Source organism: Pseudarthrobacter sp. NPDC059871, from assembly GCF_042731175.1.
Taxonomy (GTDB): domain Bacteria; phylum Actinomycetota; class Actinomycetes; order Actinomycetales; family Micrococcaceae; genus Arthrobacter.
Genome location: NZ_JBHWJV010000018.1, coordinates 1 through 55188, shown reverse-complemented (window position 1 = coordinate 55188; position 55188 = coordinate 1). Strand labels below are relative to the sequence as shown.

Sequence of the window (55188 nt, the reverse complement as noted above, 5' to 3'; positions counted from 1 at the left end):
TGCGCCCAAACATCCAATGTGATCACCTTCCATAATGGTCAGTGGCCTCATTTTCAGTTGGCGTTTTTGGCCCTATTTTCGGTTGGCGTCAACAGTGTGACCACGCCACCATCGGGTGCCGGAACTACGGCTGATTCCGACGATTCGGCATGCTTCGGAATTAGCTATTCCCTGTTTCATCAGCTGATCATAGTGAGCCCGTGCAGCGTTCTTTGGAGGGGCTCCCCGTGACTTTCGTGGTCGTTTCATCTCTGCCAATACGACTCCTCACCCGTCGGCTGTCGACAGACATGGGCGCCGCAGATTGTGAAGAAGTCGAGTCGCGGAGAGGCCTAGTGGTTTGTGGGAATGTACGGTATCTGTCGTTTCGGGCGTGCGCCGGGGCGAGCGGGTATCGGCGGTTGAGCGTGTCGAGACCTGTAGCGGCAATCTGACCCTCGGCGCGCAGCCGGAGGCGCCAACGCTTCACCCACCGGCGAGGCGTTCGAGCAGATGCACGCCATCGCCCCCTTGGCGCGGTGATCCGGCCCGGCGTGAACATCTGCTCCACCGTTGGTGCCTTTGCCCACGACTTTCACGGGTTCGAGAAGCTGTCCGCGACCACGCCGGGCATCAACACCATGCAGGAACTTGCCGAGTCCGAGGGCATGGAGGTTGACTGCCTGGACCGGCCGGCGGTCTGCACAGCTTTTCGCAGAGTTTTGCCGGGCCGCTGGCGAGGCGGCGCTGGAACGGATGAGCATTCACCGGGTGTTCCCCGGCGCGCAAAGGACGGCGTCGGCGAAGCCAGCCACGAGTGGACACGCCATAAAAACTCATGGCTCGACACGAGATCTCGTATACGTACTGGCAGACTCATCGAGGCTCGGATTGCGCACTTGCGTTTGGCAGCCGGGCCGGCACGACGAACGCCCGCACCAATCTTTCAACGTGTGCGTGCCTAGGCACACATGGTCGCGTACACGGCTCCAACGTAGGCCGAACTCACTCCGCAGTCGGCGAGTGTCCCACCATCTCGCCAAATCCGTCACCGGCGGCCTCGCGTATATATGTCACACCGAAGGCGCGAACCTGGCGGAATTCCTGGCGGCTCGTACCGAAGTCGAACCAGCCGCCGTCGGACTTCTGGAAGATATCGAGGCCGCGTCCGAGGTTGATGCGCCAGCCGGTGTCTGTACGGATCCAGCGGTCATGGGCACCAGGGTCCTTGGCGACGTCAATCTTGATGCCCTGCTGGGCTGCGCCCTGAACGATGGCACTCAGCATTTGCAGCTGCTTCGTCTGGTGTTCCGGGTCGCCGTCAAGCACTGTGAATAGCTTGAAGTTGATCTCCTCTGCTGGGTCCTTCGCAGCCGCGATCATGGCAAGCAGTTCGACGAGGTTGCGCCCCTGGTGGCCCAGCCGAATATACGGGTCGTGCAGCTCAATCTCGCTCGCACCGGCCATATAGGGCAGGAGCAGCGACTCGTACGAGATTCCCTGCTGGTTCTCCGCGAAGTCACGGTGCCCTTGAAAGAGCTCTACCAGGACCGGCGCCTCATGCCCTGACGCGGCATCGGGCCCCGCGCCGTAGAAGTTCTCCGGAACCGCCTCTGAATCGTCGGCCGACGGGGCGGAGCGCCCGCGGTGATAATAAGCCGGGTACTGGTCTTCTTCCAGCGTCCTAACGCCCACCCACCCACCCCCGACCGACTGATAGCCGAACTTCACCTCGGGCATGGTGGCATCAATGCGCAGGATCTGGTCTTTGACGCGCTTGCGGCCCTCGACCGCGAAGCGCAGGATCTCCTCGATCTCCCCGGTGGTCGCCTGCTCGTGGGGATAAAGCAGCTTCATGAGCCCGGAGAAGGTCTTGTGGATACCGTCCCGGTCACGGGTGGATATTTCCGAACCGAGAGTGAAATGCTGCTGGTACCGATCCGAGTAGTCGAGGTTCCGCATGGACTTGAGCACTTCGGCGATGTAATCGACGACGAATCCGTACCCGGCGGAGAACATCTCGCTACGGATTGTGTCGATTTCCCACCCGGGGATGTAATAGTGCAGCCGGTCCAAGTAGGCGGGATCGTGGTAGCTCTCCGGCAGTTCGTCGAACAGGTCAGAGTGCTTGAGCATGTACGGCACGGTGTGGGAGGTGTTGCCAACGAACACCATCGAGGCTTCCGCCCCAAGAGTCTCAACACCACGGGAAAACGACTTGTTTGCCATGTAGTTCTTCATAATGTCGACGAGCGCCTTGTCGGTGCGCTTTTTCTTTCCCGCGAATTCGTCGAAGGCAACGACGTCCCAATAACCGACAAGCCCGATCCGACTATTGGAGTTGTTGACGAACAGTTTCGGCACCGTAACTTCTCCGCCGGAGATCAGCATGCCGTGCGGTGAGAATTCCGAGTAGATATGCGACTTTCCAGTGCCCTTGGGGCCGAGTTCGACCAGGTTGTAGTTGCGCTCGACAAATGGGATGAGGCGGACGAGGTGGAGCAGCTTGGCCCGGCGCCCAAGCATCTCGGGGTTAAATCCGATGGACTGGATGAGCAGATCGATCCACTCATCCGTCGTGAACTTCGCACGGGCCTCAAGGTATCCGTCGTAGTCGAAGTTCGACATCTGGATCGGTTTGAGGCTTCCGAGAACCCACGGGACAATGCGGGAGTCGTCGCTGTGGGAGTATTCGATGTCGCACAGGCACCAAACACCGCCGACGAGCAGTTTTTGGTTCCCGGTCACAGTGCCCGAGTCGACGAGTACCCCGCCGATGCCGAGGTTCGCAAACGACGCCTGGTACACGTCGTCCCTCTCGTTAAGGGTGACGCTGACCTTGTCGATGACCCGGAAGCGGCCCTTCTCACGGATGCGGGACTTGACCAGCTCGGACTCGTTACGGTGCACATAGTGCTGGGCCAGGATGGAGCGCACCCTGTCGATGCCCGCTTGGATGGTGGCCTCGTCATCCGACGCCGCGTACTGCCCGAGCAGGTACTCCAGGACATAAGAGGGCACGATTGCGTTGCCTTTGACGGCCTTGACCAGGTCCTTGCGGACGACGGCGCCGGCGAAGTGTTCATTGATCTTGCGGTCCAGCGCGCTCGGCTTTCCCGCTTCCGGCGTTTCGGCGTCAAGAATCTCGTTGGCGGGTACCGGCTGAGACAGGTCGATGCTCTCGCTCATCATTGCTCCTTAGAAGTCGAAATCCGTCGTGAAGGAACGCTTGATCGTGTACGGAACGCTCTTGTACTTCTTCCACTGGTCCGTGCCCTCGATGGGTTCGAGGAGACGGAACTCGACGCCCTGGTTGTTCGCCGCGTCCGCGTCCTTGCTCAGCAGGAGCCGGACACTCTGGAACCGGTCCCTTCCCTCGGGGCTCTCGGAGTCGAACACCATCTCCTGTTCGTCGGAGATCAGCTGCTCACCGAAGTAGAGACCGGCACGCAGCCGCCGCGCAGTGCGCTGTGGCTCGACCTGCACCGACTGGTACAGCTTGACGACGATCTGGCCGGTGGTGACCTTGTCCGACTCCGGATGGATGTCGACATTGACCGGCTCGACCGTCGTGAAGCGTCCCTTCTTGATCACGACAACAGGCACTACGATCTCCTGGAGGGAGGCGCCCCCATGGACGAACTGGAAACCCGCGCCCGGTTTGACGATCCGATGGATCGAGTTCGGGATCTGCACTTCAAGGTCCCCAGATAGCCCGAGCTGCCCGGGGTGGAAAGTCCGGAAAGCAGCATGCTCTTTGAGGCCACGGCCCAGGGCGTACCGTCGCTTCTCGGCTACGATCTGATCGCCCTCGGGCTTGACCGTCAGGTTGAACTGCGGTGCGAGCTTGGAGCGCTGATACAGGAAGCCATGGTCAGCGGTGACAAAAATGTTCGTTGCGTTCGCACTGGCGAGCTTCCTGACGATGTCCACCAATTGATCCAGCGCCTCGGAAACAGCGGCGAAGGTACGGTGCTCGGACTTCGCATTGTCGCCCGTGGCGTCGATCGTGTCGTGGTAAACGTAGAGAACTTGATGCGACGAGTACAGCTCGCGCCGTTCGACGGGCTTCATCTCGACAAAATCTTTGGCCTGGATCGCGGCCCCTCCGACGGAGCGCAGAATTGAGTTACGGTTTGCCGAACCATCGGATTTCATGCCGTCAACCAGGACCGGGTCGCCGTCCGGCGAGTGGGCCAGCGTCTTGTGCGGCAAGAGCGCTGCCATGCCCAGCTGGGTATAGCTGGGCAGCACACCGAGCATGGCATCGGTCTTCCCATCGAACTTGTCCAGGCCGAGGATCTTCGATTCCAGTTCCTTGGCAACCTCGTACCGCATCGCATCGGAGATCACCACAACGGCCTTCTTAGTCCCACTCTTGGTGAGCTTCGCTATGTAATTCCTATAGAAGGACGACTGTGCTGTCACTTCACGAGCGTGGGTACCCCACCGATCCACCGAGTCGACCTGCTGCTGCCAACTCATGCCGAGCGGCGCAAGGAAGTTGGTAACGTAGGCGGCTTCGACCCGCTCGGCCACGTCGTCCAGCGGCTGTTTGAATTCCGCCGTCTGATAAGCATGCGTGAACTGACGGTAAAGCTGGTCGGCCCGGAACAACTCGTCCCGATACCGAGTCAGGCCTTCATCAAAGCTGTTGAATTCCAAGCGTGCTGCGCGGATCATTGGGAGAAGTTCGGCGGCAGCGGCTAGCGCTTCGTAGACGATGGCGTAGTCCTCGAACCAGAAGCTGTCTCGACGGCGGGCGGTAATCGTCTCGAGCGTCTCACGGTGTGGCATCGTCTGATTGACGACGCCTTCGACCAGACGATGGATAACCTCCCGTTCGTCCGCCTCGAAGATGTCCGCGTCCTTGAGCGAGGTCCACTCGATCTCGGCGACGTGCTCTTGGTACCCCAGATCTTCCTCTGCTTTGCGGGCCAAAGCCTTGATCGCGCTCGCGCTGCGCTTGGAGTCGCGGAAGCTGCGGAAGTCGATAGCCAGATTGCGCGCTGTGTTTGAGGAGACCACGTCGAAACCGTCACGGGCCTGCTGGAAAATCCACAGGATGAAGCCCGCTACCGTCGGCGCTTGAGAGCTGTAGCCGTAGATGTGGTTCACGCCAGCCCAATGAAACCCGGTGAGCCCGTGTTTGGACAAGGTGTCATATCCCGGCGAGTTTCCCTTCGCCTGCTGGACCAGGAGCGTACGGGTCAGCTCAGAAAGGCTATGTTCCTTCTGTCCGATTCCGACAGCGGACATTTTTGCCCGGACCATCACGGGATCATCGCCAGGAGCGATGAGTTCTTTCAGTCTTTCGACGAGCTTGGGGTCCAAGAAGAACGAAGCGTGCTCAGCGATGAGGGCATCCACGTCGGGGTCGTCCAACCCAAGTTCTGCGCGCAGGAGCGCACTACGGTCAGCGGTGAACGGCACCCCGTAGGCCAATTCGACGTCGAGCAGCCAGTTCCCGGTCCCTTCGGCCGCTGGCCCCGAACGGTACAGCAGGAATTGCGTCGTCGCATCCTCGCGAAGGACGCGATGTTTGATTGCGAACTCGTTGTTCGCAATCTGCAGCACCGTGACACCGACCGGCACGTAAGTCTGGAGGTCAGCTTCGTAGGTTCCATCGGGGTCGTGCCATACCACGATGCGGTGATCGGCGAACCGCGTGCGGAGGTGATCTTGGATCGAGGTTGACATACTCACTTGCTAGGCTCCATGCGGTTCTTGGGCCAGGTCCAACTCTCAACCTTCGCGCGGTCTTTCTCCAGACCAAAATCCCTGAGAGCGGGGCCGAACCGCAGGTAATTGACCAGCACACCATCGTCGAGATCGATGTCCATCTTCTGGATATCCAGAGGGTAAAGAACATCGTGTTCATAGTCTCGCAGTTCGGCGAGAACCTTCCGCAAGCGGTCGGATTCCTTCTGTTCTTTCGTCGATACGCCGCCGGCCGCGGCTTCCTCGGCTCGCTGGAGTGCGATTTCCAGCTTAGCGCGGTACTCCCGGAGGTACTCATTCAACACTGTCGATACCGTCGACGGCGTGTAGCGGTGCATGTAGATGAGCGCGTTGAACGAGCCTTTTGGGCTGGAAAACATCCAGTAAATGGGGCGCTTCTTGTAGCGCTGCACGTGGTCCTCATAGAACCGGGACTTCGCAACGGTTTTCCCGGAAAGATTCGACTTAGCAATGAAGTAATCCCTGATCGTCTTGACGCCCAGCGACTCCTCCACAAAGCGGAGATTCTCCTCGAAATGCTCCGCGCCGAACGCGGCCCGCAGGAACTGCCGGAATCGCTCGACGATGTCGTCTTCGAACCATCCATCGTCAACGAATGGGATGACGTTGTCGGCGTCCGGCATGAAGTTCGGCGAGGGCACCTTCGCGAGATAGTCCTGTAGCGTCACACCATGATCAGCGATGATCAGTCCCGGCTCATCAAGGCTGTAGCGACCGAACATGCAGCCGACCGCGTACGAGACAAGGTCTGCAATCGCAGCGCTTATGAACGGTTGTCCGTCGAGTTCACGGAAGGGGTTGTTAGTTAGAGTAACTTGCTCAGGAGTTACCTTCGACGAAACCAGGTCCTGTAGTCCATAGAGATCAATTGCAACCTCGTTGTTAGCTGTCTCCATGGCCGCTAGTAGCGTTGCATCAGCCGTGGAGGTCTCGAAAACATCATTAAGCGCGACTTCAATCGCGGACCTCCCTTTGGTGATCAACGGGTTTGCAGAAAATTCAATCGACTGTTCATAAGCATCCCAATCGGCCTTGACTACATCAACGCAGGCCGCTGCAGATATTGACGATTCAAGAATCTCAGGAAGGACGAGCAAACGCTCGACAGCGCCGGGCTGGTAATGGTTTCCGTTGCAGAGGAAATCAAAGAAGAGTGCAGCCACGCGCGTGTTCAGAAAGGCACCAATCTGGTCCAAATATTCTGCAGCGAAGACGGTCGCCCCCACACTGTCGAAAACACTATCGTCGGGTGTAAATCTTGCAGCAAATTCACCAAAGCCAGCTTCGTTGTATGTAAAGCCGGCTTTAAAATAGAATGATTCGTTTCGAATCGAGGAACGGCCTTGAGGAGCGGTCTTTTGCGACTTTATTTCAGCCCCGGCATTCCCCCAGTTCACAACGAATTCGCGATTTCCATACCAGCGCCGGGCAGCCCCGCCTTTGTTGTACGGAACCCACGTCCGAGTTGGATGACCCTGTTTGTCTGCAACATTTGTATGGTCAGAAATCCGGGAACGAGAAACCTCGGACCACCTCCTCAAGAAGCGGTCATGGTTCCCCGTATCCATACCCTTTTTAGCAGATCCGTATTTCGCAAGTACGTGACCACTCTCATAAAGGGCTCGCTGCCGAGGGTCAACCCAGAAGCTAACGGGTGTTCCCGGAATTTTATAAAAGTCCTCCACGGCAGATTCATAAATAATACTCTCATCTTGGCCGGCGATAGCTTGGAGGGCAGAAACGCGTTTCAACTCGCTGGAGGGGCGATCCGACAAAGCCAAATAGACCCCGCGATCGGATTTCGTCATTGTACCGATCACAAAGGCACTGGTCGAAACCACCTGCCCGGATTGATTCTCAAAAGCATGAGAGCCTAGGAGCGCCAGTGTGGCAATGCCTCTCTGCAAGATAAGTTCACGCAAACCAAGATAAGTCGTCTTGAACATCCAAGCTTGCATTGTAATCATCGCGCAGAACCCATTAGGAACAACGAACTCGAGACCCCGTAGGATAAATGCCGCATCAAGCGACGACTTCCCAACGGTATACGAATTAGCAAGATACTCTGCGAGAATCGGATTTGCGGCTCCCACCCCCATGTACGGCGGGTTCGCGGTAACCACGGCGTACTTTCGGCTCAGAACCTCTGCCTGACAGATAACCCTGCGCGCCCGGTCCAACGCGCCGGCGTACAGCATTTCTTCATGGTTCTTCAGCATCTCCAGTGCGTCGCCTGCGCGTTTAGTAGCTTCCGCCTGCGGCTTGATCAGAGCTCCGAGTATGTCGGCGCGACGGAACTGGTTCCAGAACACTTTGTCGGTATGGTGGTCCCCAGCTTTGGTATTGAGGAAGTCCAGCTCATCCGGGCTGAACGAGATTGGCTCGATCACGCAAATCCTGGGCTCAACGTCCTTCTTGAAGAGACGGCGATCCTTCGCTCGCGCCTTCATCGTGAGCGCGAAGGCTGCGAGTGCCCCCGCACGAGGATCAATCTCCGTGCCCTGGAGGTTATGGGTGAGGATCAGGCTCGGGATCTCCGCCGGCGCGTAGCCCTCCTCCTCATAAATCGCATAGAGCAGGTCGAATGCGTAGGTTAGCATGTGGCCCGAGCCGCAGGCCGGGTCCATTACGGTCAGTTCTTCAGCCCCGCTGACCTTCAGGAAATCGGTCTCCTCGTCGACCGGGGCTATATAATAGTCCATCTTTTCGAAGAGCCGCGAAGCGGGCCGGTTGAGCATCCACAGGCGGCCCAGTGAATTTTCGACCAGATAGCGCACGATCCAGTGCGGCGTAAAAAGCTGAGTGGCTGCAGGGATCTCGTCCGCTCCGGCCTTCTTGTTCTGCTTGAACCCGGCGAAAACCTCGTCTTTACGCTCGGAGATGTAGAACTGGTAAAGCCAGCCGATGACCTCAACGTCTTCACAGACATCCTTGGTGAGCACCGCACGAGCACGGCACAGCATTCCACCATCTGCGAGGAGCCCGGCTGGCACGAGGAGCTCGGTGTAGTCACCCTCCCGGTCGAACATGAACGACATGGCCTTGTTCCAGCGGCGGCAGTACTCGGTCAGGAGCAGTGCGTACGCTTCCCCCTCGGCGTCCGTGCTGCGGCGCGTGCCGTCGAGCAGCCCTGTGATCGCTTCTTGAGTGCGGGCGCTGGTCACTATGTCGGTGTCCAAGTGACCACCCTTGGCATCGGCGAGGATTTCAGGTTGGCCGTGCTCGTGGCCTTGTGCAGGTGAGACGACTCCGGCGGTGGTGTAGCCGTGGACGTCCATATAGCGCAGGGCAATGAGTCGGTTAAACCAGGTGTAGGCAACTTTGTCGATGACATGTTTCAGCCCATGCTTAGCGATCTCGGCTTCGAGCCGCTTCACCGTCTCGCCGCGCTCGCTGCGTGCCACCGAGCCGACTGCAAGGACGGCAGAGGCCTGGGCTTCAACGGCGGCGAGCAGATCGCGGCGGGCCTGGGCCGCGAAGCGCTCCAGTGGCTTGGTATCCATAGGTGTTTCTCTTCTGCTTTACAGCGTGATGCGCTTGTTGTCGTTGATGGCCGCGCGCAGGACTACACGGAGGCTGTCCAGGTACTTGTCGACGTCGTCCTCGGTTTTAAGGACCTGACCGGCGCCCGGCAGCGCGAGCCTCTTGATGGAAACCGTCTGCTTGACCGGCACTGGTGCAGGGTCAGGCGCCGGGGTCTTCTCAGTGCCCTGCTGCAGACCAGGCGACTCCTCCACACCCGGAACAGGTTTGGCTGCTTCGAGTTCGTCGAGCATGGCCGGGTAGATCGTGTCGGCGAACTGGATTGCCAGGTTTCTGATGGCCGGGATCTGCGTCTCGTGCTGCACCTGATTGAGAACCGACTGCGCCCGGCGCGTCACCGATTCGCGGGCGCCCTCCGATGCTTCGGCGAAGGCCCGGCTTTCCGGCACCTGATGCCAGTAGTCGTTGATCTTTTGGGCGGCGTCCGCCCGCTCCGTGTCGATAAGATCGTGCAGCTGCCGTTCCAGCTCGTTCACGGCCTGCCCAAGCTGCTGCGTCTTGTTACCGCGGAAAATATGGACGTCTTCCAGTCCATTCAGGACCAGATCGACCGCCCCAGCCGGCAGATGAGCGATGTTCGACTGGTTGGTCTGGGTGAAGGCCAAGGCGTTTTCGAAGATGTTGCGCTGGCTGCCCTTGAGAAAAGCCTTGATGGGGTCGATCACGTGATCTTTCGCATCGAGGAGATCGCCGGCGTCATGGAATTCGGTGATGAACCAGTCCGGCTTGTGCTCGCACAGCTCGGCGAGCATCTGAATCGGCTCATCCAGTTGGGCGATAAAAGCGAAAGGTGAAGCCGTACGGAAAGTCCTCAGCTCGGCAAGCTTGCCTTCCAGCCGCTCCCTGCCGTCACGCGCCAGTTCCAGCGGGTCCTTCGCAACGCTGCCGTCGTCGGTGAATTCGACAACGAATTTGCGGAACGCGTTCACCACCTTCGGATCGAATACGCGCTGCGGCGCTACAACCATGGCGGAATAGCTCTGCGTGTTCTTCAACGCGCCGGTGATTCCCGTGCGGTGCAAGACTTTGCCGTTGAGCTGGATCTCGATCTTCGACTGGCCGGCCAGGTAGGCGGCCACTGCTGCGATCGACCACTGATCCCATCCGTACGGTTTGGCCGAGTAGCGGTCGATAAGCTGCCGCATGGTGACCTGCTCGTGGCTCTTACGGCGCATTTCCAAGTGGCTGAGAACGTCCGCGCCCGGGACCTCAAGGAGGCTGACGGTCCGCTCGAACAAGGCACCTTCTTGGGGATTCACCAAGCTGACGAGGCCCTGCTCCGTGAAAGTCTTGCCGCCCAGCATGCCGAGGTTTGCGTAGGTCGCCGCGATGACCCGCTGGAAACCGTCATTGATGCGGGTCTGCGCATCAACGGAGGTGACGGAAAGCTCCGATGCGTTATAAATCAGCCGTGAATTGCCGACAGCGGTGCGCAGGCGCGCGACGATTTCCTTCTCACGCTCCGCATTCTGAGTTGCCTTCGTCTGCAGGATCGTCCGCTCGATGGCGGTGCGGCTCGCCCCCTGGGCACGCTTGACGTAGATCTCCGTCTTCAATAGCAGGCGGAGATCACTAAGAATTCGGCCGGCTTCGGCCGGGAGAACGACGCGCAGCTCATCAAGCCCGGCGCTGTGCGATTTGATCTGCTCAAGGCTGAACTCAGTTTCCGGGCTGATGAAGTGCAACGACAGTTCGTGCTGTTTGCCGTACGAAGTGCCGTCGAGCTTGTAGCCGAAGGGGAAGTTCTGCCCGTTCTTGTAGGCCGCCTTTGTCATCTTGACTACGGACTCGGCCAGCAGCCTGTTGAGCTTTCCAGAGACCTCGGAGCTATCGATGTCGACGCTCTTGATCTCCTGCTCGATCTTCTGCTCTTCGTTGGTCAGGTAGTCGTACAGGTCGCCGTTCCGCTGGATGTAGGTCTGGGCCTCCAGGGCGTTCAATGCAGCGTTGACGTCCTTACCCAGCTGCGCAAGATTCGCGCCGAAGTGGTCATAGACCAGGACAGTGAGGTTCCGGGCGGTGGCCTTAAAAGTGTCGACGTACTTGACCAGGAACAGGGCCTTGAGCAGCTTTACTGCCAAAGTTGGCAGCGAAGGACTGCGCTCGGCGTCGTTGATGGCCCGCTGGTTGGCGGACTTCAGCGAGGCACGGATGCCCTCGAACATCTGATCAAAAGAAGCCAGAGACCCCAGCGGTTTGCCGGCCAACTCGGTTGCGACCTGCTGGACGACGCCCAGCATGGAACGTTCACCGACGGAGCTGTTGCGGCCTTCGAAGATGTTGTGGTCGCTGATGCCTTCGATCGCAGACTGGAACAGCGGAAACTGGTAGCTCACAAACGGGTAGGTGCCCACAAAGTGGGTCTCGTCTCGGTAGTTCGGGTAATGGCGTCCCTCGACGAAGTTGAACAGGGTCTTGAAGTTCGCGTGCTCCGTGCCGTAGATCGCGGCGACCTCAGCAGCCGCGGCATCCGTCTTGGCGAGCAGGCGCTTGCGAATGACTTCTTCGACGTCCTGGCTGGTGAGCTTGAGCCGGTTCTTGAAGCGGGCCTGGATCTTGGAAAAGTCGTTGGCCTGCTGCTTGGTGCGGTCGCCACCGACTTTCTCCATGTCCTCCTGCGAGGTGACGAAGATCCATGCCCGGCCCTTGCACTTAGTGGCCAGCGACTCGGCAATGGTCTGGAGGTTCAGCATCAGCTGGGTGTTGGTACCGATAAACTGGCCGACCTCATCAACAAAGAAGTTCAGACGGTGGCCCTCGGGCTGCTCCCCCAACCAGGCGGCAACCTCGTCAGCAAAGTCCTCGATCGAGACGGAGTAACCCATGCTGTATTGCCGGATGATCCCAGGGCTCTCTGAGCCGTTGACCTCAGCGAAGGCCTTGTCGATGTTTCCGGCTTCCAGAGCCGACTGTTCGCGGCCCTGCGACCAAGGAATCCCTGCCAGGCGTTCAAAGGCGTCTTTGAATGTCATGTACTGGCCACGCGAGTCGAGATCGCGTTCGAACCGGGCAATATGGCCTTGGTTACCGTAGTAGCCACGCGATTCGTCGAAGACCTTTACGAAAACCTTGAGCAAGGCGTCGTTCTGGTCCTTGGAGATCAATGTAGCCTTCTGGTCGATATTGAACAGCAGGCTCTTGGCCGGAATTTTGTCGGCCTTGTCGATCAGGGCCGGGAGGAACTCGCCGTCGGCCTTGGCCCGGAACTGTTCAGAGACTCGGGCCCGCGGGTAGTTATGGCTGTCGACGTCGCCCAGGAGGTGAGCGAGCATCTTCAGCAGGTGCGACTTACCAGAGCCGAAGAAGCCGGAGATCCAAACACCGTTCGCGTTCGTGTACTCGGTGTAGGCCTCCAGCACATGCTCCACGCCCTTGGCCGCTTCGTTCGTGAGGACGTACTCCTCAACTTCCGTGGCAACCTGCGAGGTGTCATCGGCCTTGATGACGCCCTCGATGGCCCGGTTGATCGGCTTGGCGAAAATCTCGTTGATAGTGCTGACGCTCATGCTTCCTGCTCCAGAATGTCCTTGGCCCGGTAGTAGCTGTCGCTTGCGCTGAGATTCAGCGCGCGAAGTTGGTGGCCGGCCGTCCGTGTGAATTCATAGGTGCCCGGGAACCAGGCGAGCATCGGGCATCCGACCACGACGCTCTGCAGGTTCTCCAGCACGGTGTGGGCTCGGATGAAGGGGAAGACCTCGCCGATGCCTGTAAGGAAAACCATGTCGCTCGACTGAGAAGCGAGCCGTGCCCGGATGGCGGGGGCCAGGTGATCATGCGGGTCGAGCATCCCCTGCAGCACCTCGCGGAACTCCGGTTTGTTCATCGTTGGCTCAAGTTGGAGCAAGCGCTCCCAGACGCCCCGGTCCTTGAGCAGCTCGATGGCCAAGTCGTAGAGGTTGATCTCCACGACGCTGAGGCCGTCGTCACTTTGGAGTTTCGTCCGCACACGGTCGCGCAGGTCTTCGACATCCAACGCCCAATACGGCGGGAAGTGATAAATGAAAAACGGGATTTCCTTGGACAGGCCCTCCATCCTCAGAAATCGCTCGCTGCGCAGCACATCGTAAACGCGCTTCTCCTCGTCCACGAGGTCGCGCTGGTTTGTTCTCATGGCTGCACCTCATTATCGGACTGCGTGATCGGCATCGTTGTCGGAAAGAAGCGCAGGTCAGTCGGATCCCGGCGAGCAAGGATCTCGGCAACACGGGAGGAAAGCACCGTGGGGACGATGTCTCCGTACGATGTTCGAAGTCCTGCCTCGCAGAGCATCCTGAATAAAGTCTGGCGAAGCTTCTGGGCGGTTGAGGGTTTCAGTTCATCGAGCTCAGGGTGCCACAGACTTTTGCCGGTCAGGAATCGCTCGAAGTCATCAATACGCAGCGTGGGAGTCATCAGCAGGAAGCGCTCACGAAGGACCTCTTCAGCGAAGTCTCCGATGAAGTCGTAGCGTCGGCAGGCTGCCACCCACATAAGATGGCGCAGCTCTGTATGGCTTGCCTGCGCGAGCAGTTCAAGCTCGCTGTCGCTGAGCACAGACATCCGCTGAATGGTCTCGCGGGTGATCCGAGTACTCGAGGATAAGGTGCGGGCTTGCAGCAGGTTCATCTCGATGACCTGGGCGCGGGTCGCAATCCAGTCACGGGAGGCCAGATAGATGCCGGCAACCATCTCGCCTTCGCGTGCCAAGAGGCCGCCGCTGGTGAACGACAACGCGTAACGCGCTCGCTGGTTATCGGTCACAGACAAGCAGCCTCCTTTCCGGTTTTCGGGCAATCGATCAGGATATAGCACGCCATCGACAAACGCTGGCGGCAGAGTCTAGTTCGATGCTTCCACCGGGTGAGGGCTTCGGAAGCGGGCCGCTTCGTCACGTCACCACCTCGGCAGCTTAAAACTTTCAGGGCATACTTCCTTGCGTGCGCACATGCCTTTTCGGCGATCCCGGCGGAGCCGGTGTTCTGGTTCCCCTTTAGGTGGGCAGCGATGTCTTCAGCGGACAGCCACGGATCAGCCACCTAAGTCTTCCCCCCATTCCGCCCGGCGGGCCACGACTCCCGATGATACCGGAAAGGCTCTGTTACGACCGGCTTATCGGCCTCGCAGTCTATGCGAAGGGACCGAACCTGGATGTTGGTCCAATCCCGCGTGCGTACGAACGGCCGGCCCCTAGCAATGGCTGGGCACAATGCCGTGAAATCACGCCGAATTTGTAGCAACCGCGGCATGCAGAGCAACTTCGGCAAACCTACTCGCCAGCCTAGAGGTTCACGCGTTCCATGGAGACGGCTCTGCGGGCACTGCCAGAGCCCAGTTTCCATAATGGCACCTTCTGCGACCGTTGGCAGTTACCGTAACGCCACAAACAATTTCTTGAGAAGTTCCATCGGTCGGCGCCATTACGCTCATTCAAGGGAGCCGTTCCCCAACGAACCATAAGGAGCGAACTTGCCAGGAAAGACGAGAGGCAGGCCGCTGAAGGGAAATCGCACGGCATCGCAGCCTTCACGCCAGAAGAAGTTAGAACAACGTGCCGGTGCCGTCACGCTTGGAGCGAACCACATCGAGATTTGCATCGTAAAGCCAATAGCGGTTGCCATCGCGCTCTTGTCGGCCAGCGACTTCTACCTCTTCTTCATGAGCTATCGCCGCCGCGGCCACCTCAAATGCCTGATCTTCAAGTCGAATTTGGATCGTAGAAGCATCACTACCTGACGTCACCTTCAGACGCACGACGCCCATCTCGCCTCGCCTCGGACGAGAAACCAATGACAGGCGTCCCACCACGGTGACATACTCAGCCGGTTGTAAACTCGCCAGTGTATGGCCCGCTCGTTCCAGCACGGGAGCCGCCGAGCCTTCGAATGCCAGACGAGTAGTGGCCGGAACAGATTGACTTGTAACGACTTCGCCGCTCCATTCAATCGTTACATCCGCACCATCAGAATCGACGACCATAAGGCGAACTGCTTCAACCATCTCTCTGGAGACGCCCAGGCTGACGCCCCTTTCAAAGCCGCTCATGGAATTTGTAGCTTTATAGTGCTCCAAAGCCTCAATAGTTGATTCGAGGCCGCCCACAACGCTTTCAACGATCTCCCTGCCCGTGTATGTTCCTAAACCAGCAATAGACGCGGCATCAATTTTTGGAGCTTTGTCTGGGAATGTCTCATGCGGCGGGGCGAACGCTGTAACCACGTAACTTCCGATTTCCGTTTGTCCCATGAGAACAGAATCCAAAAATCTATGAGCAAATCGCCCATTGGTTTGGCCATAGTAAGCGCGACGAGAAAGACGCGTCTTCGCGCCAGCTAATAGAATATTCTCGGCGGCACCAATCAAACTTTTCCCCGCAGCCCAAGCCACAGCGCCTCCAACAGTCGACACATTCTTCCGGAATTTCAACTCATCTCCGGGGCTTCGCTCAAGTAAAAGTTCTTTTGCCATCAATGCTCCGGCCTCGGGGCTGGTGGCTTCAACACGCAGAAGCAATTCACCTAGGAGCTCGTCATAGTCCGCCCAAGAGGGAGCGAGGGGCAATATGACGCTCTGAAACTCCACATCGGATCGGCCACTCCTGTAACGGTAGCGGTCATAGAGCCCCTCGCGCCCACCAGTCAGCTCCCACCCGTGGCGCGTCAGGAATGCGGCGATTCGACGAGGATCTTGGCCTTTCAAGTCCTCCAACTGAGGTCGCTTGAAATCCATATCAGGCCCTCACTCCTGAGCCGACGCGCTGCATAATGCCGCACAAGGCCGCCGCATCGAATACGTTCGCAGTTGGTATGTGAACCGTTGTTTTCCCGCTGGCCGCTAAGGTGTGCTGCTCGCCAGCGAGGTTGACCCAGTAGCAGCAGTGGTTAATAGTCAGGTTATCTGTCCCCACGTCGATCCAATCGTCCCATGACGTTGGCACTAACATCACCACAAGAATGCGCGGTATGAGGACCGGCGAGGCCTCCAACTTCAAGAGGTGGTCGTTTTCAACTCTGAATGAAAAGTGATCACCCGAGGGGTTAGGGGCTACCGTGGAAGTACTTTTAAGTGAAATCTTAATGCTGGCTTCGGGATCTAACGCGTGCTGCGTCGATTCGTGATTGACGGTCCAATCAATCCCCCGGTCCGGGAACGGCGCCCCCAAGCTGCATCCCGCCGCGGCGACGACGCTGTGTAGATATCCGATTTGTAGCAACTCCATGGCGGAAGTCTGCGGCAGGTCGCCCCTCACTATTTGGGCCAATCCAGCCATCATTCCCCAATCGGTCACTCGGTAATCACAGGAGCTTACCAACCAAAGGGCGGAACCAAGGCCGGCCACCGGAATGCCCGTCATACTTACCCATGGTTCGTGATGGACAGAATGTTTCTCATGGCGACCATGATTACAGGACCCACCGACAGGGAACTTTATGACGACTGTCATACCCCGGGCTTCGCCAGACTACTGCGCGACCATGGCGGCGACGGCAAAAACGTCGGCCGGCATCGGCCGATGTAGCTTCCACGTGATCGCAATCGGCCTCTCGCCCGAGTGCTGCACGTAGTCCACTTGGCCGAGGCAGGTGTACGGAACAGCCAAAACGGTCTCGTCCTCCGCGGTGTCCCTCGTGAAGATCAGAACGCGCGAACCATGCGAAGTCGGGTCCAGGTACCGACGGCCAGTTGGGCTGTTTGGTGACGTTGCATTCTGGGATTCCCAGTGGAACAGCTCGGGGCTGATGGCGTAGTCCTTGTACATCGTGGTCGCCGAGTGCTTCTTGTCGTCCTTGTTCAGGGTGACAAAGAAGGCATCTGTGGAAGTTGCAGGACACCATGCAACGCCCTCGCGGTGCTGCACGTTCTTTCCCTGCTCCAGAGAGCCGTACTGCAGCGCCGCCAGCACCTCCTCGCGCCGGTACGTGGCATGCGACAGCAGCGGGATGTGCTGCATCCCAGCGCCAAGACTCTTCGCTGCATGTTTCGACGCCGTCACTCCCAGCTTCACCACCTGGCGGATCTCGCGGCACACAAACTGATAGCCGCGCAGGCGGTCCAGGCCGTCGTCGTACGTTTTGAATCCTCCGCCGTCATCCCACAGCGTGTAAAAAAGCATCCGTGCAAAAGCCTGCTCGCGCATGCCAAGCTCCGCATAACGGGGAGCGTCGGGAGCGACCAGCATGGAATAGGCGGCAGCACGTTCCGGATCGTCCACGTGAATCAGCGCGGCCATGCGGCCCAGTAGCTTCTTTTCCTTCGCGTCCGACAGCTCCTCGAGCTTCCCCCGCAGCGCGGACTCCAGAGGTGAGAGCCCCTCGATCAGTCCTGCCTGCCGGAGGTAGCCGGTCCACGAGTCCTTGGTGGAGCGGTAGATCGTCTTCACGTCATTCCCCGACCGCTCCAGATAGGCCTCCAGCTCGGTCTCGGCGTACGACGCGATGTCCCAGACCAGCTGTGCCCGGTTTAACCGGAGCTGTGCCTTGGTATTGTCCAGCACCACCTTCTGCGCCACCCGGTCCAGCACGATCTGGGAACCGGACGGCAGATACGGGAACTCCTCCTCGACAGCCTTCTCCAGCTCCTTGCGTCCATAGCCCGTCAGCACCCGGTAGCGCAGATCAATGCGGAACTCACGGCGCTGCTGTCCGATGAAGTCCAGGACCGTCAGCACCGCTTTGCCCTCGGCACGGCGCAGCCCGCGGCCCAGCTGCTGGAGGAAGACGGTGGCGCTCTGCGTGGGCCGGAGCAGCAGAATAGTGTCCACCTGCGGCAGGTCCAGGCCTTCATTGAAAAGGTCGACGGCGAAGATGCAGTTGATCTCCCGCTTGCCCAGGCGCCGCAGGGCTTCCTCGCGGTCAGCATTGTCAGTGGTGCCGTCGACGGCGACGGAGGCAATGCCGACCCGGTTGAACACCTCGGCCACATAGCGGGCGTGCTGTACGGAGACGCAGAAGCCGATGGCCCGCATCTGGTCGGTGCTAGTCACCTTGTCCCTGAGTTCGCGGATCACCTTGGCCGCGCGGGCGTCATTGGCCATATAGAGTGCACTCACCTGGATGGCGTCGTAGTTACCGCGCTTCCACTCCAATCCTCAGTCCTTTTTGAACACGCTTGTTAGGCCCGGATTACGGGGCCTATTTTTTGGGCGGTAGCAGCACTAACTTGTTCAACTCGTCCACCCTCACATAGAGCGAGTTCTGCACATTGGTAGTCAGGCGGCCCTCAGCAAGCACGTCCCAGTCCCTCAATTCCATCCAGTCAGTGATCTTGAAGGCCGCTCTAAGCGGTTCGATGTCCTTGGGCCGGACCATGACCGACATTCCGGCGCCGCTAAGGAAAAGACTCCCAGTCTCCTGCGCATACTGAATCGTGCCCCAGTAGGCCCTGAGTGCCGAATGCTGCTCTCCCTGGAGATTGGCGGCATCAGCATGGGTAGCTGCGCTGAAATGGCGAAAATAGTCCGTGGCCGGCACTCTGCCACGGCCGGTAACCTGCAGCCATAGGTTTGGGTCAGGGAAGCTAGGCACGCTGCGCAAACTACTAAGGCTGGCGCGCAGCCCTGTACTGGCCTGATTGTTGGCAGGCCCACCGCCAGGAACGTACTGGGTGGCCGTATTGCCCGAGGGCGCCCCACTGCCGGGGGCAGCCGAAGCAGTGCCCGCATAACCAAGCGGCCGAGGTAGTGCATAAGTGATCGCCAGAACCTCGCCCGTATTCATGACTCCTTGTTGCTGCTGAACGTTGCCGGCGCTTTTGATGCTGCTGTTCGATCCTGCCGCCGCCCCGCAAGCATCCTCGGTGTGGGGCGTCTTTTTGCTGATTTTGAAGTGCGCTGCACGTCCCTGAGCCCCCAAGGCGCCGCGCACAAAATAGACCGGGGTGAGGCAAGATCCGCACCAGAAGCCCTCAGCCCTTCGCTGATCCAGCCAGGCCGAGCCATTCGCTTCGTAGTCCTTGAAAACGTCAGACGCTTCCACAGTCACTTCGTTTCGATCTATTGCGTCGTGCACTTCCGCCACCCCTTTGATTCCTCCAGTACCTAGGAGACTACAGCGGCTAGGGCTGCTGTTTTGCTGCCCATCAGCGAGGGCGGTCGGAGCAGACGCCGAAGGGACTACTTGACTCGCGCTGTGATCATTACAGGCACCGTTGCCACGACTGGAGGCGGCTGTGAATTCCTCTCCGCGGAGGGCGATAATTACGAGGAAGCACTGGAGAACGTGCGCGCAATCCTAACCGAGGACCAGAAGCTGATAGTCATCCATACAGACTGGCCTTATCCAGAAATCGTGGTCTGAAACAGGCTTGTGAGGGGTCGGCCAACGGAGACGCTTTCAAACTACTGCGGCAGTCGTGCTGGGGGTCGCAGAACATCAAAGCGCCAAACTTAAGTAAGGAACGCCCGGTGACCCTCTTCGGTTGGCGAACTCTCAGCCCGCCGGTCTGAGATGATTTTGCAATGCAGCGCGTGGATACCGAGAGCATCGCGGCTCTTTATGCAACTAATCATCCCGGATGGGCGACAGGAACTGCGAGCCAGTTCCATTTTGGAATCGAGCAGATCACACTTAAAGGCGGCGATGTCATTCGGCCGCAGGCCTCCGGGGTCACAGTCATCGTTGGCGCGAACAACGCCGGTAAGTCGACTATCTTGCGCGAGCTTCATCAATGGATTGGACACCACCCTTCACAGCCTCGCCCCCGATGATTTCCGTGGATTCTGTCTTTCTGACCGCGCAGGGCAACGACGCTGACATGATTGCGTGGATTGGCTCCGGCACTCCCTTCGTCACTAACGGCACGAGCATGGGTTTCTCGCGTAACGGTGGCCTCCATGACCCTAATACCCTGGCCTATTTGTGGAGCCAACCCCAACATGGTGTTGGGGAGCTCGCCTCCTTCTTCACGTTCTACGGCAATGCTGCCGGGAGGTTCTCGGTCGGGGGATCCGCGGAGATGCGTGAAGCGGGCGATGACCCCGCGGTCCACCCCATCCACACCCTGCAAGATTCTCGCGAGCTGCGCGACCGGATCAATGGGACTTCCCTATCGGCGTTTGGAAAGCCCCTCACCCTCGACACGCTTGGGCGAACCGTGCGACTGCGCGTAGGAGAAGTTGACTCTCCCGCGCCCCCGATTGATGACATTCCGCCTGCATACCGCGCAGCAATGGCTGCGCTGAGTCCGCTCGATGAACAAGGCGACGGGATGCGCGGGTTTTTCGGTCAAGTACTACCCGTCATCGCCGCTACATACCCCGTCATCATCCTCGATGAGCCGGAAGCTTTCCTACATCCGCCCCAGGCGCATGCTCTTGGCGCCGAACTCGGCGCACTCGCAGTTGAGCGAGGTGTGCAAATTCTCATTGCCACTCATGATCGCAGTCTTCTAACTGGCTTGCTTGATTCCGGTGTACAAGTGTCGGTCGTTCGGGCAAGTAGAGGTGAGGGCCATACACACGCTCATCAGCTGGACTCGGACCGCCTACAGGAGCTCTGGCACGACCCCGTCTTGAAGTACACAAACGTGCTCGATGGATTGTTCCATCGCGTCGTCATGCTGGCGGAAGCGGAAGGTGACTGCGCCTACCTCAACGCCAGCCTCGATCATCTTCAACAGACTGCGGACGGCTTGCCTCGAAACGAAGTGCTTTTCGTCCCAACGGGCGGCAAGGATGCAATGTGGAAGGTTGCCAACACTCTGCGTGCGGTGGCTGTTCCGGTTGTGGCAGCGCCCGATCTGGACCTGGTAAACAACGAGGCAACGCTGAGCCGCCTGGTCACCGCAATGGGCGGGGAATGGGACGAGGCCTACAAAGTCCTATGGAATCGGGCGACTGCTGCACAGCGAGCCCCGCGAGAATCTGTCAACGTCGGCCACGTTCTCGACGCCATTACAGCGCTATTTGATGACCGCCGTGACGAGCCGTTTTCTGCGGCAACTCGTGAAGAACTCTTTGCGCAGGCTCGCAGTCGTGAATCTCCCTGGGCAGAGGTCAAGACCTATGGCGTCGAGGCGTTTCGGGGGGAGGCGCGGGCGGCGCTCCTCGAGTTGTTGGCGCGCCTCGAATCCCTTGGCATCGTTCTGGTGCGCGAAGGAGAACTGGAGCGACTAGCCCCCGAGGTCGCGGCGAGGAAAGGTCCGGGCTGGCTTCAAGAGGCGCTCTCGGTAGAGGCACCAGGCAACGAGCGCACCCAAAAGCATCTCCAACGGCTTCTGGATGCGAGTGCGACGGTCCTAGGGATCGAGTGAAAGTGGCCTTGAGATAAGGGGATGCTCTCTGTTGGCCGCGACGAAGTCCCGCAGAAGGATCCTCCAGCGGACGCTCCCGAAAAATGCGTTGCGCGAGGTTCCCGCTTTGTGCCGACGCTGGCGTACTCGCCGTTCAATTCCTAAGTCTGTCGTTCGTTGTCCCACGTTGAGGGTCGCCCGCTTGTCATGCCGCTGAAGTCGACGACCCTCCGGTTCTTGCCGCATACAAGATGGATCTTGGCCTGATTCGAGTCAGACAAGAGCTTGGTAGCTTTCCCTCAGGGCGCTTTGTTCCGGGTAGTGGTCTAACTGGACATTCTCAAGGCAGAGAGGCGCGTCCAGCCAAAGCCGCACGCGCCCTTCGTTTTCCCTGAACCTCCACGAACAGGTTCACAGCATCTTGGTCAGTCGACGAGTACCGGCTGCTTGTCACGGTCCGACGCCTCGTTCACGGGCGCACCCTTTGTAGACCGCCGACTCAACCAGCACCCGACAGCGAGAACCGCCACGAGTCCGAAAGTACTCAGGAGCTGCGGCCGGGAATCCTCGCCGATGAAGCCAACGGTAAAGATGGCCGCAAGGATGACCAACCCAACAACAGTCAGCCACGGGAACCCGGGCATCCGAAGGGGCAGCTCCGTTCCGTCGCGGTCGGCGCGGAGGCGCAGCGCGAGCTGGGCCAGGAGCGCAGATGTCCACACCAGCAGGCACGTCGAACCCACGATGTTGAGCAGGACGCCAAGGACCACCTCGGGGAACATCAGCTCCAGCACCACCGTGACAACACCGAAGGCAACGCTGGCCAAGACAGCGATAACGGGAACCCGCGCCTTGGACACGGAAGCAAGCAGGCGCGGCGCTTCTCCCCGCTCCGCGAGAGAGAATGCCATCCGCGAGGCGCCGTAGAGGTTGGCGTTGAGCGCAGACAGCAGAGCTGCGACTGCAACCAGCGTGATGGCGGTGGCCGCACCGGGCATACCGGCGGCGTCCAACACGGCAGCGAACGGGCTCTTCAGCCCCGCCGAGCCTACGGGAACCACTGCCGCGATGACGAAGATGGCGCCGATGTAGAACACCAGGATGCGCCACAGCACGGTCCGGACGGCCTTCTTCACGCTGCGGGCCGGTTCTGCGGTCTCGGCTGCCGCCACGGACACAATCTCGGTGCCGCCGAACGCGAACGCCACCACGAACAGCGCCGTCGCAATCCCGCCGAAGCCGTTGACCGCGAAGCCCTCCCCCGTGAATTTGGACAGGCCCGGCGACTGAACGCCCGGAATCAAGCCAAAGAGCAGCGCAAAGCCCACCAGCAGGAACCCAACGATCGCCGCCACCTTGAGCAGGGCGAACCAGAACTCGAACTCGCCGAAGTTCTTCACACTGGTCAGGTTCACGGCGGTGAGCACCACGATGAACACCAGGGCCATCAGCCACACCGGCAGCGCCGGGAAGATCGTGGCCAGCAGGCCAGCCGCGCCCAGCGCTTCGGCAGCGATGACCACCACCAGCTGGATCCACCAGAGCCAGCCCACTGTCGCCCCGGCCACCGGCCCGTAGGCCTTGGCGGTGTAGACGGAGAAGGCGCCGCTGTCCGGGTTGGCGGCGGCCATTTCGCCGAGGGCCCACATCACCAGGATGATCAGCGTGCCGGCCACGAGGTAAGAGATCAGCACCGCCGGGCCGGCGGCCTGGATGCCCGCACCGGAGCCGATGAACAGGCCGGCGCCGATGGCGCTGCCCAGCCCCATCATGGTGAGCTGGCGGGGTTTGAGGGCTGCGCCGAGTGGGCGCGCAGACGTCGTTGTCTGTTGTTCCATGGAAATTCCTCTGGTTGTAGTGGAACGGATTGGAGAGAAGTCAGAAAGGTGTCAGGCCGCGTGGGCTGCGAGGAGCCGGAGCACGCGGTTGTTGGAGGCGGGGTCGGCAACGGTGATCCGGACGCCGTCGCCCTGGTACGCCCGGACCATGATGCCCGCGCCGTTGAAGGCGTCCACCAGCGTCGCCAGACGTTCGGCGTCGGCGCGGATCCACAGGAAGTTGCCCTGGCTCGGCTGCAGCGTCCAGCCCTGCGCCTGGAGCTCGGCGGCCATCCGGGAGCGCTCCTCCTTCACTAGGAAGACCCGCGCCTCCATCTCCTCCCCCGCGTCCAGCGACGCGATGGCCGCTTTCTGGGCGAGCGCGCTCACGGCGAACGGCAGGGCGGTGCGGCGCAGACCTTCGGCGATGGCCGCCGTCGTAATCGCGTACCCGACGCGCAGGCCGGCGAGCCCGTAGGCCTTGGAGAAGGTGCGCAGGATGCAGACGTTCGGGTACCGGCGGTAGAGCGCCAGGGAATCGGGGCCGCTGCCGGCGTCGGCGTATTCCACGTAGGCCTCGTCGATCACCACCAGGACGTCGGAGCGGACGGACTGCAGGAAGGCCTCGAGGCGTCCGTGGCTGATCGGCACGCCGGTGGGGTTGTTGGGTGTGCAGAGCAGGATCACCTTGGTGCGGCCGGTGACGGCGGCGGCCATGGCGTCGAGGTCGTGGCCCTCGGCGCCGTCCAGCGGGACGCAGACCGGCCGGGCCCCTGCCAGCTCCACCAGGATGGGGTACGCCTCGAAGGAGCGCCACGCGAACACCACCTCGTCCCCGGCGTCGCACAGTCCGGTGATGATCTGCTGCAGGACGCCCACGCTGCCCGGCCCCACCGCAACCTCCTCGGCGGTGACGCCCAGGTGCCGCGCGAGCCGTTCGCGGAGTTCGACGGCAGCCATGTCCGGGTAGCGGTTCATCCTGCCGGCTGCTTCGGCCACCGCAGCGGTGGCAGCGGGCAGCGGCTCGTAGTGGCTTTCGTTGCTGGCGAGGGCGGCGATGTCCGCACCAAGGCTGCGGTGCCCCGGGACGTAGGCCGGAAGTCCGGTGACGGCGCTACGGAGGGCGGGCAGCGCCGTGGCGGGTTCGGCCAGGAGTTGATCTGGAGTCATGAAGACCGATCATGGAAGTGACCCGGGCCACAATGCAAGGTACGCTTCCGTGCTTGGGACTTCTGCTCAACTTCTAGTAGCTCTGGTGAAAATATGACCATCGCGACCTCTCGCACCCTCGATTCGCTCGACGGCAGGATCATCCTTGCCCTGGACAAGGACCCCGAAGCCAGCGCTCTGGCACTCTCCCGGACACTCGGCGTCGCCCGCAACACCGTCCACGCCCGGCTGGCGCGGCTGGAGCGCAGCGGCGCGCTCCGCTCCTTCAGCCGCAGGCTGGACCCGGCTGCGCTGGGCTACGAACTGATGGCGTTCCTCTCGCTGTCCATCAGCCAGACCCGGACCGGCTCGGTGGAGAACGGGCTCGCCGCCATCCCGGAGGTCATCGAGGTCCACGCCACCACCGGCGACGCGGACCTCATGGCCAAGGTGGTGGCCCGCGGCACCACCGACCTCTACCGGATCACCAACCAGATCCTGGAGATCGACGGGATCCAGCGGACCAGCACGGCCATCTCCATCCTCGAACTCATGCCGCCCCGGTACGACGGGCTCATCAGTCGGCTGTCCAAAGAGGAACCGCGCCCTTCGGACTGATTCCTGGTCATATGCGCCACAAGTGGGCCCAGAGTAGATCGCCGTGTTAATGGCCGCCGCCGAGGTCCGCGTCCACGAGCTGGCCAGCAAAGCTTTCAGCCCCCGGTCTTTTGCATCTTCGCACGGCTCCCGCTGGGTAAGGCTGAACCACGGCCCACCCGACGTACTCAGCTGAACCGCGGTGCCACGCTGCCCTCGTTACCGCCTCTATGTGTGCTGGCTGGCCCTGAACACCCGGGCCAGCACACATACAGTTACTTGTTTTGGTCGTACGCTGCCAATGCCGCGTCGAGTTTAGCTTGCTCGTGGAGCCTGCAGTCACATTCTGCTTTTTCTGGGTCCGCAACGTGCTTGTTGGCGTCACTGACCAATTTCGCAAAACACCTGGCTCCCAAGTCGAACACGACATCTTTGACTTTGGGCAAGATCTCTTTGTAGTTGGGCATCATGCTCACTCCTTGATTCGGTCCGAATGGGTTGGTCAAGGAAGCCTAGCGCCTGACTGGCATTTGCAGCCGCTCCAAGCCCCGATGCCCTCGGTATTCTCGTATCGGCCGCAGTTGTCGTGCCGCTACTTCTGTGCCTCGCGGCTCTAACACCCCGATCCGACCGGGGCGTTCGGTGAAGACCACAGCCACGCAAGGACGGACACAGCAGCTCCTTCAGGTCACGGCCGTCGAACTTCTGTATATCCTCGAGCCTTGGACCGGACAATCTGGCTGTACGCGAGTCCTCCATTACCCGATAGCCGGGGGCACATCCTGTGCGCATCGAAATAGCCGCTGTAGATCCGGCTGCGGCCTCAACGATCCCTTCAATGACCGCATGGACACCCCCTCAGTAGTAGGCCGCATCCGAGCTGGCCTCATAAGTGATGATGCGTCGCACAGGTGGTCTTTTTGTCAGGTCTTCTCTTCAGCGCTGCCAAAAGTCCCAACCAAATTTCTGCTTGTTGCCGATACTGAGTCCTCCGTCACAGTATTCCTGCATGACTTCATTTACCGTCTCCGGCCGCGTGGCACAGGTTCTCAGCAGCTATGTCAGCGACGTCTTCGGCGTCATGGGCAACGGCAACGCCTACTTCCTGGACGCCGCGGAGCAGCAGGGCCTGCGCTTCACGCCCGTGCGGCACGAGGGCGCCGCCATCGCCGCGGCCGACGCCTACTACCGCGCCTCGGGACGGCTCGCCGCGGGCACCACCACCTACGGCCCCGGCTACACCAACGCGCTCACCGCCCTCGCCGAGGCGGTCCAGGCGCAAATCCCTGTGGTGCTGGTCACCGGCGACGCCCCCACCAGCGGCCCCCGGCCCTGGGACGTGGACCAGGCCGCCATCGCCGCCGGCCTCGGCGCGGCCACCTTCACCGTCACCCGCGACGCCGCGGGCGCCGTCACCCTCCAGGCGGTGGAGTACGCACTCACCCGGCGCACCGCCGTCGTGCTCGCCATCCCCTACGACCTCGCCGCCCTGGAGGCTGCGGACGAGGACCTTGCGGAGCCGTCCGCTTTGAAGGTGACGGACGACGGCGGCACGGACCTTGCGCGGGTGGCCCGCCTGCTCGCCGGTGCCAGGCGGCCGCTGATCTTGGCCGGCCGGGGTGCGCACCTCGCCGGGGCCGGACCGGAGCTCCGCGAACTTGCCGACGGGCTAGGCGCACTGACCGCCGGAACCGCCCTGGCGCTCAACCTCCTCAATGGCGAGGGGTACCTGGGTGTGGCCGGCGGTTTCGGCACCGACACCGCGGCCGGGCTCATGGGCGAGGCCGACGTGGTCCTGGTGGCCGGGGCGAGCCTGAGCCCGTTCACCATGCGGTTCGGGCACCTGCTCGGTCCGGATGCGACCGTCATCCAGATCGATACCGCGGTAGAGCCGACGAATCCGCGGGTGGATGTGTTTATTCAGGCGGACGTGAAAGTTGCTGCTTCGCGGCTGTTGTCTTTGGTTGATGGCGAAGCTGCTGTCAGTGCGTGGCGCGCTGAGGCATTGCGGCGTCTGGCTGGTGGGCCGGGGCATGCTGCAGGATCAGTTGAGACTGTGGACGGCCGGCTGGACCCCCGCACCCTCGCCACCGCGCTGGATGCCGTGCTGCCTGAGCGCCGCACGGTGGTGCAGGACGGCGGGCACTTCATCGGGTGGGCGCCCATGTACTGGAACATCCCGCGGCCGCAGGACCTGGTGATGGTGGGGACGGCGTTCCAGTCCATCGGGCTGGGACTTGCGAGCGCCGTCGGGGCAGCCCGTGGCGTGGAGGACGGCCGGACCCTGGTGCTGGCCTCGGGCGACGGCGGCTTCCTGATGGGCCTGTCCGACCTCGAGTCGCTGATCGGCGCCGCCCGCAGCGCGATCGTGGTGGTCTACAACGACGCCGCGTACGGGGCTGAGGTCCACCAGTACGGGTCGCAGGGCCTGACCGAGAAGCCGATGCTGATCCCGGAGGTGGACTTCAGCGGTGTTGCCCGGGCCCTGGGTGCCGAGGCTGCTGTCATCCGCTCTCTCGAAGACCTGTCAGCTCTGCGGGATTGGATCGAGGCTGGCGCCAGGGGGACCTTCGTTGCCGACTGCCGGATCACGTCCTCTGTCCGGGCGCCGTGGCTGACCGAGTGGATGGCCGCGACACAGGCTGCAAAGGCGGCACTCGCGGGGTAGCTGCAGGGCCGCCAACTTATCCTAGCGCCGGGCTTTCGCTGCCGGGTCGGGACGTGTCCGTCGACGAGCAACAACTCCTGACGGCGGCCCTACCTAACACCGGCGATCGTCAGCCAGTCACACCTGAGAGGTGTCCACTAGCTCGGCGCCCTATTCGTCGAAGATGGCCTCCCCTGCCCTTATATCCGTCCTAAGAAACTCGGAGAGAATCAGAGTAGAAGGCGTGTTCCCCGGCTTCGTCCTGCCAATAGATCAACGTCGGCGTCTGGCTGCTGCCCTTCGGACTCTCTAGTGCGGCAAGAGTCTCTTGTGCGGATTGGATAAGGGAATCAAACCCTTCCATGATTGCCCGTTCGCTCTCCAATGTGGACACGTAGGCAGTCCGCATAGTTGTGAGTTTCCTTTCGTCGGCGGCACCGCCGCCTATGAACTCTGGAAGTAACCGTTGAAAGGAATTCATATCCTTTAGCTGCGACTCTCGCACGGAAATAGCTTCCCGGAGGGTTTCAGAACGACGTAGCAACCCCTGCCAAAACTTCGTGTCGTCGCGGATCTTTTCTTTTAGGTGCTGCACCGACGCGTCAACAGACTTCGGGTTCTCTTGCATATCCACACACAGCCGCAGATAAGAGATTCGCAGACCGAGGAAGGACGCCAGCATGGCGCCATGGGCGTCATAGTTTGCTCGATTGACGTCTGCAATGTCATCGATCTCCGTGACATCATGAGTGCCGACGAGGTACCTGAAGCGTTCAGCTAGTCTTCGGACGTCGCGTTCCGAAAGCGCCAGCCGAACCAACATGTCCTGGGAAAAGGAGCCCGCATGTTCGTACTGCTGGTACACCTCGTCCACAACGTTGGAGGCGGTCAACAACTCACCGGTATATGTCGCTTCAGCCCTGGCAATGGCTCTATCCAAGGTCCTCTTAATTGTTTCCAGTTTCCGGTCTACCTGCTGAAACTGTTGCAACGTAACAGCAGCGGTGAGCGCCTGGACCGCCATCAGTGGACCGACAACGGGCAAAGAACTTGCTACGGGGATGAAAGGCGCATGTCCAACAATGCCGGACACGCCCATAACAGAACTACCGACACCTTGCCCCAGCTTCATGAGCGTCGAGGGATCAGCGGTAGCTAAGTAAAGCGTCGATGACAAGGCGGCCGACAGTCCAGTAGCTCCTGCGGCCGCCGCCCCAACGGCCATTGATAGTGCACCTTGCGTTGATATGGCCTTTGCATCGTCGACGTAGCTTCCCATCCTCAGGTAGCCATTCCGAAGACTATCGACCATCAGCTCACGCAACTGACCTTGAAATTCGAAGATGGCGATCTCCGAATCCCCTGAACTGACTCGGCGTACGGCAACTTCTTCAGGATCAGTCATGTGGGCCTTCGTATCTCTTCAGTCTTTGACGTTACGGGCAACGCTTGCGAACACGTGCACAAGAATCAGCTCCCACTTATCTATCATGACCGTAGGCTCTTCTAGTTCATGTACAGAGTCGACATAGCAACGCCGATTCTCAAGGAAGAGGAAAATGTGGGTTTCCTGACGCCAATGTATGAGCTGGGCCAATACCTGTCATGGACGCGGTCCGGGGACATTCAGCTGCCCGACTTTCAACGGGGCTACAAGTGGGAAGACGAAAGGATTCGCCAGCTTCTTGTAACCGTGCTCCGTGGCCACCCCTTAGGGGCAGTAATGCTTTTGAAAAGTGGAAATGCGCAAGTCCGCTTCAAGCCTCGCGCCATCGAAGGCGTAGATCTGAGCCCACAGCGTGAAGCAAAGTTCCTATTGCTGGATGGGCAGCAAAGACTTACGTCCTTGACTCAGGCCCTGAGTGGAGACGGAGCAGTTGCCACCAAGGACTCTCGCGGGAAGCTACTAAATCGACGGTACCTAGTGCAGATGGAAACTGCGCTGGCCGACCCGAGTAGGGTCGATGAAGCAGTCATCTCCATACCGTCTGACGGGTTGATTCGCGCCAACTTTGGCAAAGACGTTGTACTCGATCTCAGCAATCACGACCATCAGCGCGAGCACGGCTACTTTCCTTTGCACCTTCTTTACGGCGATTTCATGAGTTGGATCCTCGACTTGGACGACCGAACCCTCGGCAAAGAGTTTCATGAGCGGTACATCAAGCCTGCTGCCACGTATGACATCCCCGCGATAGTACTTGATGAAGACACCGACAAGGCTGCGGTGGCGACAGTATTTGAAAAGGTGAACATCGGCGGCCTACCTCTGAACGTTTTTGAGCTGCTTACCGCCGTCTTCGCTGGGGATGCTTCCTATTATCAGGAAACCGGTCAAGATTTCCGTTTGAACGACGACTGGAAAGAAACCCAGCATCGATGGGTTCCCTATCCGGTCCTAGCAGCTGTCGAGAACACTGACTTCCTGCAGGCAGTCACAATGCTCTCCACCCGCAAGCGCAATCTCAGCGACTCCTCCGCGCGTCCGCCAGCAATTTCTGCGAAACGTGAGGATGTTCTGAAGCTCACTTTGTCCGACTATTTGGAATGGCGCGATCCCCTTCGAGAAGCTTTCATTTGGGCGTCCACGTTCCTGGCGGACTTGAACATTTTCACCAAAAGGGACGTTCCCTATCAAAAGCAGCTAGTTCCACTGGCCGCCATAAGGGTGGCACTAGGCAAGAATGCAGACCTTATCAGTGTTCGGGAGCGTCTGGTGCGGTGGTACTGGTGCGGAGTTTTGGGCGAGCTGTATGGTTCGGCCATAGAAACCCGGTTTGTCCGCGACATCGAGATGGTGCCATCTTGGGCCTTGGACGATAACGAGCCGACACCACGAACGGTGCAAGATTCTTCATTTAGCGAATCACGCCTACACTCCCTTCGAACTAGGAACGCTGCAGCGTACAAGGGCATCGCCGCACTCATTCTGGCGCGCGGAGCCAGGGACTGGATGGAAGACAAGGCGTTGGACAAAATCCAGTACATCGATTCCGCAGTCGACATACACCATGTCTTCCCTCAGAAGTGGTGCTTTGACCAAGGTATAGATGACGAGCGACGGGAAAGCATCGTAAATAAGACGACGATCAGTGCGCGGACCAATCGCGTCATAGGCGGGGTTGCACCGTCTTCGTATCTCACTGTGGTGGAGTCGAGGGCAAAAATCGATGCCAAAAGGCTTGACGAGATACTGGAAACTCACTTGATTCCCGCGGCGAACCTGCGGTCTGACCATTTCTCATCTTTCTTCGCTGGCCGACGCGAGCGTATCTGCCTGCTGATCGAGGCGGCGACTGGCAAAGCAGTTCAACGTGACGTCGATGAAGGCTTTGCGCAGGAGGATTCCGTCCAGTTTGAATTAGACGAATTCGAAGCTGAACCGATGTACGAGTCCGCAGATTCTGAATAGATGTTCCATACCCATGCTCACAATCCGATTTTCAATTAACACCAAGACCCTACCTTTGCTCAAGTTTTCGGCGGCCGGGTCTCAAGACAACCAACGTCGGAGCGTACGCTGAAGCAAAGCATGGATACGCCTTTAAAACGCACAATAGTCTCACTACAGGACGGACTCAGTGATGCCAGAACAAATTCGCAAACACCAAATGCACTATGACCCGCAGGTGAAAGGGGTCTGAAGCGGATTCGGCAGCGATCTGGCCCCGGTCTGCGGCCAGAGCGAACAGATATTGGTCACCAACGTGGCTGAAGCAGTGGACTGCCTGAAGTGCCTGGACATCATGGAACGGTCAGCTAGCTGAATAGGAATGTTGACTGAATGTTGCAAGGTGCGTGCTCCAGGCATTGCAGACTGAATGGAGGTCTGCCTCGATAACCCCTTCGGACCCACCAGCAGGCTCCTGCCCCCTGGCACTGGCGGTGCCCGGCACACTCCTACCAGGCACACGCTGTTCTCGATGGCCCGCGCCGCGATCAGCGCGAACCACTATTCCGTATTGTGTTCGCCCTGCACCCAGGACGAGCACACCAGCAAGACCTGAGCGCCGGCAACCGCTAATGACGTGGGCGGCTCCGGAACCGCAGGTCGCAACAGGTCATCAGCCCGAAGCGCACTCCCCAGTGCTCGAAGGTGGCACACCTGGTCCTCTGGGAGTGCCCCGAGCGGGTGGCAGCCGACATCCTGTGGTTCCTCCGCCCCGTCGGCTGACTGCGAGCGTCTCAGGATGCGCGGCGGAACTCCCCCGGCCGGACCTGGAGATGGAACGGCAGCGGCAGCTGGGTTGGCTTGTCGCCGATCGGCTGGTCGAGCAACTCGTTGATGGAGCTTTGCCCTTCCAGTTCGCCGTTCCGTTTGCTGCCCATGTACTCGACGTTAACGGCGACGCGGCCGGTCCAAGGCGCAGGACACGCGCGCAGGGCAAGCAGGGCATGGAACCCGGGCGCCGCCGTCGAACACTGCACAGCCCAGGCCGAGGCCCTGACGGCGACCGGGCGCAACGGCCCGTTCACCGCCCGGACAGGTGGCGGCACCCAGACGTTCACGTCACCTGTATTGACTGAGCAAAACCGTCCGAGGGAAACGGTTTCCGCGTCTCCAGGGCGACGAGCCGCTCTCTTCACCACCACACAAAGCAGTAAGGCTCTCATGACAAACGGTATGTCCCGCCGCGGAATATTGAAGACCGGTTCGGTCCTAGGACTCGGCGCTTCGGTTGCGGCGGTCACTCCCGCCAAAGCCCTCTCCCAGCCTTCCAAGAGGACGAAGAAGGGACAGTACTTCTGGCTGAACGGCGACCACCACGTACACACCCTCTTCAGCAACGACGGAAAGTACCGGGTGGTGGACCATGTCCGGCAGGCCATCCGAAACGGCGTCGACTGGCTTGTCCTCACCGATCACGGCAACGTGGCCCACTCCCAGCTCAGCACCGAGCAGATCGTGCCCCTCATCGACGAGGTCCGCAAGGAGTTCGGCGACGACATCCTGATCTACCACGGCCTGGAGTGGAACATTCCCGGGGCCGAGCACGCCACCGTCTTCGTGGCACCTGGCCGTGACGACGTTGCCGTCATGAAGGAAGTCGAAGCGCGCTGGGACGCCCGGGCGAAGGGCACCCGCGACGGGACTGCCGCCAACGAGGCTCTGGCACTGGACGGGATCCGCTTCATGGGTGAGGCCCGCGCCAAGAAGAGGGTAGAAGACATCCTCATGATCCCCAACCACCCATCCCGCCAGGGCATCGACTCACCCCACGAGATCCGGGCCTGGATCCAGGCAGCACCGGATGTGGTGATCGGCATGGAGGGCGCTCCCGGGCACCAGGCCGGCGGGCTGCCGGCGCCGCACGTCGGCAGCCGCGCACGGGGACTTTACGACGGCGGCCCGGGCACCTTCTCCTTCAAGGGGTACCCCACGGAGTCGTACCGCACGTGGGGTGGCTTCGACTGGATGACTGCCACCGTCGGCGGCATGTGGGACAGCCTGCTCGCCGAAGGACAGCTGTTCTCCGTCACGGCCACCTCGGACAGCCACAACGTCTATTTGGACACCACCACGCGCGGCCCGGGCAGCGACTTCGATGCCAAGGGCCGCACAGAGGACCCGGTGTACAGCGGAACAGTGGACCTCACCGAAAACGACTTCTGGCCCGGCTACTACAGCCGCACCCACGTGGGAGCCGAAAAGGTCAGCCACGCCTCCGTGATGCAGGGACTGCGTGAGGGGCGGGTCTGGGTAGACCACGGCTGCCTGATTGATGCAATTGATGTGACCGTGTCGGACAAGGCCAAATCGGTCACGCTCGGCGGGAAGCTTGATGCGAAGCGCGGCAGAAAGGTCACGCTTACGGTTTCAGTCGCGCCGGCGTCGATGCCAAACTTCGCCGGCTTCGTTCCAGAACTGGCCCGCGTTGACGTGATCCTGGGCAAGGTAACCGGTCCGGTAAAGGACGCTGACACCATGACGGCTCCCGATACCCGTGTCATCACGCAACTGCCCATCAAAGACCTGACCCTCCGGGATGGCACGTACACCTGGACCCAGGAAATCGACACCCCTTTCGAAAACTTCTACGTCCGCCTCCGCGGGACGGATGGAAAGAAGTCCCAGCCCGGCTTCCTCGGCGCAGACATCGACCCCGCGGGGCCGGCCATGGATGAGATCGGGAACGCTGATCCCTGGGAAGACCTGTGGTTCTACACCAACCCCGTCTTCGTGGAGATCAGCAAGTAATCCTCGCGTCCGGCAGCTTCGAAATTCGCGAGCATCGGGGTCCGCGCGTGACCCCGGTGCTCGCCAGACAACCGGTCCCTCGGGTCCTGCACTGCGGCGTAGCCTGAACCCATGGACGCCGACATCCAGCATCTCCGGCTCCGCACGGGCATCACCGTGCCGTGCCTCGTCCAGGGAAAGGACGACGACGGTTCCACTCCCCTGCTGCTGCTCCACGCCTGGGGCGAATCCCGCCGGAGCTTCGACCGCCTGATCCCGCTGTTGGCCGGCCGCCGGATCGTAGCGCCGGACCTCCGCGGCCAGGGCGACGCGGACAAACCAGCAGAAGGCTACTCCCTAGCGGCACAGGCCGAGGACACCGCCGCCATCCTGGACGCACTCGGCATGCCCCGCGCCGCCGTCGTCGGCTCCTCCAGCGGCGGCTACGTGGCCCAGCAACTTGCCGTCAACAACCCCGAAAAAGTAGCCGCACTGGTGCTGGTGGGGTCGCCCCTGAGCCTGCAGGGACGGCCCGCCGTTGCCGACGAGGTGGACTCCCTGACCGACCCGCTCGACGAGGCGTGGGTGCGGAACTCGCACACCTGGTTTCCGCTCGTCCACGACGTCCCGGACTGGTACATCGAAGACCGCGTCACCGACGGCCTCAGCATGCCCGCGCACACGTGGAAAAGCATTCTCAACGGGCTATGCGGAGCCACCCCTCCCACCGAATCCGGGACCATCCAGGCGCCCACGCTCATCCTCTGGGGCGGCCAGGACAACCTGCTGCCGCGCACGGACCAAGAGACACTGGCCGCCAGGATCCCGGGCTCGGTACTCAGGACCTACCCCGACGCAGCGCACCTGGTGTTGTGGGAATGTCCGGAACGCGTCGCGGAGGACATCACCGCCTTCCTGCGCACCCTCGGCTGACACGGCACGTAGCCGGACCCCGCCGTCGTACGTCTACCCTCTACTGACCCCCGGACCGGGTTACATAAGCGCTGAGGCAAGCGGCTAACTCACGACAAGATGCTGATGCCCATCGATGAGCTCCCGGACAATGTCCAGATGGCCCGCGTGGACGGACGTCTCAGCGAGCACGCGGAACACCACCTCACGACCCGTGGACATGGGTGGAGCGTCGAAAATGTTGGCCGGAGGCCACCAGCGGGGCGGGGCGTCCAGGTCCACCGCCGCCAGGATCTCTTCGCTTCGCGCGATTTCACGCTTGTAGATGGTGACGGCCTCAGCTCCGGTCATCGGTTCGGACGCCCACCCGTCGTGGAGTGCTGCGATTGCCCTGTCAACGCCGCCGAGCACCGCCGATATCCAGAACATCTCGTCGTCGAAGGCCAGGTGGTTGAGCAGTTGCGTCATTGTCCAGCCGGACGGAACTAAAGCCCGGCGCATCTGATCGTCGCTGACGCCTTCGACTGTTCGAAGAACATGCGTCCGCGCACCCGCCAGCTGGGCAAGCAATGGGGCGTCACTCACGCTGCGTGCCCATATCCGACAAGCCAGTGGAGCCCATGGCGTTCAATGACCTGGCCATCGGAGGCGCCCCCGGTTTCGGGGACGGAGGATCGACTACCGAGCCGTCCACGGAGAGTTTGTCGAACCACTCGTGGCATACCTCCGGTCCGGCGGTTCCCAGCAGCGAGAGCATCACAGGGCGGTGCTCTCTTTGACCCTGTCCACGGTGGCAGCCCACCCTTCCCGGGTACCACCCAGCATGAGCTTTTGTACCTCTTCGATGTCCAGATGCTCGGAGAACTGAACTGTGAGGACGAGCTCCGTCTCCTTTCCTAAATCGTTGAGCTGCACCGTGACAACCGGGGCAGTCAGTTCGTTCTCGCCCTCGAGCTCTGGCCAGCCTCCGGCCGCTCCCCAGCGGAAGACGAGCCGCTCATCAGGAACAATCTCCAGGTAGATCCCACCGGTGGGATAACTGAGTTCCTCGTTGACGATCATCTGCTGCTTCCACGTGCCCCCAACCCGAAGATCCACCTCAATGGGAGTGGCCGGTGTGGGCATGTCAGGGTTATGCAACCAACCAAGATGCCGGGGGTCGGTCCAGGCGGTGAACACAGCATGCCGCGAGGCCGCCAACGTTCGGGTAAGGGTGAAGCTTCGATCCTGAGTTAAGTAGCGGGTCATCTGTCCTCCAGTTCGGTGGGCTCAACAGGGTCCTCGGACTTTGCCGCGAGCTGAGCCTCAAGGCGGTCCAGCCGCGGGCCCAGAAAACCGCGGTACGGGCGCGTCCACTCCTCCACCTGCTGCAACGGAGCAGTTTCAAGCCGGCAGTTCCTCCATTGGGCCGACCGGGATTTGGTGATCAGCCCCGCCTGCTCAAGCACGTTCAGGTGGTGCGACGCGGAGGGCACACTGATCGCGTGCGGAGCGGCCAGTTCGGTCACCGTCGCCTCACCCCGCTGCAGTTGCGTGCGCCAGCAAGGCACGGCGCGTGGGATCCGCCAGCGCAAGGAAAATCGCACTCAGGTCATCCATTTGCGTTCGAGCTTAATTAAGCATCAGCGAAATACAAGACTCCGATGTCTGGTGATTGCCGATCTGCTATCTGCGCCACATGTCGGCCGGATCCGGAATACCGGGGCCGGGCCCATTGGTTGTCGCACACATGAAGGCAGTCACTTACAGCGAATACGGCAACCCCGACGTCCTCGAATACGGCGAGCAGCCGATGCCCAAGGTGGGCCCCGGCATGGTCCTCGTCAAAGTCAAGGCAGCGGCGGTGAACCCGGTGGACTGGAAGATCATGGCCGGCGGCCTGGACGCCGTCATGGACCTGCAGTTCCCCGCCATCCCCGGCTGGGACGTGGCCGGCGTTGTGGAATCGGTGGGCATCGATGCCCGGCAGTTCCAGCCCGGCGACGAAGTAGTTTCCTACGGACGGAAGGACTACGTCCACGGCGGCAGCTTCGCCGAGTACATCGCCCTGCCGGAGCGGCTCCTGGCCCGGAAGCCCGCTTCGCTCGGCTGGAACGAATCGGCCGGCCTGCCGCTGGCTGGCCTCACCGCCTTCCAGGTGCTCCGCCGGCTTGGCCTGAAGGCCGGCGAAACGGTCCTGATCCACGGCGGCTCCGGCGGCGTGGGATCGCTCGGCATCCAGATCGCCGTGGCCTTGGGCGCCAACGTGATCGCCACCGCGTCGGAGAAGAACCACGATTTCCTCCGTTCCCTGGGCGCTGAACCTGTTGTCTACGGGGACGGGCTCGCGGACCGCGTGCGCGCGCTGCGGCCCGACGGCGTGGACGTTGTGGCCGACTTCGTGGGCGAAAACCTCGAGGCCACCCTGGCGGTGCTCGCCGACGGCGGCCGGCACGCCTCCATCGCCGACAGCGACGTGGAACAGCACGGCGGGGACTGGATGTGGGTCAACCCGGTGGGCGCCGACCTGCAGGAACTCGCCGACCTCGTGGACAGCCGGAAGTTCCGGGTGGAGGTGGCCGAAGTCTTCCCGCTGGACAAGGCCGCCGACGCCTTCCGCTCCAACATGGAAGGCCACACCCGCGGCAAGATCATCGTCGCCGTGGACCAGGACGCCTGATCCCTGACGGTCAAAGAAGGCTCCGTTCCTGATGGAACGGAGCCTTCGCGGCCTGTCAGGGCAGCTCTGCGGACTAGTTCACCAAGCAAAAGAACCTAAGTGAAAAGGATCGGCTCACCGTCTGCCGCCAGAAGGCCGGGGAGCCGGCCGGCGTCATCAAGGGAATCAAGCCCCAGCACCATCTGGCGGACGCCAACAACACCTTCGGGAGAGAGCCTGGTCCCGGCCAGATCCTCAAACTTGCCGATGGTCTCCTCATCGCTAAGCCGGTTGGTGGCCGCCCCTTTGGCCTTAACCGCCTGCACCCCAAAAGTGTCCGTATCAGTCTGCACCTCAAGGTAAGGCTCAGCCGATCCGCCGTGCTGCAGCGGATCCACCTCAACATGGATCCTGCTCATGAGTTCCTTGACCCGCGGATCATTCCGGCCTGGATCCGCAACCTGGTCCAGGCCCACTTGGCCATAGGTCAGCGCGGCAGCCAACGCGAAATGCATGCTCAGCTGGGTGGACACGAGCGACCTGACATCGGCTGCGCCGCACATATCTGCGATCAGTGCACTGGTCTTCACCACGATCTTCTGCGTCGCTTCCGGCGTCAGCCCGTGCCTGGCCCTGAGGTCCAGTACCGCGTCGATAGCTGAATGGGTGCTCCGACAGGTGGCATGCGGCTTGATCGATGCACGCTCCACCTGCCATTCCTCCCCCAGGGTGCGGAACAGCACATCCTCCCGCACCTCGTCCGGCAGGCCATACAACTTAAGGAAGCCGCCCCACGGAGCGGAAAACAGGTCGCGGGGTCCGGTGAATCCGGCACTGGCCAGCAGGGCACTGTTCAACCCAGATTCCGCTGCGCGCCCAACGTGCATCCGCTTGGACATGGCACCGTCCCCGATGAAGGCCCAGGTGCCCCCGGTGAACGATCCGGCGAGCCCGATCGCCGACACCATCTGCGGGGCATCCAGGCCCAGCACCACCCCCGCAGCCACGGCCGCCCCGAAAGTTCCGCACACACCTGTGGAGTGCCAGCCGCGGTTGTTGACCGCGTCGTAACCACCCAGCGCATCCTGGACGCGGCGCGCCACCTCGTAGCCGCTGACGACGGCGGCAAGTAGCCTTGCGCCGTCCACGTGCGTGCCGCCGTCGTACTTCCCGTTGCCCTGACGGTCTGACCGGGCGACCGCCAGGGCACCCAGCGCGGCCGGAACCACGACGGCGCCGGAATGGTCGCAACCGCCGGAATCGTCGAGTTCAAAGGCGTGGCTAGCCACGCCGTTCACGAAGGCTGCTCCCAGCGGCGGCAGCACAGCCGGGGTCCCCCACAGTGGAGCCCCGGTTCCGCCCGCAGGCGCACCGTGGGCCGCGGCGAGCGCAGTCCTGGCGGTCGCGACTTCACGGGAAGCGGCGCCGGCGATCCCTGCGCCCAACGTATCGAGAAGGTGTATTTTGGCCCGGTGCAGGACGCTGGCGGGAATGTCTTCCGGGCGGAGGCCGGTGATGAAACCGGCAATGTGGTCGGATGCGGTCTGATGCGGGCTCATGCGGGTGCGCCTTCACGGGTCAGGGTGTGGAAGATTTCGGCGGGATGGGACGGGCTGTTGGGTGCTGCGTTCTGCCGCCACCATTGAGCAACCTCTCCGCCGGTGGCTTGCCATACGTCAGTGCAGGAGTTGACGTGGTCAAGGAACTGCCGGAGCATCCCGATCCGTCCGGGTGTGCCAATGATTTCGGGATGGAGGCTGAGGACGAAGCAGAGCCCCTCGGCGCGGTAGGCGTCGAACTCGAGTATCCAGTTCCGCAGCACTTCCCGGCTGGAGGCAATCCGCGGGCTTCCCTTGGGGATTGGCGGGTCCAGGTTGAAGACGAAGTACGGGAAGTCGTCCAGCTCGTGGTGCCGCGGTACTTCCACCAGGTCAGCACCGCTGCCGGCGTGGAAGTGCGGAAGGTCGTCGCCGTGCCAGGACGATGACCAGGTGAAGCCAAGGCCTGCCAGCTGTCCGGGAAGCCCCGCGGCGAAGGATCCGCGCGCAGCCCGGAAGCCTTGGGGCCTGATCCCCAGCAGCGTGTCAAAGGCGTCCTGGGCGCGGCCGATGCTCTCGACCTGTTGGCTCAAGGTCTGCTGCCCCATGTCCTCCAGCGCCCATCCCATGTTGGCAAATTCATGGCCGGCGGCGGCAACGGCCTCGGCCTGGCGCGGATAGGTCAAAAGATTGCTGCCGGGGATGAACCAGCTCGCCCGGGTACCGGCTCGGGCCAACTCCACCAGCAGGCGGTCCACTCCACGGGTCCCGCCATACTGGCCCACTGACAGGCTTTTGGCACGGTCGACGGCGTCAGGCGCCGCGGCGAGCACGGACAGTTCCGCTTCAAACCCCACAGTGATTACGAAGGCGCACCGGTTTTGTCCAGGCCATCTTCCCAGCGGGGGTTCCTGCAGGTAGGTCATGCTGATGGCTCCAATTCCTGGGTCTGCTGCCACCAGGTGGCGATCTGTCCGCACGTGCCAAACCACACGCCGCCGGCTTCTTTCATGTGTCGGATCCAGCGGTCCAGAAGCACGGTCCGGCCCGGCTTGCCCACCACCTTGGGGTGGAAGATCGTGGATAGGCACAGTCCTTCGGCGTGGTACCCGTCGAACTCCCGGGTCCAGTTGTCCAGGGTGGGCTCGTATCCGGCAATCCTGTCACCTCCGGAGGGCCAGTCCGGGTTGGTGGTATACGCCAGGGACGCGTAATCGTCCATATCGGACCGTGCCGGAATCTCGATCAGCTGCCCGCCGTGGTGACGGTACGGCCGGTCATCACCGCGCATGGAACTTGAATAGAGGAATCCCAGTTCGGCGAGCAGCGCAGGTGTCTCCGGACGCCAGTCACCGGACGGTGTGCGGAAACCGGTGGCGGTGACGCCCAGGACGTCCTGGAAGATCCGCTGACTCGTCCCGATCACCTGCCGCTGTTCGTCCATGGTGAGATCCCAGTACTTTTCATGCTTGTAGCCGTGGTGCGCCACCTCATGGCCGTGCTCAACGATGCGGCGGCACTGCTCTGGCCAGGTGGCAACCACCCACGCGGGCGTGAAGAAGGTTGCGGGGACTTTATGTGCGTCGAGGAGCGCCAGAATGCGGTCCAATGCGCGCCACGGCCCATAGGCCCCCTGGCTGAAATACTCCGGACGGCTCCACAGGGTCCCCTTCAGCATGGCGTCACCGGTGGGTCCGTCCAGGTCAAAAGCCAGGGCGACGGCGCTGCGGTTCCCGTCGGGCCACAGCGCCGCCCCGGCATGGCCGTTCAACTGGGTCACTTTACCCCGTTGATCTCAGGCTTCATGGCGCCATAGCCCAGGCCCCACTTGTCCAGGATCTTCTGGTAATCGCCGCTGTCCTGGACCTGGGTGAGCGCCTCCTTTACGGCGTTGGCCAGCTGCGTGTTGTCCTTCTGCATCAGGATGCCGAACGGCTTGGCGGGCAGCGGGTCAAGCACGGCGGCGTACTTTCCGGGATCGGTCGTTTCGAAGTAGGCCAGGTTCTCAGCACCCTGGGCAGCCAGGTCCACGCGGCCCTGCTCGATCTGCAGCCTTGCGGCGGCGCCGGAGTCGGTGGGCAGGATGCTGAGTTCGGGCAGGCCCTTGTCCGTGCACACGGTCTTGCTGAGAGTCTTGACCTGTTCGAAGTAGTCGGTCTTGCCGCTGACGGCGAGCGTTTTGCCGCAGATATCGCCCTGCTCCTTGAACTCCCCTGCACGTGCACCGGAGGTGTAGAGCCGGCCCTGGGACTTGAAGTAGTCCACAAAGTCCGCAGTCTTTTGGCGTTCAACGGTGTCGGAGATACCGGACATCACCAGGTCCACGCGGCCGGTCTGCACGGAGTTGATCAGCTGGTCGAAGGGAGACTCCACCACTTCGACTTCAACCCCAAGGGCTTCGCCGAGCTTCTGCTGCAGCTCGATGTCGAGGCCAGCCAGTTTCTTGTCCGAGTCACGGAACTCCATGGGAGGGAAGTCCGGTGAGAGTCCGATCCGAATCTTTCCCGCGTCCTTGATGGCCTGGGGCAAGCCTGTGGCCGAGGCCCCGGCCTCTGCTGTGGTTTCGCCGCCGCCCACGCATCCGGTGAGGCCGAACGCTGCAACGGCGGTGATGGCCGCAATTTTGGCGGCGTTGGTGAACTTTTTCATGGACAGCTCCAAAGGGGTGTGGGGGTACGTGGTTAGAAGACGCGGGAGAGGAATGCTTTGGTCCGCTCATGCTGCGGATTGCCGAGGACCTCCGAGGGTGGTCCGAGTTCGACGATTTCGCCACCGTGCATGAAGGCGACCCGGTCCGCCACTTCCTTGGCGAAACCGATCTCGTGTGTCACCACGATCATGGTGAGGCCGGATTTGGCGAGGTCCTTCATGACGTCCAGCACTTCGCCGACGAGCTCGGGGTCCAGCGCCGATGTGGGTTCGTCGAAGAGGATCAGTTCAGGTTTCATGGCGAGTGCCCGGGCGATCGCCACACGCTGCTGCTGGCCGCCGGAGAGTTGCCGCGGATAGGACTGTTCACGTCCTTCCAGGCCCACCCGCGCAAGGAGTTCGGAAGCATGCCGCTTGGCCTCCGCCGGCTTGACCTTGTTGACCAGGACCGGGCCTTCGATGATGTTTTCCAGCACGGTCATGTGGGGGAACAGGTTGAACCGCTGGAACACCATGCCGATGGAACGGCGCTGTCGGGCAGCTTCCTTATCCGAGAGCTCAAAGAGCCGGTTGCCGTCCTGGCGGTAACCCACCACCTTGTCTCCCACCCAGATCCGCCCGTTGGACAGCGTCTCCAGGTGGTTGATGCAGCGAAGGAACGTGCTCTTCCCGGAACCCGAGGCACCAAGCAGGCAGACTACTTCGCCGCTGTTGACCTCGAGGTTGATGCCGTTGAGCACCTCATTCAGGCCAAAGCTCTTGTGGACGTTTTCGGCGCGGACCAGAACATTGGTGGTCATGCCTATGCCTTCCTCTTGGTACCGAAGATGCTGGTCAGCCGCTGCATGGGCGTCATGGGCAGCTGCCGGCTGGATGATCCCTTGGCGAAGTGCCGCTCAAGGTAGAACTGGCCGATACTCAGGATGGACACAGCTCCGAGATACCAGACGGCGCAGACGATCAGGAGTTCCATGATGCGGTTGTTGACGTAGTAGATGTGTTGGGCTTCGGACAGGATTTCGCTTACGCCGATGGCGGAGGCGAGGGATGTGGTTTTCAGCATGCCGATGACCTCATTACCCACGGGTGGGATGATGACCCGCATGGCCTGCGGGAGGACGATCCTCCGCATGGCCTGAAGTCGAGTCATGCCAACGGCCTGGGCCGCCTCCGTCTGTCCTTCGTCTACGGAGAGGATTCCGCCGCGGACCACCTCGGAGGTATAGGCGCCTTGGTTCAATCCCAAACCGATGGAGGCTGCCACGAAAGGGGTCAGGATGTCGATCATCCGGCCCGAATAGAGGCCAGGAATGCCGATCACCGGGAAGATGAGGGCCAGGTTGAACCACATCAGCAACTGCAGGTACACAGGGGTGCCCCGGAAGACCCAGATATAGAGCCATGCGACGCCGGAGACCACGGGATTCTTGGACAAACGCATCACGGCTGTCACGACGCCCAGCACCAGCCCGATTGCCATGGCGACGGCTGTAAGAAGCAGAGCCACGCCGATGCCCTGGATCAGCACGGGAACCGTGAGGTATTCCTGAACCGTAGGCCAGTGAATCTTGGCCCGTGAGAAGGAGACCGCCAGCCAGACCAGCAGCAGCACCACGGCGGCTGCTCCGATCCATCTTCCAAGGTGACGGCGGGGGACAATTTTCAGATCGGCCGATGCAGTGCCTGTGGGGCCGGGCGCTGTTTGAGTCTTCATGGCTGGTTCCTGATCCTGGAGGGGAAGAAGGTCGCCGCGGGGAACGGCGTTGGCGGGGGCCACGGTCAGACCGCGGTGGCGGACGGAACGCGCAAGCCCTGGTAATCAGCTGCCCAGCTTCGTGCCTGGTCCAGCTTTGCCCGAAGGCGGGTGAGCTGTTCGGCAACGCGCGAGGGCGCGGTGCCACCAAAACCGGAATGTGCTTCCAGGGCAGCTTCGAGGGTGAGGACCTCCCTGATGTCCGGCGTGAGCCTGGCATCGACTGAGGCCAACTGTTCGTCGCTGAGATCTCCGTAGTCGAGGCCTTCCGATTCGCAGAACCTGACGAGCGCTCCTGAGATCTCGTGGGCTTCGCTGAACGGGATCCCTTGGCGGGCCAGCCAGTCGGCCACCTCGGTGGCCAGCGTGTAGCCTGCCGTCGCCTGCTTGCGGACTTCGTCCTCGTTGACCGAGAACGTCCGTACCAGCCCGGACAGCGCGGGAAGGGCAACTTCCATCGTTTCGACGGCGTCGATGACAGCGTTCTTGTCTTCGGCGAGGTCACGGTTGTAGGCGAGCGGGAGGGACTTCACCGCTGCCATCAGTCCCATGAGGTCCCCGAGGACACGTCCTGCCTTGCCCCTGGCAAGTTCAGCGATGTCCGGGTTCTTTTTCTGGGGCATGATCGAACTGCCGGTGCAGTAGGCGTCATCCATGGTGATCCACCGGAACTGCTGCGATGCCCAGGAGATGATCTCCTCACAGAGCCGGGAGATGTCAATAAGCGTCAACGAGCAGATGAACAGGAACTCGATGGCGGCGTCGCGGCTCCCCACGGCATCGATCGAGTTTTCCGCGCTTGTCTCGTAACCCTGGTCCAGGGCGGCGAGTTCCGGGGAAAGGGCGAAGGTGGATCCTGCCAGCGCGGCCGCTCCCAGGGGCGAGACCGCCGCCCTGCGGTCCCAGTCGCGGAACCGGTCGAGGTCCCGCACCAGGGGCTGCGCGTGAGCCAGGAGCTGATGGGCAAGAACAACTGGCTGAGCCGACTGCAGGTGGGTGAAGCCTGGAACTGGGGTGTGCAGGTGCCGGTCAGCCTGGGAGCCCAGCGCTTCAGCGAGTTCCACCACCAGGTCGGCGATTGTGCGGACCTTGTCCCGCATGTAGAGCCGGAGATCGTTCGCGGCTTGATCGTTGCGGGAGCGTCCCGCACGGATCTTGCCTCCGACCTGTCCCATACGTTCGATCAGTAACCGCTCCAGGAATGTGTGGACGTCTTCGTCGCCCTCCTGCGGATGTACCAGACCGGCGGCAATCTCCTTCCCGACAGATTCGATCGCGTCGAGAAAGAGCGCAAGCTCGGCGTCGTCGATCAGCCCTGACCTGTTGAGTTCGCGGACGTGCGCCCGGGAACCGTGAAGGTCGTAGGGGGCCATCTGGAAGTAGCGGGGATCGGACCGGGAGAAGCGGGAAAGTTCAGGGCTGGAAGCGCCTGCGAAGCGGCCGCCCCACAGCTTGGTTTGTTCTGTCATGCGTTTGGCTCCTAAGGGTCTGCGGCGCGAAGTGATTCGTATCACTTAGCGCAACGAAAGTATTTCCTTGGTAAACCATAGCTGTCAACAGTTTCGGCATTGTTTCATGCTTATTAATTGCCAGGTGTCCATTTGACACCGGTTTCAGGCGCTAATCAATGGAGTTAAGATACCGGTATCTCAGGGTTGTTCAAGAGCATTCGCACAGGTGACCTCCACAGGCCAGGAGTCGACGCTTCAGGCACGCGCACAGGGACGCCGCCTCGCTGCAGCAGCTGCGGTATCGTGCACACCCGTCAAACCAGACAGGCGGCCAGCGAACTTAGGCCGGCTGTCCCTGCATCCTGGCGCTGATGGTGGCAACTGACCCACGTTCAGCGAAGGATGCTGGCAGCAAATGGTTCTTCGTGTCGGGGCCCGCCTGGTGTATGCGGTCCACAAGCACTTCAGATGCTTTGAAGCCCATCTCGTAGGCCGGCAACGACACGGCAGTGACCTCCGGACTGCTGACCGTCATCCACTCGGCGTCGTCCAGGCAGACCAGTGACATATCTTCGGGCACAGACATCCCGGCCTCACGGATGGCATGGAAGGCCGGAAGTGCAAGGCGGCTGTACGAGGCGATGACGGCGCTGGGCCTGTCAATCCGGCCCAGTAACTCCGCAACAATCTCGTGGGTGCGTTCCGGGGACATGGCATCCGAGATGAACTCGTACCGGATTCCGGCGGCAAGCGCCGCTTCGCGTACGGCGCGGACCCGGTCCGCAATGGTCGATATGGGCAGTGGGGTGCCGGCCTCCAGTTCCTCAGGCGTCTTGGTTGTCGCGGAGAGGAAGGCCACGTTCTGGTGGCCGCGCTCGATCAGGTATGCCATGACCGCTGCCGCATCCGCATAGCAGTCGGTCCCAACCCAGTCCGAGTCCACTGCATCCGGGCGCCGGTCGAACAGGACCAAAGGGCGGCCCATCCGCACTACGTCCAGCAGGTGCGCCGAGTCGCTGCGGCTTGTTGAGGCCACAATAAGCCCGTCCACGCGCTTGTCGAGGAACACTTGGACAGCCGCCCGTTCCGCATCAATGTTCTCGTCCGTGTTGGCGAGGATGACGTCGAATCCCGCGGCCTTGGCACCATCGGTCATACCGCGGACGGCCTTGGCGAAGTGGGGGTTCTCAATGTCGCTGATAACGACTCCGATGGTGTGGGAGCGCCCCGAACTCACGCTCCGTGCCAGCGCGTTACCGCGGTAGCCAAGGGTTTCCGCCGCGGCCGAAACCATTGCGTGCAGTTCATGACTAACCGACCCGTAGCCCCCGAGCGCCCGGGCCGCCGTGGACCTGGAGACGCCTGCCAGACGTGCGACGTCCTGGAGGGTGGCGGTGCCATAAAGTCGGGGTTGCATAGTAAGAATTTACCGCAGAATCCGCAGCAATCACGTCGCCATTGACACCGGTATCACCTGAGAATTTCTCTGGTCGGCAGCCATAGAGACAAACACCTTGTTGTCTCGATTCGGAGCCGGCGGCGCCCAAGCCAAGCGCCGCCGTCCTACGTCCTTCCCTACATGACGGTGGGCTTCCGGTTGTGCGACGCCCGCGCCGCCTCGAAGCTTTCCTCGAACGGCAGCGATTCCAGGTCCAGCAGCGGGTTGTCGTCCTGCGTGTCCACCAGTTGCCGGGCCTCCTCCTGCGTGTCCACGCTCGGCATGGACCCGGGCAGGTGCCGGCCGGCGGACTCGGGCAGGAAGTAGATGGCGACGGCGGCGATCACGGCCACCCCCATGAGGTAGTAGGCGATGGTCATGTCGTTGCCGGTCAGTTCGATGAGCGCCGCGATGATGAACGGCGCCGTCCCGCCGAAGATGGCCACGGCAAAGTTGTAGGCGATGCCCATGGCCGAATAGCGGTGCTCCGTGGGGAACAGCGCCGGCAGCGCAGAAGCGAGGTTCGGCACCGAGAACGCCACCGGGAGGGCGATCAGCGCCAGCCCCAGGAACGTCATGGGGACGCTGCCCGCCGAGATGGCCAGGAACGCGGGGATCGCGAACACCACCGTGCTCAGCGCCCCGATCCACAACACCTTGCGGCGGCCGATCCGGTCCGAGAGCCGGCCCGTGAACGGGATGCACAGGGCCATCGCCACCAGTACCGGAATGGTGAGCAGCGTGCCGTCCACCTCGCTGTACCCCTTGTTGCTGGTCAGGTACGTGGGCATGTAGGACGTGAGGGCGTAGGCCACGGTGTTGGCGGCGGCGGCCAGGATCATGGCCAGCAGAATGGGCCGCCAGTGCGCTTTCAGGATGCCCCACGGGCCAACGGGCCGCAGTTCCTCGCCCGTTTCCGGGTGCGTGGCCACCACGGCTTCGGCTTCCATCGTGGCCTTGAAAGCGGCCGACTCCTCGATCTTCATCCGGAAGTAGACGGCCACGGCACCCAGCGGGCCGGCCACCAGGAACGGCAGCCGCCAGCCCCACGCCTCCATCTGCTCCTGGCCCAGCACCAGCTGCAGGATGGACACCAGCAGCCCGCCCGCGGCGAAGCCAAGGTAGCTGCCCATGTCCAGGAAACTCACATAGAAGCCGCGGCGCCGGTCCGGGGCGTGCTCGCACACAAACGTGGTGGCACCCGAGTACTCGCCGCCGGTGGAGAAGCCCTGCACCAGCTTGGTGACCACCAGCAGCACCGCGGCCCAGATACCCAGCACCGAATACCCGGGCAGCAGGCCGACGGCGAACGTGGCGGCGGCCATGATCATCAGCGTCATGGCCAAGACTTTCTGCCGGCCAATCTTGTCGCCCAGCCAGCCGAAGAAGATGCCGCCCAGGGGCCGGGCAATGAACGTGGCGGCGAAGGTTCCCAGCAGGAACAGGTTCTGCACGGCCTTGTCCGCCTCGGGCAGGAACACCGGGCCCATGGTGGTGATGAGGTAGCCGAACACGCCGACGTCGTACCATTCCATGGTGTTGCCCACGATGGTGCCGCCGAGCGCCTTCTTGAGCGTGTGCTGGTTGACTACGTTGACGTCGCTGACCTTCAGCCGCCGCAGCCCGTTGTGATCTGTCATTGCCCGTTCACCGCCGCATCGTTCGTCCGCTGGGCCCGGGCCGGGCGTTCGTCCGGCTCACCTGTCCCCCCAGCAGCCCAACTCTCCCGATCATCCCGCTGCGGGCGTGGTGTGGCAACAACGAAAATCTCGTCCCCTGGCGGACGCAGCACACTGCACCCCGAACCCTGGGTGCAGTGCCAGTCGCGCGTATTTGCCGGGGATGCAAAAAAGGAGGCCGACGGCGATACCAAGTATCGCCGTCGGCCTCCTTTTCGCGCCGCACGGCGCCAAGCGCCTAAGCCGTTGGGGCTCTAGGCCGCCGCAGGAACCGTGACGTAGCCGCCCTGGATGGTTCCGCCGGGAACGGTAGGAGTGCCGTCCACCGTGACGTAGCTGCCGTGCGTGGCGGGACGCAGGCTGCCAGCGGAGGTGACGTAGGTGCCCTCCACGGGGGCCGCGGTGCTGCCGGCGGGAAGGGTGACGTAGCTGCCGCCGCGGAGTGCGGCGTCAGCGACGCGATCAGAGGTGATGCGGGTGGATTCGGTGGTTGCGGGGCGTTCAGCCAGCAAAGTCATGGGTTCTCCTTGGAGGATCAGGATGGGGGGGCCATTCCGGTTCCAAGTACTGCTCAAGCGGGAGGACGCGGTGCGGATTGTGGCGCTTGCCCTGCCGGCCCGGGAATCTTCACCGGTGCGGTACTCGAGGGCTTCGGTGGCCTATACCCAAGTCTACGGGCCTATTATGAGCTGCTCAAAATAAAGTGTGGGGACTCACGCCCAGCAGCCAGGCACCCGGCGCCGGGCCGCCGTCGTCCATCACGACGGCGGCCGCTGGCGCTGGTGCGTACCCCGCCTACTTCCGGGCGCCGCCCTCCTATATGAGCCACTTGATGCGCTGGCCCACGTACCCACATCCGAACGAATCGGGACTCCCCCCGTATCCAGGTGCCGTCGCCGTGATTTCCGCCCGCGCCTGGTGAAGGTCCCCAGCCCGGTTCGGTCGTAAAAGTCCAGCGTGATCTGCGGCGATGAGCCCCGGAGCGCCTCCGCGAAGAGTGCGCCGGCCAGGCCGTTGCCGTTCTCGCCGATGCTCTCGAAACTGAAGGTGTCGCCGTCGAAATGGGTGAGGGCAAACGTGGTCGGCTTGCCGGCCGGGCCCATCCTCATGGCGAGGCCGCCGCCTTCCTCGGACACCACCAACGGGCCGTAATACGGATTGTCATACGTGCCGGTGTACCGGCGGGTGGGCCCGGCCGGGGCGGGGTTGGCAGGGACTTTGGCGTAATCGATCTCTGGTTTGTCCGCCTCGTCCTGTTGCCGGAAGATCGCGGCGGTGAAGTCCAGCCAGTCCACGGTGGGTCCGCCGTGCTGGGCCGTGTCCATGAAGTCCGCGTTGATGGCCTCCGGGATCCCCTGCGGGCGGCCATTGGTCAGGCACACGATGGCCAGCTGTTCACCCGGCAGCATGGATACGGCGGTGGCCGCGCCCAGGTTGAAGGCCCCCGAGTGGCCCAGCTGGACCCGGCCCTCATCGTCGTAGGAGACATTCCAGCCCAGCCCGTAAAACCGTGACCGGGCCGCGGGCGCCGACGCCGGCCCGGAGACCGAGTGCGGCACATGGGTAGTCTGCAGGGCTGCGGCATCGATCACCGGCTGGCCCTCGAAGGTGCCGTTGCCCAGCTGCAGCCGGAGCCACCGGGCCAGGTCCCGCACGGACGAGCTTGCGCCGCCGGCCGGTGCTTCGGCGTCGGGATCGCGGCGGTACTTCGCCGCCCACTGCCTGTCCCCCACCGGCACATGCAGCACCGCCCGGTCGGCGGCCTTCTCGTAATCGGCGAGCCGGTAGCTGGACGAGGCCATGCCCAGTTTGTGGAACAGTATCCGGTCAGCCAGGTCTTCCCAGGAGCTGCCCATGGCCTTGGCCGCCGCCTGCCCGCCCTCGGTGTAGCCGAAATTGCTGTAGTGGTAGCTGGACCGGAACGCATCCAGGGGCTGCTGGTGAAGGTGGGACAGGATGTAGTCCCGGTCGAAGCCGAGGTCCTCCAGCAGGTCGCCTGCGCCGGTTTGGAGTCCGCTGCGGTGCGAGAGCAGGTCAGCGATGGTGGCATTGCGGGTGACGTAGCCGTCGTTGAGCTCGAAGTCCCTGTTGTACCTGATCACGGGGTCCGTCCAGGCAAAGGCCTGCTGCCCCACCACCCCGGCGATCACTGTGGAGGCCAGGGGTTTGGATACGGACGCCACCTGGAACACCGTGTCCGGCGTAACGCCCTCTGGCTTGCCCACCTCGCGCACGCCGAAGCCCTTCGAGTACAGCACCTCGTCCTGGTAGACGACGGTGACAGCCAGCCCCGGAAGCCCCGTCCGGTCCAGCGCGTCCCCGGCAAATCCGTCCAGCCGGGCCAGGGCACGGTCCACCTTGGCCCGGTCCAGCAACGGCGGGACGAAAGCGGGCGGCGCGGGCAGCAGGGCGGACGGCACCGCCGCGACCGGCTGCCGCGGCGGACGGCCGGCCGCCAGGAGCGGCATTCCGGCAACGCCAACCCCGGTCCTCAGGAGCGTGCGGCGGGTGGGAAAAACAGAACCACTGGTCATGACGAATCCTTGATCCTCAGGCGGTGAGCACTTTCAGAAGGCCCCAGCCGACCCGCGCCTTAATAGTGGACCCGGCGCCCGGGCCCTGCAAAGGGGTCACCGGCGTCTTCCGTGCCCGCTTCCTGCCTATCTCGCGTGCCCTCCTGATCGGCGCGTCCTGGCTGCTCAGCCTGGCGGTGGCGGAGTACTTCATCCACCGGCGGGCGCAGGCAACGGCGGGAAAGCCCCGCGCTGCGGTCCAGCCGGCCTAGCCGGACTCTCGCCGGAACGAACCCGGCACACGACGCCTTCGCAGACCCACCAGGCCCACCCGTTGCGGAAGGCTTACCCTGCCGCGTCAAAATGGGCGCATAGTTAGAGGATGACAGGCCCATATACCCGCGGTGACTCTTACAGCAGCGAGGCTTCCCGGAAGCAAATCAGGTTGGCGCTGGAAAATTACGGTGCAACGGACATCTCCTTCGGACAGCGGGGAACCACGGGCGCGCTCGCTTTCAAAGGTGACGGTAGGCAGTTCCGGATCGTCATGCCGCTGCTGCAGTCCGAAGGGCCCATGGCGGTCCGCGGGGACATCGCGGAAAGCCGGCTCCACGAAGCGAACGCGAAAGTCCTGGAACGGCTCAACCGGAAATCCTGGCATGCCCTGGCTTCGGCGGTCGACGCGAAGCTCGGAGCGGCGTCCGCGGGCATCGCATCCCTTGAATCGGAATTCCTGGCGCATGTGGTCCTCCCCGGAAACCAGACGGTCCTTGACGAGCTCGAACCCGTGATCGACTCTGCCTACCGCTCAGGCCAGCGCCCGTCATTCGGCTACCCGGCCCTGCCGTAACCTTCCCACCGCCACCCCGGACCCACCGCTCCGCAACCACAGGACTTCACCCATGCCTTTGACGCTCCGCAACGTCCGCCCCTGGGGCGGGAACCCCGCCGATGTGACGCTCGACGGCGGCGTGGTCACCGCCGTCGTACCCGCCGCCGTGGACGGGGCTGCTTCGGCGGACGCGGGCACTGCGCCAGGAGCCGGCGCGCTGGACGGGCGCGGCCGGATCCTGCTGCCGTCCTTCTCCGACGTGCACGTCCATCTCGATTCCACCCGGCTGGGGCTGCCGTTCCGCCCGCACACCGGCTCGCCCGGCGTCTGGAACATGATGCTGAACGACCGGAACAACTGGCGGGAAGCTGAAGCCTCCATCACCGAACGGGCCACGCACACCCTCGGCGCGATGATCGAGCGCGGCACCACGCGGGTGCGCAGCTACGCCCAGGTGGATGCCGACGCCGGACTGGAGCGTTTCGAAGCCGTCCTCGCCGCGCGTGAAACGCACCGCAGCCGGGCGGACGTTGCCGTGATCGCGTTTCCGCAGGCGGGACTGTTGCGGGAGCCGGGCAGCGCGGAGGTGCTGGAGGAGGCGCTCAAGCTGGGTGCTGAAGTGGTGGGCGGGATCGACCCCTGCGCCCTGGACCGCGACCCCGCCAAACACCTGGACATCGTGTTTGGTCTCGCCCAGAAGTACAGCCGGCCGGTGGACATCCACCTGCACGAGCCCGGCCAGTTGGGGATGTTCAGCATCGAACTGATCCTGGAGCGGACGCGGGCGCTGGGCATGCAGGGGCTGGTGACCATCTCGCATGCGTTTGCCCTTGCTGATCTGCCCGACGGCCAGCTGGACGGGCTGCTGGCGGAGATGGCGGAGCTGGATGTTTCCGTGGCCACCGTTGCGCCGGCTACGCCCCTGCCGCTGGAGAAGCTCACCGCCGCCGGGATCCGGGTGGGCCTGGGCGAGGACGGCCAGCGCGACTACTGGTCCCCGTACGGCAACGCGGACATACTGGACCGCACCTGGCAGCTGGCGTTCACCAACAGGTTCCGGGCGGATGAACTGATCGAGCATTGCGTGGCTGTGGCCACCGTGGGCGGCGCCAGCGTGATCGATCCGGCAGTGCCGCGGCTGAGTTCGGTGGCAGACCGGCCGGGCCTCGCGGTGGGTGACCCCGCCGAGCTGGTCCTGGTGGAAGGCGACACCGTGGCGGCGGCCGTGATGGACAAGCTTCCCGGCCGTACGGTGATCCACCGCGGCCAGGTGGTGGCAGACGGGCTCAAGCTGGTCTGAGCTGGCGCCGCTGGCAGCGTTAGGCTCCGCCGGTCACGGCTCAGTGGTTGGCACCAGCCGGTAGACATACCGGCCCTCTACTCCATCGATCGGGCTCATACTGAGGTCCGCTCCCGGGGTGGGCAGCAGCACGGGCATCCTGACGGCCTGCCCGTCGCAGGGGACGCGGACTGGCGCGATCACTTCCGCCCCGGCCGCTGTGGCCACGGACAGCTCGGCGAAGGACGGTCCGGCGCAGAGGAAGTCCAGATAGTACTGGCCCGGGTCTGCCATCAATGTCATCCCGGTGCGCGTGTTTCCATGGCTGGCTCCGCGCAACTCGCCTGCCAACTGCGGCTGCAGCTGCTCCCCCGACCAGTCGGACAGGTCCTCGAGTTCCGATGCCCTGGGATCCTGGTTGCGCTGCACTTTGACGCCCGTCGCTGCCGGCTTGCCTACCGGTGGAACCGCGCTGATGGTGAGGGGCCCGCCGTGGTGCCTGAAGAATCTGTCCAGCGTGTCCTTGCATTCGAAGTACGCCGCTTCCGGCACGCCATCCTCCCGGGTGACAGTAAGCTTCGCCCCGTACACCCCGGCGCAGGCTCCGGTGATGGTGTAGTCCCCCGGCGCCAGGGCGAGGACCAGTTTCCCGGCGGGCTCCGCGTCCGATGGCATCCCGGCGTCCGTGGGGGCAGCCTTGAGCTTCCTGGCGACTTCCTTGACGTTCTGCTCGAAGGATGCCGGTGGTGGGGTCTCAAGCCGGGTCGCGGCCGGCGAGGCCGCAGCGGCCGCCGGCTGGTCCGGGCCCGTGTATTCGCAGCCGGCGAGTGCCACCACCCCAACGGCTGCAAGAAACAGAAACCCCGTTCGCCGGGCCGGCATCCCCCCAGAAGCTGACATGGTCCGAGTCTAGGCCCTCCCCCAACGCGAACGGCGGCACCCAGGCCGGGCGCCGCCGTCGGCCGCGTCCTGCGGGGTCTATCCGTGTACAGCAGCACCCTGACATCCCAAGCGTCCAGTTCCAGGTCATGCTCTTAGCCCGGGGTTTGCCGCGTTGCTACGGACAGGAGTGGCTACTCCCCCATGCCGGGATGCACCCGGACGAAGTCGACCCTATTTCCGGAGTTCGTCCGGGCCGCCGGCTTCCTGTCGAAACCGCGCGCGTCGAGGCCGTTCTTGGCGCGGAACTCGGCCACCGCGGCATCGTACGCTGCGTTGAGCGTCTTGCCGGAGAATTCGTCTGAGGTGCCGTCGTTGAAGGCGATGGCGATCCGGACACTGGCCGGGTAGTGGCGGTTCATCCGGACGAAGCCTTCTGCGTCCTGCTGGAGAGTAATCAAGGGAACTTCTTTCGTTGTGCGAACAGCCTCCAGTCTGACGCACCACGCAGCAAAGTATGTCCAACGGCAGCGGCCGTGACGGTACGCTGGGCGGCATGAGCACCCGAGACATACCGGCGCAGATCGGCGACCTGCCACCACTGGGCCGGCCGGCGAACAGCGCACTGCTGCAGGCGGGCATCACAACGCTGGCCCAGGCCGCTGACCACTCCGCCAGGGATCTGCTGGCCATGCACGGGGTAGGTCCGAAAGCCATCCGCCTGCTCGATGCCGCCCTCGCCGAGCGCGGCCTAAGCTTCGCCAGCGGGTCCTAAGCGGTAAATCCGGTCCCGCGTGCGCACTCTGCTTCTCCGAAAATTCCGGGCGTAGACTGACCGCACCACTGCCGGTGTAGGCACGCGTTACGGAGGCACCGCATGAAAAGTATCCGCGAACAGGCCTCTGATGCCGAGCAGAACGCCGAGCTTGGCCCCGGCAACGATGAACGTTTCTCCGGCTACGGCGTGATGGGGCTGCCCTTCAGCTCGGGCCACGTCCTGGCTATGCGCCGGTTTCCGGTGACCAGTGTTGGACCCGGGTATACCTCGGTGTGGCTGCGCCGCCCGTCCGGTGCGTGGAGCATCTACGCCGATGCACCGCCCGAGCAATCCTGCGCCCGCTATTTCGGCTCGGCCCTCGAGTCCGCCGTCCAGTGTCCGGTGACCGTGGCTTGGACTGGCGACTCCAACTTCAGTGTGACCATCGGCCGCGAACTGGAGCTGGCGTGGCATGTGGGCCTGGCGTCCACACCCATTACCCGCGCCATGACACTGGTGATGAGCGCGCTGCCCGCTCCCCTTCTGGAGAGCACAGGGTTCCTGAAGTCCATGAGCACCGCCGCTGGCCGGATGCTCGGAGCCGGCCGTCTGGGCCTCGCCGGCGACGTCCCGAACGGTCAGGGCTTCCGGGCCAAGCCCCGACGAATGTGGTTCATATCGAACAGCTCCGCGACCGTGGGCGGCGAAGACCTGGGCACCATGCTCCCGTTGACGCGGCAGACCCGGCTGGGCGACTTCTGGATTCCACAGCGCGGCATCTTCGTCATCGGCGCCTCGTCGTTTGATACGTACGACGCCGGCAGGCACCTTCCAGCCTCAACCCGCCGCGCCGCCTGACCACCAGTCGACGCGCGCTCACTTGTTGTGGCTATTCTTCCGACGCGCGCTCAGTGGTGGTGGGGTTTTAAATGTGGGAGGCCCCAACCAGGTGCTGGTTGGGGCCTCGACCAATGTTTTGTCCGGCGGTGTCCTACTCTCCCACACCCTCCCGGG

Annotated in this window: 43 protein-coding genes and 1 pseudogene; 12 read left to right on the top strand and 32 right to left on the bottom strand. The window is 62.3% G+C overall.

The features are described 5' to 3' along the window. Positions 1-984: 984 nt before the first annotated feature. The 10 genes from brxL to ACFV4R_RS19730 all read right to left on the bottom strand — a co-directional run bounded on the left by brxL (position 985) and on the right by ACFV4R_RS19730 (position 19247). Positions 985-3168, bottom strand: coding sequence for a BREX system Lon protease-like protein BrxL (gene brxL / locus ACFV4R_RS19775; RefSeq protein ID WP_377204250.1), 2184 nt, complete (start codon positions 3166-3168; stop codon positions 985-987). A 9-nt stretch (positions 3169-3177) separates the two neighbouring features. After that, positions 3178-5679 (bottom strand): BREX-1 system phosphatase PglZ type A, encoded by a 2502-nt coding sequence (gene pglZ, locus ACFV4R_RS19770; RefSeq protein ID WP_377204249.1) that lies wholly within the window; start codon positions 5677-5679, stop codon positions 3178-3180. Between the two features lie 2 nt (positions 5680-5681). Beyond that, entirely contained in the window at positions 5682-9224 is a 3543-nt protein-coding gene (gene pglX / locus ACFV4R_RS19765; RefSeq protein WP_377204248.1) for a BREX-1 system adenine-specific DNA-methyltransferase PglX, read from the bottom strand. 18 nt (positions 9225-9242) lie between these two features. Further along, entirely contained in the window at positions 9243-12770 is a 3528-nt protein-coding gene (gene brxC / locus ACFV4R_RS19760) for a BREX system P-loop protein BrxC (RefSeq protein WP_377204247.1), read from the bottom strand. Continuing rightward, positions 12767-13375, bottom strand: a complete 609-nt coding sequence (locus ACFV4R_RS19755) for a DUF1788 domain-containing protein (RefSeq protein ID WP_377204246.1) — start codon at positions 13373-13375, stop codon at positions 12767-12769. The genes brxC and ACFV4R_RS19755 overlap by 4 nt, the downstream gene beginning before the upstream one ends. Further along, a complete protein-coding gene (locus tag ACFV4R_RS19750) occupies positions 13372-14004 on the bottom strand; it encodes a DUF1819 family protein (RefSeq protein WP_377204245.1) in 633 nt (210 codons plus the stop codon). The genes ACFV4R_RS19755 and ACFV4R_RS19750 overlap by 4 nt, the downstream gene beginning before the upstream one ends. A 777-nt stretch (positions 14005-14781) precedes the next feature. Next, on the bottom strand, positions 14782-15708 hold the full coding sequence (locus ACFV4R_RS19745) for a hypothetical protein (protein WP_377204244.1): 927 nt from the start codon (positions 15706-15708) through the stop codon (positions 14782-14784). A gap of 262 nt (positions 15709-15970) precedes the next feature. Then, a complete protein-coding gene (locus ACFV4R_RS19740) occupies positions 15971-16594 on the bottom strand; it encodes a DUF4365 domain-containing protein (protein WP_377227128.1) in 624 nt (207 codons plus the stop codon). A 108-nt stretch (positions 16595-16702) separates the two neighbouring features. Beyond that, complete coding sequence (locus ACFV4R_RS19735) at positions 16703-18325, bottom strand: DUF3427 domain-containing protein (RefSeq protein ID WP_377204242.1); 1623 nt, start codon at positions 18323-18325, stop codon at positions 16703-16705. Between the two features lie 46 nt (positions 18326-18371). After that, positions 18372-19247 (bottom strand): hypothetical protein, encoded by an 876-nt coding sequence (locus tag ACFV4R_RS19730; RefSeq protein ID WP_377204241.1) that lies wholly within the window; start codon positions 19245-19247, stop codon positions 18372-18374. A 694-nt stretch (positions 19248-19941) separates the two neighbouring features. Between ACFV4R_RS19730 and ACFV4R_RS19725 the strand changes: the two genes are divergently transcribed. Beyond that, positions 19942-21489 (top strand): AAA family ATPase, encoded by a 1548-nt coding sequence (locus ACFV4R_RS19725; RefSeq protein WP_377204240.1) that lies wholly within the window; start codon positions 19942-19944, stop codon positions 21487-21489. Positions 21490-21893: 404 nt separating this feature from the next. Here the strand turns inward: ACFV4R_RS19725 and ACFV4R_RS19720 are convergent, their stop codons facing one another. Continuing rightward, entirely contained in the window at positions 21894-23306 is a 1413-nt protein-coding gene (locus ACFV4R_RS19720) for an amino acid permease (protein WP_377204239.1), read from the bottom strand. A 51-nt stretch (positions 23307-23357) separates the two neighbouring features. Further along, entirely contained in the window at positions 23358-24455 is a 1098-nt protein-coding gene (gene hisC, locus ACFV4R_RS19715; RefSeq protein ID WP_377204238.1) for a histidinol-phosphate transaminase, read from the bottom strand. A 93-nt stretch (positions 24456-24548) separates the two neighbouring features. Between hisC and ACFV4R_RS19710 the strand changes: the two genes are divergently transcribed. Further along, the gene (locus tag ACFV4R_RS19710; RefSeq protein WP_377204237.1) at positions 24549-25052 is read left to right on the top strand and encodes an Lrp/AsnC family transcriptional regulator; all 504 of its coding nucleotides are present in this window, start codon (positions 24549-24551) and stop codon (positions 25050-25052) included. 254 nt (positions 25053-25306) lie between these two features. On the opposite strand, the gene ACFV4R_RS19705 is transcribed toward ACFV4R_RS19710, so the two are convergent. Continuing rightward, complete coding sequence (locus tag ACFV4R_RS19705) at positions 25307-25501, bottom strand: hypothetical protein (protein WP_377204236.1); 195 nt, start codon at positions 25499-25501, stop codon at positions 25307-25309. A 539-nt stretch (positions 25502-26040) separates the two neighbouring features. Here ACFV4R_RS19705 and ACFV4R_RS19700 point away from each other — a divergent pair. Beyond that, a complete protein-coding gene (locus ACFV4R_RS19700; protein ID WP_377204235.1) occupies positions 26041-27699 on the top strand; it encodes a thiamine pyrophosphate-binding protein in 1659 nt (552 codons plus the stop codon). A gap of 190 nt (positions 27700-27889) precedes the next feature. Here ACFV4R_RS19700 and ACFV4R_RS19695 read toward each other — a convergent pair whose 3' ends face one another. After that, positions 27890-29083: a hypothetical protein gene (locus ACFV4R_RS19695; protein ID WP_377204234.1), complete on the bottom strand. Its 1194-nt coding sequence runs from the start codon at positions 29081-29083 to the stop codon at positions 27890-27892. A 108-nt stretch (positions 29084-29191) separates the two neighbouring features. Here ACFV4R_RS19695 and ACFV4R_RS19690 point away from each other — a divergent pair, with 108 nt between their 5' ends. Further along, positions 29192-31090, top strand: coding sequence for a DUF262 domain-containing protein (locus ACFV4R_RS19690; RefSeq protein WP_377204233.1), 1899 nt, complete (start codon positions 29192-29194; stop codon positions 31088-31090). Between the two features lie 773 nt (positions 31091-31863). On the opposite strand, the gene ACFV4R_RS19685 is transcribed toward ACFV4R_RS19690, so the two are convergent. Next, on the bottom strand, positions 31864-32007 hold the full coding sequence (locus ACFV4R_RS19685) for a hypothetical protein (RefSeq protein ID WP_377204232.1): 144 nt from the start codon (positions 32005-32007) through the stop codon (positions 31864-31866). Positions 32008-32290: 283 nt separating this feature from the next. On the opposite strand from ACFV4R_RS19685, the gene ACFV4R_RS19680 reads away from it, so the two are divergent. Both ACFV4R_RS19680 and ACFV4R_RS19675 read left to right on the top strand, forming a co-directional pair. Then, positions 32291-33877 carry a PHP domain-containing protein gene (locus tag ACFV4R_RS19680; protein ID WP_377204231.1) on the top strand — a complete coding sequence of 529 codons (1587 nt, stop codon included), beginning with the start codon at positions 32291-32293 and terminating at the stop codon, positions 33875-33877. Positions 33878-33988: 111 nt separating this feature from the next. Beyond that, complete coding sequence (locus tag ACFV4R_RS19675; protein WP_377204230.1) at positions 33989-34789, top strand: alpha/beta fold hydrolase; 801 nt, start codon at positions 33989-33991, stop codon at positions 34787-34789. An 84-nt stretch (positions 34790-34873) separates the two neighbouring features. Here ACFV4R_RS19675 and ACFV4R_RS19670 read toward each other — a convergent pair whose 3' ends face one another. The 4 genes and pseudogenes from ACFV4R_RS19670 to ACFV4R_RS19655 all read right to left on the bottom strand — a co-directional run bounded on the left by ACFV4R_RS19670 (position 34874) and on the right by ACFV4R_RS19655 (position 36276). Beyond that, positions 34874-35353, bottom strand: coding sequence for a DUF664 domain-containing protein (locus ACFV4R_RS19670; RefSeq protein WP_377204229.1), 480 nt, complete (start codon positions 35351-35353; stop codon positions 34874-34876). Further along, positions 35350-35528 (bottom strand): annotated as a pseudogene (locus tag ACFV4R_RS19665) (VOC family protein); the annotation flags it as partial. The pseudogene ACFV4R_RS19665 and the gene ACFV4R_RS19670, both read right to left, overlap by 4 nt. Then, entirely contained in the window at positions 35525-36016 is a 492-nt protein-coding gene (locus ACFV4R_RS19660) for an SRPBCC domain-containing protein (protein ID WP_377204228.1), read from the bottom strand. The pseudogene ACFV4R_RS19665 and the gene ACFV4R_RS19660, both read right to left, overlap by 4 nt. Continuing rightward, complete coding sequence (locus ACFV4R_RS19655; protein ID WP_377204227.1) at positions 36013-36276, bottom strand: ArsR/SmtB family transcription factor; 264 nt, start codon at positions 36274-36276, stop codon at positions 36013-36015. Before ACFV4R_RS19655 ends, ACFV4R_RS19660 begins: the two co-directional genes overlap by 4 nt. A 221-nt stretch (positions 36277-36497) precedes the next feature. On the opposite strand from ACFV4R_RS19655, the gene ACFV4R_RS19650 reads away from it, so the two are divergent. Further along, positions 36498-37427: an NADP-dependent oxidoreductase gene (locus ACFV4R_RS19650; protein WP_377204226.1), complete on the top strand. Its 930-nt coding sequence runs from the start codon at positions 36498-36500 to the stop codon at positions 37425-37427. Positions 37428-37522: 95 nt separating this feature from the next. Here ACFV4R_RS19650 and ACFV4R_RS19645 read toward each other — a convergent pair whose 3' ends face one another. The 11 genes from ACFV4R_RS19645 to ACFV4R_RS19595 all read right to left on the bottom strand — a co-directional run bounded on the left by ACFV4R_RS19645 (position 37523) and on the right by ACFV4R_RS19595 (position 50448). Further along, positions 37523-38965, bottom strand: coding sequence for an MmgE/PrpD family protein (locus ACFV4R_RS19645; protein WP_377204225.1), 1443 nt, complete (start codon positions 38963-38965; stop codon positions 37523-37525). After that, on the bottom strand, positions 38962-39870 hold the full coding sequence (locus ACFV4R_RS19640; RefSeq protein ID WP_377204224.1) for a polysaccharide deacetylase: 909 nt from the start codon (positions 39868-39870) through the stop codon (positions 38962-38964). Before ACFV4R_RS19640 ends, ACFV4R_RS19645 begins: the two co-directional genes overlap by 4 nt. Beyond that, positions 39867-40724, bottom strand: coding sequence for a polysaccharide deacetylase (locus ACFV4R_RS19635; protein WP_377204223.1), 858 nt, complete (start codon positions 40722-40724; stop codon positions 39867-39869). Before ACFV4R_RS19635 ends, ACFV4R_RS19640 begins: the two co-directional genes overlap by 4 nt. Then, positions 40721-41593, bottom strand: a complete 873-nt coding sequence (locus ACFV4R_RS19630; protein ID WP_377204222.1) for an ABC transporter substrate-binding protein — start codon at positions 41591-41593, stop codon at positions 40721-40723. The genes ACFV4R_RS19635 and ACFV4R_RS19630 overlap by 4 nt, the downstream gene beginning before the upstream one ends. Before the next feature lie 32 nt (positions 41594-41625). Further along, complete coding sequence (locus ACFV4R_RS19625; protein WP_377204221.1) at positions 41626-42393, bottom strand: amino acid ABC transporter ATP-binding protein; 768 nt, start codon at positions 42391-42393, stop codon at positions 41626-41628. A gap of 2 nt (positions 42394-42395) precedes the next feature. Beyond that, a complete protein-coding gene (locus ACFV4R_RS19620; protein WP_056078527.1) occupies positions 42396-43307 on the bottom strand; it encodes an amino acid ABC transporter permease in 912 nt (303 codons plus the stop codon). Between the two features lie 65 nt (positions 43308-43372). Further along, on the bottom strand, positions 43373-44815 hold the full coding sequence (gene argH, locus ACFV4R_RS19615) for an argininosuccinate lyase (protein ID WP_377204220.1): 1443 nt from the start codon (positions 44813-44815) through the stop codon (positions 43373-43375). A gap of 322 nt (positions 44816-45137) precedes the next feature. After that, complete coding sequence (locus tag ACFV4R_RS19610) at positions 45138-46214, bottom strand: LacI family DNA-binding transcriptional regulator (protein WP_377204219.1); 1077 nt, start codon at positions 46212-46214, stop codon at positions 45138-45140. Positions 46215-46372: 158 nt separating this feature from the next. Next, positions 46373-47875, bottom strand: coding sequence for an MFS transporter (locus ACFV4R_RS19605; protein WP_377204218.1), 1503 nt, complete (start codon positions 47873-47875; stop codon positions 46373-46375). Positions 47876-48168: 293 nt separating this feature from the next. Beyond that, positions 48169-48432, bottom strand: coding sequence for a hypothetical protein (locus tag ACFV4R_RS19600; protein ID WP_377204314.1), 264 nt, complete (start codon positions 48430-48432; stop codon positions 48169-48171). Between the two features lie 240 nt (positions 48433-48672). Further along, positions 48673-50448, bottom strand: a complete 1776-nt coding sequence (locus ACFV4R_RS19595) for a serine hydrolase (protein WP_377204315.1) — start codon at positions 50446-50448, stop codon at positions 48673-48675. 23 nt (positions 50449-50471) lie between these two features. Here ACFV4R_RS19595 and ACFV4R_RS19590 point away from each other — a divergent pair, with 23 nt between their 5' ends. The 3 genes from ACFV4R_RS19590 (at position 50472) to ACFV4R_RS19580 (ending at position 52559) form a co-directional block, all read left to right on the top strand. After that, complete coding sequence (locus tag ACFV4R_RS19590) at positions 50472-50699, top strand: hypothetical protein (protein ID WP_377204316.1); 228 nt, start codon at positions 50472-50474, stop codon at positions 50697-50699. 110 nt (positions 50700-50809) lie between these two features. Further along, positions 50810-51277 (top strand): hypothetical protein, encoded by a 468-nt coding sequence (locus tag ACFV4R_RS19585; protein ID WP_377204317.1) that lies wholly within the window; start codon positions 50810-50812, stop codon positions 51275-51277. Between the two features lie 52 nt (positions 51278-51329). Further along, positions 51330-52559, top strand: a complete 1230-nt coding sequence (locus tag ACFV4R_RS19580) for an amidohydrolase family protein (protein ID WP_377204318.1) — start codon at positions 51330-51332, stop codon at positions 52557-52559. A gap of 33 nt (positions 52560-52592) precedes the next feature. Here ACFV4R_RS19580 and ACFV4R_RS19575 read toward each other — a convergent pair whose 3' ends face one another. Both ACFV4R_RS19575 and ACFV4R_RS19570 read right to left on the bottom strand, forming a co-directional pair. Next, positions 52593-53438, bottom strand: a complete 846-nt coding sequence (locus ACFV4R_RS19575; RefSeq protein ID WP_377204319.1) for a hypothetical protein — start codon at positions 53436-53438, stop codon at positions 52593-52595. Between the two features lie 173 nt (positions 53439-53611). Continuing rightward, entirely contained in the window at positions 53612-53878 is a 267-nt protein-coding gene (locus tag ACFV4R_RS19570) for a hypothetical protein (RefSeq protein ID WP_377204320.1), read from the bottom strand. A gap of 95 nt (positions 53879-53973) precedes the next feature. Between ACFV4R_RS19570 and ACFV4R_RS19565 the strand changes: the two genes are divergently transcribed. Together ACFV4R_RS19565 and ACFV4R_RS19560 are read left to right on the top strand one after the other, a co-directional pair. Beyond that, on the top strand, positions 53974-54192 hold the full coding sequence (locus ACFV4R_RS19565) for a hypothetical protein (RefSeq protein WP_377204321.1): 219 nt from the start codon (positions 53974-53976) through the stop codon (positions 54190-54192). Positions 54193-54294: 102 nt separating this feature from the next. Further along, entirely contained in the window at positions 54295-55032 is a 738-nt protein-coding gene (locus ACFV4R_RS19560; RefSeq protein WP_377204322.1) for a hypothetical protein, read from the top strand. The last annotated feature ends 156 nt before the right edge of the window (positions 55033-55188 follow it).

Excerpts from the sequence above, each read along its gene's own strand:
- brxL (WP_377204250.1), bottom strand. The coding sequence starts at position 3,168 with ATGAGCGAGAGCATCGACCTGTCTCAGCCGGTACCCGCCAACGAGATT.
- pglZ (WP_377204249.1), bottom strand. The coding sequence starts at position 5,679 with ATGTCAACCTCGATCCAAGATCACCTCCGCACGCGGTTCGCCGATCAC.
- pglX (WP_377204248.1), bottom strand. The coding sequence starts at position 9,224 with ATGGATACCAAGCCACTGGAGCGCTTCGCGGCCCAGGCCCGCCGCGAT.
- brxC (WP_377204247.1), bottom strand. The coding sequence starts at position 12,770 with ATGAGCGTCAGCACTATCAACGAGATTTTCGCCAAGCCGATCAACCGG.
- ACFV4R_RS19755 (WP_377204246.1), bottom strand. The coding sequence starts at position 13,375 with ATGAGAACAAACCAGCGCGACCTCGTGGACGAGGAGAAGCGCGTTTAC.
- ACFV4R_RS19745 (WP_377204244.1), bottom strand. The coding sequence starts at position 15,708 with ATGGCAAAAGAACTTTTACTTGAGCGAAGCCCCGGAGATGAGTTGAAA.
- ACFV4R_RS19740 (WP_377227128.1), bottom strand. The coding sequence starts at position 16,594 with ATGACGGGCATTCCGGTGGCCGGCCTTGGTTCCGCCCTTTGGTTGGTA.
- ACFV4R_RS19725 (WP_377204240.1), top strand. The coding sequence starts at position 19,942 with ATGATTTCCGTGGATTCTGTCTTTCTGACCGCGCAGGGCAACGACGCT.
- ACFV4R_RS19720 (WP_377204239.1), bottom strand. The coding sequence starts at position 23,306 with ATGGAACAACAGACAACGACGTCTGCGCGCCCACTCGGCGCAGCCCTC.
- hisC (WP_377204238.1), bottom strand. The coding sequence starts at position 24,455 with ATGACTCCAGATCAACTCCTGGCCGAACCCGCCACGGCGCTGCCCGCC.
- ACFV4R_RS19710 (WP_377204237.1), top strand. The coding sequence starts at position 24,549 with ATGACCATCGCGACCTCTCGCACCCTCGATTCGCTCGACGGCAGGATC.
- ACFV4R_RS19705 (WP_377204236.1), bottom strand. The coding sequence starts at position 25,501 with ATGATGCCCAACTACAAAGAGATCTTGCCCAAAGTCAAAGATGTCGTG.
- ACFV4R_RS19700 (WP_377204235.1), top strand. The coding sequence starts at position 26,041 with ATGACTTCATTTACCGTCTCCGGCCGCGTGGCACAGGTTCTCAGCAGC.
- ACFV4R_RS19695 (WP_377204234.1), bottom strand. The coding sequence starts at position 29,083 with ATGACTGATCCTGAAGAAGTTGCCGTACGCCGAGTCAGTTCAGGGGAT.
- ACFV4R_RS19690 (WP_377204233.1), top strand. The coding sequence starts at position 29,192 with ATGTACAGAGTCGACATAGCAACGCCGATTCTCAAGGAAGAGGAAAAT.
- ACFV4R_RS19685 (WP_377204232.1), bottom strand. The coding sequence starts at position 32,007 with ATGGGCAGCAAACGGAACGGCGAACTGGAAGGGCAAAGCTCCATCAAC.
- ACFV4R_RS19680 (WP_377204231.1), top strand. The coding sequence starts at position 32,291 with ATGACAAACGGTATGTCCCGCCGCGGAATATTGAAGACCGGTTCGGTC.
- ACFV4R_RS19675 (WP_377204230.1), top strand. The coding sequence starts at position 33,989 with ATGGACGCCGACATCCAGCATCTCCGGCTCCGCACGGGCATCACCGTG.
- ACFV4R_RS19660 (WP_377204228.1), bottom strand. The coding sequence starts at position 36,016 with ATGACCCGCTACTTAACTCAGGATCGAAGCTTCACCCTTACCCGAACG.
- ACFV4R_RS19650 (WP_377204226.1), top strand. The coding sequence starts at position 36,498 with ATGAAGGCAGTCACTTACAGCGAATACGGCAACCCCGACGTCCTCGAA.
- ACFV4R_RS19645 (WP_377204225.1), bottom strand. The coding sequence starts at position 38,965 with ATGAGCCCGCATCAGACCGCATCCGACCACATTGCCGGTTTCATCACC.
- ACFV4R_RS19640 (WP_377204224.1), bottom strand. The coding sequence starts at position 39,870 with ATGACCTACCTGCAGGAACCCCCGCTGGGAAGATGGCCTGGACAAAAC.
- ACFV4R_RS19630 (WP_377204222.1), bottom strand. The coding sequence starts at position 41,593 with ATGAAAAAGTTCACCAACGCCGCCAAAATTGCGGCCATCACCGCCGTT.
- ACFV4R_RS19625 (WP_377204221.1), bottom strand. The coding sequence starts at position 42,393 with ATGACCACCAATGTTCTGGTCCGCGCCGAAAACGTCCACAAGAGCTTT.
- ACFV4R_RS19620 (WP_056078527.1), bottom strand. The coding sequence starts at position 43,307 with ATGAAGACTCAAACAGCGCCCGGCCCCACAGGCACTGCATCGGCCGAT.
- argH (WP_377204220.1), bottom strand. The coding sequence starts at position 44,815 with ATGACAGAACAAACCAAGCTGTGGGGCGGCCGCTTCGCAGGCGCTTCC.
- ACFV4R_RS19610 (WP_377204219.1), bottom strand. The coding sequence starts at position 46,214 with ATGCAACCCCGACTTTATGGCACCGCCACCCTCCAGGACGTCGCACGT.
- ACFV4R_RS19605 (WP_377204218.1), bottom strand. The coding sequence starts at position 47,875 with ATGACAGATCACAACGGGCTGCGGCGGCTGAAGGTCAGCGACGTCAAC.
- ACFV4R_RS19600 (WP_377204314.1), bottom strand. The coding sequence starts at position 48,432 with ATGACTTTGCTGGCTGAACGCCCCGCAACCACCGAATCCACCCGCATC.
- ACFV4R_RS19595 (WP_377204315.1), bottom strand. The coding sequence starts at position 50,448 with ATGACCAGTGGTTCTGTTTTTCCCACCCGCCGCACGCTCCTGAGGACC.
- ACFV4R_RS19585 (WP_377204317.1), top strand. The coding sequence starts at position 50,810 with ATGACAGGCCCATATACCCGCGGTGACTCTTACAGCAGCGAGGCTTCC.
- ACFV4R_RS19580 (WP_377204318.1), top strand. The coding sequence starts at position 51,330 with ATGCCTTTGACGCTCCGCAACGTCCGCCCCTGGGGCGGGAACCCCGCC.
- ACFV4R_RS19575 (WP_377204319.1), bottom strand. The coding sequence starts at position 53,438 with ATGTCAGCTTCTGGGGGGATGCCGGCCCGGCGAACGGGGTTTCTGTTT.
- ACFV4R_RS19565 (WP_377204321.1), top strand. The coding sequence starts at position 53,974 with ATGAGCACCCGAGACATACCGGCGCAGATCGGCGACCTGCCACCACTG.
- ACFV4R_RS19560 (WP_377204322.1), top strand. The coding sequence starts at position 54,295 with ATGAAAAGTATCCGCGAACAGGCCTCTGATGCCGAGCAGAACGCCGAG.